This is a genomic window from Pseudomonas sp. Marseille-Q8238 (genome assembly GCF_965111915.1).
The window spans coordinates 114,017-171,687 of record NZ_CBCOPI010000001.1 but is presented as its reverse complement, the minus strand read 5'-3'; the positions used below and the strand labels follow the sequence as shown (position 1 = coordinate 171,687).

At 64.7% G+C, this 57,671-nt stretch carries 47 protein-coding genes (2 of these 47 running past the window's edge); 9 read left to right on the top strand and 38 right to left on the bottom strand.

Annotated elements, in window-relative coordinates; all coding sequences use genetic code 11:
- Together ACWPW0_RS00735 and ACWPW0_RS00730 are read right to left on the bottom strand one after the other, a co-directional pair.
- Positions 1–1,584 carry the 5' portion of a multidrug efflux RND transporter permease subunit gene (locus ACWPW0_RS00735; protein WP_454254127.1) on the bottom strand. Its footprint begins 1,554 nt before the window's first position, so the window shows 1,584 of its 3,138 coding nt (coding positions 1–1,584); it begins with the start codon at positions 1,582–1,584; its stop codon lies beyond the left edge, outside the window.
- 29 nt (positions 1,585–1,613) lie between these two features.
- A complete protein-coding gene (locus ACWPW0_RS00730; protein ID WP_454254126.1) occupies positions 1,614–2,750 on the bottom strand; it encodes an efflux RND transporter periplasmic adaptor subunit in 1,137 nt (378 codons plus the stop codon).
- 173 nt (positions 2,751–2,923) lie between these two features.
- Here ACWPW0_RS00730 and ACWPW0_RS00725 point away from each other — a divergent pair, with 173 nt between their 5' ends.
- Positions 2,924–3,472, top strand: a complete 549-nt coding sequence (locus ACWPW0_RS00725) for a TetR/AcrR family transcriptional regulator (RefSeq protein ID WP_454254125.1) — start codon at positions 2,924–2,926, stop codon at positions 3,470–3,472.
- Positions 3,473–3,551: 79 nt separating this feature from the next.
- Here ACWPW0_RS00725 and ACWPW0_RS00720 read toward each other — a convergent pair whose 3' ends face one another.
- The 22 genes from ACWPW0_RS00720 to ACWPW0_RS00615 all read right to left on the bottom strand — a co-directional run bounded on the left by ACWPW0_RS00720 (position 3,552) and on the right by ACWPW0_RS00615 (position 30,868).
- On the bottom strand, positions 3,552–4,727 hold the full coding sequence (locus ACWPW0_RS00720; RefSeq protein WP_454254124.1) for a Gfo/Idh/MocA family protein: 1,176 nt from the start codon (positions 4,725–4,727) through the stop codon (positions 3,552–3,554).
- Positions 4,728–4,796: 69 nt separating this feature from the next.
- Entirely contained in the window at positions 4,797–5,081 is a 285-nt protein-coding gene (locus ACWPW0_RS00715; RefSeq protein ID WP_447588060.1) for a YciI family protein, read from the bottom strand.
- Between the two features lie 58 nt (positions 5,082–5,139).
- Positions 5,140–6,468: a carbohydrate porin gene (locus tag ACWPW0_RS00710; protein WP_447588058.1), complete on the bottom strand. Its 1,329-nt coding sequence runs from the start codon at positions 6,466–6,468 to the stop codon at positions 5,140–5,142.
- 163 nt (positions 6,469–6,631) lie between these two features.
- Positions 6,632–7,435: an SDR family NAD(P)-dependent oxidoreductase gene (locus tag ACWPW0_RS00705; RefSeq protein WP_447588056.1), complete on the bottom strand. Its 804-nt coding sequence runs from the start codon at positions 7,433–7,435 to the stop codon at positions 6,632–6,634.
- An 82-nt stretch (positions 7,436–7,517) separates the two neighbouring features.
- Positions 7,518–8,318, bottom strand: a complete 801-nt coding sequence (locus ACWPW0_RS00700) for an SDR family NAD(P)-dependent oxidoreductase (RefSeq protein WP_447588054.1) — start codon at positions 8,316–8,318, stop codon at positions 7,518–7,520.
- Positions 8,319–8,398: 80 nt separating this feature from the next.
- Positions 8,399–9,379: an ABC transporter permease gene (locus ACWPW0_RS00695; RefSeq protein WP_447588052.1), complete on the bottom strand. Its 981-nt coding sequence runs from the start codon at positions 9,377–9,379 to the stop codon at positions 8,399–8,401.
- Positions 9,379–10,398, bottom strand: a complete 1,020-nt coding sequence (locus ACWPW0_RS00690; RefSeq protein WP_447588050.1) for an ABC transporter permease — start codon at positions 10,396–10,398, stop codon at positions 9,379–9,381. Before ACWPW0_RS00690 ends, ACWPW0_RS00695 begins: the two co-directional genes overlap by 1 nt.
- Positions 10,395–11,903, bottom strand: coding sequence for a sugar ABC transporter ATP-binding protein (locus ACWPW0_RS00685; RefSeq protein ID WP_447588049.1), 1,509 nt, complete (start codon positions 11,901–11,903; stop codon positions 10,395–10,397). Before ACWPW0_RS00685 ends, ACWPW0_RS00690 begins: the two co-directional genes overlap by 4 nt.
- Positions 11,904–12,050: 147 nt before the next feature.
- Entirely contained in the window at positions 12,051–12,356 is a 306-nt protein-coding gene (locus tag ACWPW0_RS00680; protein ID WP_447588047.1) for a Dabb family protein, read from the bottom strand.
- Between the two features lie 42 nt (positions 12,357–12,398).
- Complete coding sequence (locus ACWPW0_RS00675) at positions 12,399–13,265, bottom strand: intradiol ring-cleavage dioxygenase (RefSeq protein ID WP_447588045.1); 867 nt, start codon at positions 13,263–13,265, stop codon at positions 12,399–12,401.
- A gap of 235 nt (positions 13,266–13,500) precedes the next feature.
- Positions 13,501–14,574: a maleylacetate reductase gene (locus ACWPW0_RS00670; RefSeq protein WP_454254123.1), complete on the bottom strand. Its 1,074-nt coding sequence runs from the start codon at positions 14,572–14,574 to the stop codon at positions 13,501–13,503.
- Between the two features lie 257 nt (positions 14,575–14,831).
- Positions 14,832–15,746, bottom strand: coding sequence for a LysR substrate-binding domain-containing protein (locus ACWPW0_RS00665; protein WP_447588041.1), 915 nt, complete (start codon positions 15,744–15,746; stop codon positions 14,832–14,834).
- A 170-nt stretch (positions 15,747–15,916) separates the two neighbouring features.
- Positions 15,917–17,122: a 3-oxoadipyl-CoA thiolase gene (gene pcaF, locus ACWPW0_RS00660; RefSeq protein ID WP_454254122.1), complete on the bottom strand. Its 1,206-nt coding sequence runs from the start codon at positions 17,120–17,122 to the stop codon at positions 15,917–15,919.
- Complete coding sequence (locus tag ACWPW0_RS00655) at positions 17,119–17,916, bottom strand: CoA-transferase subunit beta (RefSeq protein WP_447588038.1); 798 nt, start codon at positions 17,914–17,916, stop codon at positions 17,119–17,121. The genes pcaF and ACWPW0_RS00655 overlap by 4 nt, the downstream gene beginning before the upstream one ends.
- Positions 17,916–18,779, bottom strand: coding sequence for a CoA transferase subunit A (locus tag ACWPW0_RS00650; protein WP_447588036.1), 864 nt, complete (start codon positions 18,777–18,779; stop codon positions 17,916–17,918). The genes ACWPW0_RS00655 and ACWPW0_RS00650 overlap by 1 nt, the downstream gene beginning before the upstream one ends.
- Positions 18,780–18,907: 128 nt before the next feature.
- Positions 18,908–19,750, bottom strand: a complete 843-nt coding sequence (locus tag ACWPW0_RS00645) for an IclR family transcriptional regulator domain-containing protein (protein ID WP_454254121.1) — start codon at positions 19,748–19,750, stop codon at positions 18,908–18,910.
- A 374-nt stretch (positions 19,751–20,124) separates the two neighbouring features.
- Entirely contained in the window at positions 20,125–22,725 is a 2,601-nt protein-coding gene (locus tag ACWPW0_RS00640) for a LuxR C-terminal-related transcriptional regulator (RefSeq protein WP_454256680.1), read from the bottom strand.
- Between the two features lie 236 nt (positions 22,726–22,961).
- Positions 22,962–24,329, bottom strand: coding sequence for a DUF1329 domain-containing protein (locus tag ACWPW0_RS00635; RefSeq protein WP_454254120.1), 1,368 nt, complete (start codon positions 24,327–24,329; stop codon positions 22,962–22,964).
- 25 nt (positions 24,330–24,354) lie between these two features.
- Positions 24,355–26,208 (bottom strand): DUF1302 domain-containing protein, encoded by a 1,854-nt coding sequence (locus ACWPW0_RS00630; RefSeq protein ID WP_454254119.1) that lies wholly within the window; start codon positions 26,206–26,208, stop codon positions 24,355–24,357.
- A 507-nt stretch (positions 26,209–26,715) separates the two neighbouring features.
- Positions 26,716–28,050 (bottom strand): spinster family MFS transporter, encoded by a 1,335-nt coding sequence (locus ACWPW0_RS00625; protein WP_447588026.1) that lies wholly within the window; start codon positions 28,048–28,050, stop codon positions 26,716–26,718.
- 224 nt (positions 28,051–28,274) lie between these two features.
- On the bottom strand, positions 28,275–29,498 hold the full coding sequence (locus tag ACWPW0_RS00620; protein WP_447588024.1) for a CaiB/BaiF CoA transferase family protein: 1,224 nt from the start codon (positions 29,496–29,498) through the stop codon (positions 28,275–28,277).
- 188 nt (positions 29,499–29,686) lie between these two features.
- The gene (locus tag ACWPW0_RS00615) at positions 29,687–30,868 is read right to left on the bottom strand and encodes an acyl-CoA dehydrogenase (protein WP_447588023.1); all 1,182 of its coding nucleotides are present in this window, start codon (positions 30,866–30,868) and stop codon (positions 29,687–29,689) included.
- Positions 30,869–31,042: 174 nt separating this feature from the next.
- On the opposite strand from ACWPW0_RS00615, the gene ACWPW0_RS00610 reads away from it, so the two are divergent.
- The gene (locus ACWPW0_RS00610) at positions 31,043–31,939 is read left to right on the top strand and encodes a LysR family transcriptional regulator (protein WP_454254118.1); all 897 of its coding nucleotides are present in this window, start codon (positions 31,043–31,045) and stop codon (positions 31,937–31,939) included.
- Between the two features lie 39 nt (positions 31,940–31,978).
- Here the strand turns inward: ACWPW0_RS00610 and ACWPW0_RS00605 are convergent, their stop codons facing one another.
- The 3 genes from ACWPW0_RS00605 to ACWPW0_RS00595 all read right to left on the bottom strand — a co-directional run bounded on the left by ACWPW0_RS00605 (position 31,979) and on the right by ACWPW0_RS00595 (position 36,075).
- Positions 31,979–34,441 (bottom strand): TonB-dependent siderophore receptor, encoded by a 2,463-nt coding sequence (locus ACWPW0_RS00605; RefSeq protein ID WP_454256679.1) that lies wholly within the window; start codon positions 34,439–34,441, stop codon positions 31,979–31,981.
- Positions 34,442–34,597: 156 nt separating this feature from the next.
- Positions 34,598–35,566, bottom strand: coding sequence for a FecR domain-containing protein (locus ACWPW0_RS00600; protein WP_454254117.1), 969 nt, complete (start codon positions 35,564–35,566; stop codon positions 34,598–34,600).
- Positions 35,563–36,075 (bottom strand): sigma-70 family RNA polymerase sigma factor, encoded by a 513-nt coding sequence (locus ACWPW0_RS00595; RefSeq protein WP_454254116.1) that lies wholly within the window; start codon positions 36,073–36,075, stop codon positions 35,563–35,565. The genes ACWPW0_RS00600 and ACWPW0_RS00595 overlap by 4 nt, the downstream gene beginning before the upstream one ends.
- Before the next feature lie 597 nt (positions 36,076–36,672).
- Between ACWPW0_RS00595 and ACWPW0_RS00590 the strand changes: the two genes are divergently transcribed.
- The 5 genes from ACWPW0_RS00590 to ACWPW0_RS00570 all read left to right on the top strand — a co-directional run bounded on the left by ACWPW0_RS00590 (position 36,673) and on the right by ACWPW0_RS00570 (position 40,420).
- A complete protein-coding gene (locus ACWPW0_RS00590) occupies positions 36,673–37,794 on the top strand; it encodes a Re/Si-specific NAD(P)(+) transhydrogenase subunit alpha (RefSeq protein ID WP_447588011.1) in 1,122 nt (373 codons plus the stop codon).
- 14 nt (positions 37,795–37,808) lie between these two features.
- Positions 37,809–38,123 carry an NAD(P) transhydrogenase subunit alpha gene (locus ACWPW0_RS00585; RefSeq protein ID WP_213641751.1) on the top strand — a complete coding sequence of 105 codons (315 nt, stop codon included), beginning with the start codon at positions 37,809–37,811 and terminating at the stop codon, positions 38,121–38,123.
- A gap of 2 nt (positions 38,124–38,125) precedes the next feature.
- Positions 38,126–39,562, top strand: a complete 1,437-nt coding sequence (locus ACWPW0_RS00580; protein ID WP_447588009.1) for an NAD(P)(+) transhydrogenase (Re/Si-specific) subunit beta — start codon at positions 38,126–38,128, stop codon at positions 39,560–39,562.
- A gap of 217 nt (positions 39,563–39,779) precedes the next feature.
- Positions 39,780–39,986: a DUF1127 domain-containing protein gene (locus ACWPW0_RS00575; RefSeq protein WP_447588007.1), complete on the top strand. Its 207-nt coding sequence runs from the start codon at positions 39,780–39,782 to the stop codon at positions 39,984–39,986.
- A 113-nt stretch (positions 39,987–40,099) separates the two neighbouring features.
- Entirely contained in the window at positions 40,100–40,420 is a 321-nt protein-coding gene (locus ACWPW0_RS00570) for a DUF2388 domain-containing protein (RefSeq protein WP_454254115.1), read from the top strand.
- Between the two features lie 104 nt (positions 40,421–40,524).
- Here ACWPW0_RS00570 and ACWPW0_RS00565 read toward each other — a convergent pair whose 3' ends face one another.
- Positions 40,525–41,019 carry a GNAT family N-acetyltransferase gene (locus ACWPW0_RS00565; protein WP_454254114.1) on the bottom strand — a complete coding sequence of 165 codons (495 nt, stop codon included), beginning with the start codon at positions 41,017–41,019 and terminating at the stop codon, positions 40,525–40,527.
- A gap of 271 nt (positions 41,020–41,290) precedes the next feature.
- Here ACWPW0_RS00565 and ACWPW0_RS00560 point away from each other — a divergent pair, with 271 nt between their 5' ends.
- Both ACWPW0_RS00560 and ACWPW0_RS00555 read left to right on the top strand, forming a co-directional pair.
- Complete coding sequence (locus ACWPW0_RS00560; RefSeq protein ID WP_454254113.1) at positions 41,291–41,614, top strand: DUF2388 domain-containing protein; 324 nt, start codon at positions 41,291–41,293, stop codon at positions 41,612–41,614.
- Positions 41,615–41,625: 11 nt separating this feature from the next.
- A complete protein-coding gene (locus tag ACWPW0_RS00555) occupies positions 41,626–43,566 on the top strand; it encodes a DUF7844 domain-containing protein (RefSeq protein WP_454254112.1) in 1,941 nt (646 codons plus the stop codon).
- Between the two features lie 153 nt (positions 43,567–43,719).
- Here ACWPW0_RS00555 and ACWPW0_RS00550 read toward each other — a convergent pair whose 3' ends face one another.
- The 10 genes from ACWPW0_RS00550 to ACWPW0_RS00505 all read right to left on the bottom strand — a co-directional run.
- Complete coding sequence (locus tag ACWPW0_RS00550) at positions 43,720–45,381, bottom strand: VWA domain-containing protein (protein WP_454254111.1); 1,662 nt, start codon at positions 45,379–45,381, stop codon at positions 43,720–43,722.
- Between the two features lie 78 nt (positions 45,382–45,459).
- Positions 45,460–45,951 (bottom strand): hypothetical protein, encoded by a 492-nt coding sequence (locus ACWPW0_RS00545; protein ID WP_447587997.1) that lies wholly within the window; start codon positions 45,949–45,951, stop codon positions 45,460–45,462.
- 135 nt (positions 45,952–46,086) lie between these two features.
- Entirely contained in the window at positions 46,087–46,809 is a 723-nt protein-coding gene (locus tag ACWPW0_RS00540; protein WP_447587995.1) for a hypothetical protein, read from the bottom strand.
- Positions 46,810–46,824: 15 nt separating this feature from the next.
- Positions 46,825–48,381, bottom strand: a complete 1,557-nt coding sequence (locus ACWPW0_RS00535; RefSeq protein ID WP_454256678.1) for a formylglycine-generating enzyme family protein — start codon at positions 48,379–48,381, stop codon at positions 46,825–46,827.
- A complete protein-coding gene (locus ACWPW0_RS00530) occupies positions 48,371–49,597 on the bottom strand; it encodes an ABC transporter permease (protein WP_454254110.1) in 1,227 nt (408 codons plus the stop codon). Before ACWPW0_RS00530 ends, ACWPW0_RS00535 begins: the two co-directional genes overlap by 11 nt.
- Entirely contained in the window at positions 49,584–50,312 is a 729-nt protein-coding gene (locus tag ACWPW0_RS00525; RefSeq protein ID WP_454254109.1) for an ABC transporter ATP-binding protein, read from the bottom strand. The genes ACWPW0_RS00530 and ACWPW0_RS00525 overlap by 14 nt, the downstream gene beginning before the upstream one ends.
- A complete protein-coding gene (locus tag ACWPW0_RS00520; RefSeq protein ID WP_454254108.1) occupies positions 50,313–52,304 on the bottom strand; it encodes a vWA domain-containing protein in 1,992 nt (663 codons plus the stop codon). It lies immediately after the preceding gene.
- The gene (locus tag ACWPW0_RS00515) at positions 52,301–53,320 is read right to left on the bottom strand and encodes a hypothetical protein (RefSeq protein WP_454254107.1); all 1,020 of its coding nucleotides are present in this window, start codon (positions 53,318–53,320) and stop codon (positions 52,301–52,303) included. Before ACWPW0_RS00515 ends, ACWPW0_RS00520 begins: the two co-directional genes overlap by 4 nt.
- 3 nt (positions 53,321–53,323) lie before the next feature.
- Positions 53,324–56,044 (bottom strand): putative virulence factor, encoded by a 2,721-nt coding sequence (locus tag ACWPW0_RS00510; RefSeq protein ID WP_454254106.1) that lies wholly within the window; start codon positions 56,042–56,044, stop codon positions 53,324–53,326.
- A protein-coding gene (locus tag ACWPW0_RS00505) for a virulence factor SrfB (RefSeq protein WP_447587984.1) crosses the window boundary here: on the bottom strand, positions 56,041–57,671 show its 3' portion. The gene runs 1,351 nt beyond the window's last position; 1,631 of the gene's 2,982 nt are visible here — the last part of the coding sequence; its start codon lies off the right edge, out of view; it ends in the stop codon at positions 56,041–56,043. The genes ACWPW0_RS00510 and ACWPW0_RS00505 overlap by 4 nt, the downstream gene beginning before the upstream one ends.

Below are 57,671 nucleotides of genomic sequence, written 5' to 3'. Positions count from 1 at the left end.
GGTGTAACGCTCGGTCAGGCCGGTGAAGCGGCGGTTGAATGCGCCGAAGAAACCGCGCTTCTCGTGATGGCCCTGGGGAATCGGCTTGAGCAACGTGGCGCACAGCGCCGGCGTGAACGTCAGGGCGAGGAAACCGGAGAACAGGATCGACACCGCCAGCGACAGCGAGAACTGCTGGTAGATCACGCCCACCGAGCCGGCCATGAACGCCAGCGGCAGGAACACCGCCGACAGCACCAGGGTGATGCCGACGATGGCGCCGGACACCTGACCCATCGCCTTGATCGTCGCCGGCACCGGTGCCAGGCCTTCCTCGGCCATGATCCGCTCGACGTTCTCCACCACCACGATGGCGTCGTCCACCAGGATGCCGATGGCCAGGACCATGCCGAACATGGTCATCATGTTCACCGAGAAGCCGAGCATGTACATGATGGTCAGCGTGCCAAGCAGGCACACGGGCACCACGATGGTCGGGATCAGGGTGTAGCGGATGTTCTGCAGGAACAGGAACATCACCAGGAACACCAGCACCATGGCCTCGATCAGGGTGTAGATCACCTTTTCGATGGCCACCTCGACGAAGCGCGAGGTGTCGTAAGGCACGTCGAACTCGACGTTATCCGGGAAGTTCACCGACAGATCGGCCAGGCGCTGCTTGACCGCGGCAGCCGTCTGGATCGCGTTGGCACCGGGCGACAGCTGGATCGCGCCGGCCACCGATGGCTTGCCGTTGAAGCGGGCGGCGAAGTTGTAGTCCTGGCTGCCCATCTCGATACGCGCGACGTCACCGAGCGTGACGTTGGAACCGTCCGGGTTGGCGCGCAGCACCACACGGGCGAACTGCTCGGGATTCTTCAGGGTGCCCTGCACCGCCAGGGTGGCGGTCAGTTCCTGCTCGCTGCTACCCGGCGAACTACCGAAGGCACCGGCAGGCACCTGCACGTTCTGCCCACGAATGGCGGTGCTGACGTCGTCGATGGACAGCCCGTAGCCGACCAGCTTCTGCGGATCGATCCACACACGCATGGCCGCTTCGGCGGCGAAGAACTGCAGCTTGCCGACGCCGGGTACGCGGCGCAGCTCGTTGTTGATGTTACGCGCGGCGTAGTCGGCCAGTTCGGTGGTGTCCTGGTCGGGGTCGCTGTTCTTGTAGCTGAGCGAGTACACCAGCAGGAAGCCGGCACTGGTCTGCTCGACCGCGATGCCCTGGTTGAGTACCGCCTGCGGAATGCGTGCTTCGGCCTTCTTCAGGCGGTTCTGTACATCCACCTGGGCCAGGTCCGGGCTGGTGCCCGACTGGAAGGTGACGATGACCTCGGCGATGCCGTTGGAGTTGCTGGTGGACTCGAAATACAGCAAGCCCTTGGCGCCATTGAGCTCCTCCTCGATGACGCTGGTCACCGAGTCCTCCAGCACCTGCGCCGAGGCGCCCGGGTAGGTGGCGGAAATGCTGATCTGCGGCGGCGCGACGTTGGGGTACTGCGCTACCGGCAGGAAGGGAATGGCCAGCAGGCCGGCCAGGCAGATGAACAGGGCGACCACCCAGGCAAAGTTAGGTCGCCGAATGAAAAACAGGGACATGGGTATTCCTCGTCGCCGTCAGGTGAACATCACTGACGGGCGGCTTGTTGATCCTGGGATGGCTTGGGAGAAATCGGGTCGCCCGGGGACAATGCGCTCAGGCCGCTGACGATGACCTTGTCGCCGACCCGCAGACCGCTACGGATCTGCCAGCGCGCGCCTTGCATGACACCCGTCTCGACATCGCGCGACTCGGCCTTGCTGTCCGCGCTGACCACCAGCAGGTGAGCGCTGCCATCGGCATTGCGCTTGATCACGCGCTGCGGCACGAAGATCGCCTCGGCATCGGTGCCCTGCGGCGCGAGCACACGCACATACAGCCCCGGTAGCAGCAGGCCGTCGGCATTGTCGAAGCGGCCGCGCAGGGAGATCTGGCCGGTGCCCGGGTCCACCGCGATATCGGTGAACAGCAGGCTGCCCTCACGAACGTAGTCGGTGCCTTCGATGCGGATGCTCAGGCTCTTGTCGGCCTGGGTCAGGCTGCCGTTCTGCAGCGCCTCACGCAGGCGCAGGGCCTCGGCCACCGGCTGGTTGAAGTCGACATAGACCGGATCGAGCTGCTGGATGCGCGCCATCAGCGTGACCTCGCCCTGCCCGACCAGCGCGCCTTCGGTGATCAGCGCCCGACCGATACGGCCGGAGATCGGCGCCTTGACCGAGGCGTAACCCAGGTTCAGGCGCGCAGTTTCCAGGTCCGCCTGGGCCGAGCGGCGATTGGCCTGGGCGCTGCGCAGGACGGCGCTGGCGCTGTCGTAATCCTGCCGGCTGACCGCTTCGATCTTCACCAGCGGCTCATAGCGCTTGACCCGGGCCTGAGCGTCGAACAGCTCGGCTTCAGCGCGGGCCAGTTCACCTTCGGCACGGGAAACGGCGGCCTTCAACGGCGCCGGATCGATCTGGAACAGCAGGTCGCCGGCCTTGACGTCGGCGCCCTCCTCGAAACGCTTCTCCAGCACGATGCCGGCCACCCGCGCGCGCACTTCGGCAACGCGCATCGGCTCGATGCGACCGGGCAACTCGGCCACCTGCGAGAAGGCCTCGGTGCTTACCTCGAGTATTTCCACCTCGCGTGCGGTCTGCTCCTGCTGGTCTTCAGAAGGCGAACCGCAACCGACCAGACCTAGCGTGATCAGGCCGATGACACCCCATTCGCGCAACCTCACCATGTTTCCCTCGGCATCAAATACTAGAAAGGCGCGAATGATCGATTTTTAATCCTTGTGAGTCAATATTGACTCAAGGGAGGCAATTGTGTGCAAAAATGTATGTCCCTATTGAGCTCGTGGGTTATTTCGGCAAAATGCCGCCTACCCGGATAGTCGGAGGCAAGAGAGTCTCGATGTCGAACGATGAAAAATTGTTGAAGGCCCTGGCCGTGGCCATCATCGAGCGCCCCAGGGCAACGCTGAAGGAGTTGGCCGAAGCGGCCGGTGTCAACAAGGCCACCCTGCACCGCTTCTGCGGCACACGGGACAACCTGGTGGACATGCTCATGACCCACAGCCGTGCGGTCATGTACCAGATCATCACCTCGCCCTACATGACGGGTGACGAAACCAGCCAGGCATTGCGCCAGCTGATCGTCGATCACATGACCCACCGCGAGCTGATGATCTTCCTGATGTTCCAGTGCCATTCCTTCGTCGAGCTGGACAAGGAACAGGCCCTCTGGCAGCCCCACTGCGATGCCCTCGACGCCTTCTTCCTGCGCGGCCAGCAGGCCGGCCTGCTGCGCATCGACATCAGCGCCGCCGCAATGACCGAGATGTTCCTCTCCCTGATCTACGGCATCGTCGACGCCGAACGCCGTGGCCGCCTGGCCAGCGCGCAGTCGGTGGCCATGCTCGAACAGTTCTTCCTGCACGGCGCAGTCGCGCCGGCACGCTGAGGCTCAGCCGCGAATCCCGCCGCCAAGGGTGGATCACCCGGCGGCGCTACGCGCTAGCGACGCACAGACGCGCCCCACGCTACAGCTCGACCCACGCCCCATTCGCCGCGTTGGAGCGGATCGCCGCGTCGGTGAAGCGCACCCCATCGAGTCCTGCCTTCACGGTAGGGAAATTGACCAGGCCAGGCGGCAGGTCGACACCTTGTTGCTGTGCCTGGATGGCCACGGCGATTTCGCTGTAGAGGTTGGCCCAGGCATCGGTCAGGCCTTCGGGGAAGCCCGCGCGCATGCGTTGCAGGCGCTGCACCGAGGGACCACAGCCGAGGTCCGCGCGGGTCATCAGCACCTTGGGCTTGCCCGGCTCGGCGAAGCACAGGTGCTCGGGGTCTTCCTGACGCCATTCCAGCGAGGCCTTGTCGCCGAACAGACGGATGCGCAGGTCACAGTGGGTACCGGCTGCCGCTTGCGAGGTCATCAGTGTGCCGGGAACGCCACCGGCGAAACGCAGCTGGATGAAGGCGGTATCTTCCAGCGGCTTGGGATTGCCGACGGTATGGAAATCCGCACGCAGGCTATGCAGGTCCAGCCCCGTGGCGAAGCACGCCAGGTGATGAGCGTGGGTGCCGATGTCGGCAGTGGTGAAGGAGTGCCCGCTGAGGGCGGTGTCGAGACGCCAGGGCGTGCCGCCATCCGCTGCGGTCGGCAGGTCGATGGCCCAGTCCTGGAAGTATTCGACATGCACCTGGCACAGGCGGCCCAGCGCACCGGCATCCACCATTTCACGCATCTGCCGCACCATCGCGTGGGAGGCGTAGCAGTAGCTGACGGCGAACACCACTCCGGTCTCGCGCTGCAGGGCGACCAGCTCCTCGGCCTCCGCCAGGGTGTTGCACAGCGGCTTGTCGCAGATCACGTGGATACCGTGCTGCATGAAGACCTTGGCGATGGCGAAATGGGTGTGGTTGGGCGTGGCGATCACCACGGCGTCGATGCCATCGGGCCGCTGCGCCTCGGCGGCGGCCATGTGCCGGTAATCGCTGTAGATGCGCTCTTCGGCGAGCAGCCAGGCACGCCCGGATGCCAGGGCCTTGTCCGACGTGGACGACAGCGCGCCGGCGGTCACCTCCCAGCGGTTGCTCAAGCGCGCGCCCATGGCGTGCACTTCGCCGATGAAAGAGCCCTGGCCACCACCCACGAAACCCAGGCGCAAGCGCCGCGTGCAGGCCGGGAAACGCGCCTGTTCAGGAGTGCTCATGAATCGCTCCCATTGCCGTGATGCAGAGTCGAGTCGAACGCGTCGTGCAGGACGGGCGCGAAGCAACCCTTAGCGGTTGTCGACGCGCATGTTGAACGGGTTGATATCCACCCGCGCCCAGACATTGGCCTTGGCGAAGGGGTCGTTGCTGTTGAAGGCACGGACCTGTTCGATGTCGTCGGCGCGCACCACGAACAGGCTGCCGATCATGGTTTCGCCGTCGGCACCGAGCAGCGGACCGGAGATCACGGTCTGTACGCTGGCGGCCGCCAGGTAAGCCTTGTGCGCATCGTAGTTGGCCAGGCGCAGGTCGACGCCGTTGGCGTGGTCGAGGCAGTGAATGGCATAGAGCATGAGATTTATCCTTTGCATGAGAAGGGCGGGCGCTGGGTGCGCCCGCCACGGAGGTGGATCAGAAGTCGGTGCTGAATTTCACACCGGCGATCCAGGCATCATCGACCGCGCTGACACCACCCGGACGACCGACGAACTGCACGTTCGGACGCACCACCAGCCAGCGAGTGGCTTGCAGGCCGTAGTACAGCTCGACGTTGGTTTCCGAACCCTGCACCGGCAGGTAGTTGGCGTCGTTGTAGTCGACCGCGCCGCTGACACGGTTGGTCAGGCGCTGGTTGTCGCTGAAGCGGTCGTTGACGTGGATGTTGGCCACGGCGAAACCGATTTCATCCTTCGGACGGCTGTCGAACGGCGCGGTGTAGGTCAGGCCTGCACTCATGAAGCGGTCGATCTTGCTGGTGTCCTTGTCGTGCAGGGTAACAGTGGCGAACAGGTTCAGGCCACGCGCGGCATTGCCGGCATCCGCCCAGACCTGCTGCTTGGCCACGGCCCAGTAGCCATGCTTGCTGCCATGGGACTTGGGATCGCCACCGTCCACCGCCAGCGGTGCGCCGTCGGTGTTGCGGTACACGTCGTCGGCACTGGCCGAGCTGCGGTAGGCACCGATGCGGTACTCACCCGGCAGGCCGCCCAGCTGGAGCTGATGCACCAGCTCGACCGGAATCATCGCGCCCTTGTTGCCGCTGCCGCTGAGCTTGAAGCCGTTGTCCGGGTCCAGGTAGGACGGGTTCATTTCGAACGCACCGACCTGCACGTAGGTGTCTGGCGTCAGGGACAGCTTGACGCGACCGGCCCACTGGCTGACTGGCCAGTTGTAAATGATGTCGCCGGCCCAGTTGCCGATCTGCGCGCCGCAGAACGCCAGGTTCTGGAACTTGCAGTCGAAGGAGGCGAAGTCTTCACCCGGACCGAAACGGCCGACCTTGAAGTCCAGTGCCTTGTCGAAGAACGACTGGCGGTACCACATCTGGGTCAGGCGCCAGGTTTTGCCACGGCCGTAGACTTCCTGCACGGAGCCCAGGCCACCGGTGCGCGGGTCGCTCAGCTCGCCGGTGATGTTGCGGCCGCTGCGCTCGGTAACGCCGAGTTGGAAGTCAGCGTTGTCCCAGCCGAGGATCTTCTGCAGGTCCAGGTGGGTGCCGAGGTAGAACTGGTCAGCGTAACGACCGGTGCGGTGCGAGCTGTAGCCGCCGGAGACGTTGGCGGCAGCTTCACCGGTGTAGTTGATCTGGAATTCGTAGCCCTTGTCGCGCAGCTCGGTGCGCAGGCCACCCCAGTCCCCGAGCATCCACTCGGAGTCGTCAGCGAGGACGGTCGGCGCGGTGGCGGCGGCCATCATCAGGGTCAAAAGCGAGTAAGCAAAGCGTACGTTGTTCGGTTTCATGCTCATGTACCTTGTTGTTGTTATGCAGGGCACCCGCACTGGCAGGGCCGTCTTGAAACGCCTGTGCCGGTTTTCTCCAGGCAGCAGGGGGCCGTCACGGCGATCGCAAGCGACCGCCGCTGAACTCGGGAACTCAGGGTGCCGGGCGAACCTGGCTAGCCGATCAGATGATCGAGCGCACGCTACCGCCGTCGACGCCCCAGACGCTGGAGGTGACGAACGACGCCAGGTCCGACGCCAGGAACAGGATCACGTTGGCCACTTCTTCCGGCGTGCCCAGGCGCGCCATCGGCAGCTGACGCAGCGACATCTCGTGCTCCACGGCTTCCATCGGCGGCAGGTTGTGCACCTCGCCCAGGGTCTCGGCGAAGCCACCCGGCTTGGTCCAGAACGGTGTCCAGATCGGCCCCGGGGCCACGGCGTTGATGCGGATGTTCGGTCCTTCGGCACGCGCCAGACCCTTGGTCAGGGCCAGCACCGCCGCCTTGGAGGCGGAGTAGTCGATCGGGCAGGATTCCGGCTGGCGCGCCAGGTCGGACGCGTTGTTGACGATCACCCCGGACTGCTGCGCACGCATCAGCGGCAGCACCTTGCGGCAGGTACGCACGTAGCTCATGAAGTTGAGCTGCATGGTGGCGTCCCAGGCTTCGTCGCTGAGGTCGTCGAACAGGCGCACGGCGCCGGAGCCGACGTTGTTGATCAGTACGTCGATGCGCTGACCGTAGTGTTCCAGGGCGGTGTTGAATGCCTGCTCGATGCCAGGACCGCTGGACAGGTCGGCACGGGTGACGAACGCTTTCGCGCCCAGTGCTTCGGCTTCGGCCTTGACCGTTTCCAGGCCCGCCACGTCGATGTCGAGCAGCGCCAGGCGGCTGCCTTCGGCGGCGAACGCCAGCGCGGTGGCGCGCCCGATGCCTTGGGCGGCACCGGTGACGAAGACGATCTTGTCTTGCAGGTTGGTTTTCATCGGATGTGCCTCTTTGTTGTTCTTCTCGGCTCACACTCCCGCCCACTGGGCGGGAGCGTTACGCCGTTGGATGGATCACGACTCAGACCGAAGCGCCTTCGCTGCCGGTACGGAAGTCGAAGCTGGTGGTCAGGCCGCCGTCGGCGATCAGGTCGGCACCGTTGATGCCGGTCGCGCCGCTGGACAGCAGGAACATCGCCGCGTTCGCCACTTCTTCGGCTTCGTGGATGCGCCCGGCCGGCTGACGTGCAGCACGGGTGGCCAGGAAGCGATCCGGATCGGCCGCCGAGGACAGGTGACGCTTGAACAGACCGGCCAGCATCGGGCCGGGGCTCAGGACGTTGACGCGGATGCCTTCACGGGCGTGGTCCATCGCGACGGTACGCGCCAGCTGACGCACAGCGCCTTTGGAGGCGGCGTACACGGCCAGTTGCTGCTCGGCGAAGGTGGCGTCGATGCTGGCCACGGCAACGATCGGGCCGCCACCGCTTTCGATCATCAGCGGCAGCAGGGCTTTCATCGCCAGGGCAGTGCCGACCAGATTGACGCGGAAGGTGCGCTCGATGGACTCCTTGGAGAACTCCAGGATGGTGCCCACGTCGAGAATCGCAGCGGAGGTGACCAGGCCGTAGCTGCTGTGACCACCGGCGCGCAGGCGCTCGACGACCTGCTCCCAGGTGCCTTCTTCGGAGACGTCGCCCGCGATGTGGCTGTAGCCCTGCAGGTTGACCAGGTCGTCGGTGGCCTTGGCCACGTCAACGCCGATGGTGGTCACGCCACTCTCCACCAGCAGGCGGCAGAGGTCGTTGCCCAGACCGGAGGAAGCACCCGAAACGACAACGGCGTCGGGCAGTTTGAAAGACAGTGCGGCTTGCTTGGACATACTGCGGTTCCTCTTCGATTTATCGATGAAGGGTGCTCGCGGGCCGGTGGCCCCGAGCACCTCTGTAAGGTGGCCGTGGATTAGCGGTTACGGATCATTTTCTTCAGCCATTCGCCGAGCTGGCCGTCGAACAGCACCACCAGCAACAGCACCAGGCCGTTGGCAAACAGGATCGTCGCGGCACTGGCGCCGAGCAGGCCCAGGCCGTTGTTCAGGGCGGTGAGGATCAGCACGCCGATCAGCACACCACCGACGCCGCCGATACCACCGGCCAGCGCGATGCCGCCGATGATCGCCGCCGAGGCGGCCTGCAGCAGGATGTTGTTACCCATCGTCGCCGAGGCGGTGGCCAGGCTGATCGACAGCAGCGAGCCGGCCAGGGCGGCGAACACCGACGACAGCACGAACACCCAGGAGTAGGCCCGCGTGGTCGACACACCACTGGCCTTGGCCGCGTGGGCATGGCTGCCGGTGGCGAGGATGTCGCGCCCCTGGCGGGTGTAGCGCAGCAGGCCGAACACCAGCAGGAAGGCGCCGAAGGTGATCAGGCTGCGCACCGAGAACACGCCCAGCAGTTGGTCGTCGAGCAGCGAGCCGGCATCGAAGTTGTCGATGCTGACCACGCGACCGTCTGCCAGCCAGAAGGCGAAGCCGCTCAGGGCGATCATGGTGCCGACGGTGATCACCAGCGACGACAGGCGCAGCCAGGCGAACACCAGGGCATTGAACAGGCCGACCAGCACGGCGAAACCCACAGCCGCCGAAATGCCCAGCCAGAGGTTGTCGCCACCGCCCACCTTGAGGGTGATCAGGCCGCCGACGGCGACCATCGAGCCGACGCTGAGGTCGAACTCGCCGGCCAACATGGTCAGCGACAGGCCCAGGGTAACCAGGCCGAGCAGGGCGAAGGATTGCAGCAGCGCATAGCTGTTGCGGGCACTGCCGAAGTCACTGAGCAGCCCGGCGAACAGCGCCAGGGTGGCCAGCAGCAGGACGATGCGGAACAGACCGGCGTTGCCGCCGATGGCGCGCAGCGGGGCGCGGGAAGACGTCAGGTTCATCACGATTTCCTCAGACCGATAGCCAGGGCACCCAGGATCACGGCGAATATCACCACCAGCCCCTTGACCATGAGTTGAATCTCGAAGGACAGGCCCTTGACCAGCAGGATGTTGCTGACGATGGCCAGGAACAGCGCACCGAAGGCGGCATCGATGATGCGCCCGTGGCCGCCACGGATGGACACGCCACCCACCAGCACCGCGGCGATGGCATCGAAGTCCAGGCCGGCGCCCAGTTTCAGGTTGCCCTGGGTCGCCTGGGAGGCGAACAGGCAGCCCGCCAGCGCGGCAGCGAAACCGGCGAAGACGAAGCTCAGCACCAGGGTACGGCCGATGCGGATACCGGACAGGGTCGCGGTGGTGCGGTTCAGACCGATCAGGCGCAGCTCGCGGCCGAAGCGGGTGCGCTGCACGACGAACTCGGCGAACAGGGCGAAGGCGACGAACAGCAGCAGCTGGTTGGGGATCGAGGCGTAGCTGCCCACGCCGAGCCAGGACGCGTCACCCTGGCCAACGATGGTCAGGCCACCCGAGTAGAGCGCAGCGGCGCCCATCAGGATCGACGACACGGCGATGGTGGCGATGATCGGGTTGACCTTGCCAATGCCGACCACCACACCCTGCACCAGACCGATGACGATACCGGCCGCGGCGACGATCAGCATCGCCGGGAACAGGCCCAGGTGCAGGAACGAGGCGAACACGATGGTCGACAGCGCAGCGGTGGCAGCCATCGACAGCATGAACAGGTTGCCGCTCAGGGTGATGAAGGCCATGCCCACGGCGGCGATGCCGATGGCGGCCACCGAGTACATGATGGCGTTGACGTTGGCGGTGGAACCGAAGTTGTCGATGGACAACCAGGCCCACAGCAGCAGCACCAGGGTCGCGACCTTGATGCCGTTGGCCTGCAGTCGCTCGGGGCGCAACAGCGCGGCGGCGACATCCGAAAGGAAGGGTTTCATGCGAGCGGAGCTCCCTTGGGTGGCGGTCAGGGTGGTGTTGGCGCTGTCGTTCATGCCGCCCTCCCCGATTCGTCGTGACCATGGATGATGTCGTTGAGGATGCTTTCCATGCTGACGTCGGCGATGCCACGGTCATTGACCACGCTGCCGCGGAAGATGGTGACCACGCGATCGGCCAGCTCCAGCACTTCCTCGAAATCAGTGGAGAAGAAGGCGATGGTCAGCCCCTCTGCCGCCATGGCGCGCAGTTGCTCGTAGATTTCCGCACGGGCGCCGATGTCCACGCCGCGCGTTGGCTCGTTGAGCACCAGCAGGCGTGGCGCCAGGGCAGCGGCCTTGGCCATGGCCACCTTCTGCTGGTTGCCACCGCTCAGGTGCGAGACCTGGCTGGGCAGGCGACGCGGGTCGATGGCGAAACGCACGGCCAGGTCACGGGCTTCCTGGGCTTCGGCCTTGGTCTTGAGCAGGCCGCCGACGGTGAAGCGATCCAGCACCGACGCGGTGACGTTGGTGGCCACGCTGGTTTCCAGGAACACGCCTTTGCCGGCACGGTCCTCGGGAACATAGGCCACGCCCTGGGCGATGGCTTTCTTCGGCGAGGCGATATCGGCGGCCTCACCGTCCAGGCGCAGGGTGCCACGGTAGTCGCGCACACCGGCCAGCGCTTCGACGAGGAAGTCGGCGCCGGAGCCGAGCTGACCGACGAAACCGATGATCTGTCCCGGCTGCACGGTGAGGTCCAGCGGGGCAACCACGTTGCCCACCGATACGCCTTCCAGGCTCAGGCGCGGCGTGCCTTCGATGGTCGGCGCGTATTCGCTGGCCTGGCGGCGATGTACGTCGCGGCCGATCATCGCGCGCACCAGTTCCCCGGTGTTCATCTCGCTGGTCGGACGGGTGAGGATGCGCTCGCCGTTGCGGAACACGGTGATGCGGTCGGTCAGCTCGAAGACCTCAGCCAGGCGGTGGCTGATGAAGACCACGGTGGTGCCCTGGTCACGCATCCAGCGCACGGCGTCGAAGACGCGGTGGATCTCGCTGTCGGCCAGGGTCGCCGTGGGTTCGTCGAGCAGCAGTACGCGAGCGCCACGGGCCACGCCACGGGCAATTTCGATCAGTTGCTGCTCGGCCAGGGTCAGTTCGCTGGCGGGCTGGTGCAGGTCGAGGTGACCCAGGCCCAGGCCGTCGATCTGCTTGCGCACGTCGGCTTCGAAGCGGCCGCGCAGGTACAGCGGACGCACGCGTTCGTCGCCCATCAGCACGTTGTCCAGCACCGACAGCCCGGGAATGATCGACAGTTCCTGGTGCACGATGGAGATCAGGCGCGGGTCGGTACGCTTGCCGTAACGCAGGCGCTGGCCGTCGACTTCGACGTGACCGGCGCTGGGCGCGACCAGACCACCGAGGATCTTCACCAGGGTGCTCTTGCCGGCGCCGTTCTCTCCACACAGGCCGTGGATCTCACCGGCACGCAGCTCCAGGTCGACATCGTTGAGCGCAACGATGCCGCCGTAGGTCTTGCGCAGATCGGAAACACTCAAGATGGTCTTGGTGCTCATACAGTGGCTCCTTTCTTATTTTTCCACCGAGCGACGAATCGCTCGGCGAGTACCACGGGTGAACGCAGCGGCGTTCGGGTTAACCCTCCGCAGAGGGCTTGCGTGACTATCGGCGTGGCTCGCCGGTCGCCACTGCGTTCGCAGTGACTAGGCCAGGTAGTCGACCTGATGCCGGGTGATACGCAGTCCATCCAGTTCGGCCCGCACCCGCGCATGCTCGGGGTGCGTGGCGTAGCCTTGCAGGGCCTCGGTGGATTCGAACTCGGAATACAGCACGACATCACAGGCGTATTCGATGCGGCTGAAATCGATACCGATCTCCAGGCTCAGCATTCCGGGAATCAACCCATTGAGGCCTTCGAAGGCACGCTTGAGCAGATCCGCGGTGTCATGTTTTTCCTGCTCGGTGTCACCTTTCAGGTTCCACATGACAATGTGTTTTACGAGGGGCATATCAATATCCAGATAAGGCCTTGTCTCGAAGCGCTGTGCGCTTCAGGCGACGTTCGGGTTGAGGATGAAATCGAAATCGAGGGTGTAGAACGGCACCTCGCTGACCTCGCCACGCGGCGTCGGGCCGGCCTCGTGATGCACCCAGTCGGCGATCAGCGAGGAACGCACGCCGAACACGGCGTCGGAATCGAGGTAGTCGTCACCGTCACGGAACACGTGGGTGACCAGGGTCTGGTAGCCCTCGGCGACAATGCGGAAATGCAGGTGCGCCGGGCGCCACGGATGGCGATTGAGCGCCTGCAGCATCTGGCCGACCGGGCCGTCGTGGGGGATCGGGTAGCACTGCGCGACGATGGAGCGGAAGTGGAAGAAACCGTTCTCGTCGGTCTCCAGCGTGCCACGGCCCTGGAACTCCTGGAGGTCAGGGTTCTGCACGTCGTAGAAGCCTTCTTCGTCGGCCTGCCAGACTTCCATCACGGCATGCGGTACCGGCTTGCCGTCGACGCCACGCACCTGGCCGGCGACGTAGCAGGGCTCGCCCTTCATGCCGTTGCTGATGTCGTCGCCCAGCTCGTAGCGCGGCGAATTGGCCACGTGGAACGGACCGAACACGGTGGCCTCGGTGCAGCCCTTGGGATGCTTGTGGTTCTGCGCAGTCACCAGGGTGGACAGGCCGAGCGTGTCGGACAGCAGGATGAACTCCTGGCGGGTGTCGCTGCAGATCTGGCCAACGCGGGTGAGGAAGTCGATGCCGTATTCCCACTCCTGCTCGGTCAGCTCGATGTCACGGGCAAACGCATGCAGGTGCTGCACCAGGCTGGTCATGATGGTGCGCAGGCGCTGATCGGGCGTCTGTGCATTGCGGGCCAGAACCGCTTGGGTGATGGTTTCTTCGTCGAGATTACGCATCTGGGATTCCTTTTATTTTTATTCGTGCGGCCGTTGTCCGTTTTGCCGGTCGCCGAGTTGAGAACAAATTAGTCCGCATGAAAATGAAAAAAAATGCCGATATCGGAAATGTTCATTTCATATGTGAAAAACCGAAATCCTTCTCGCCTGCTGCGCCAACCCTTGCGCCATGCGGCCGCCAGCCACGCACACCGAGGTGTGCGCGGCCCGCTTCATACGTGTCGTACAGTCCGCCTCAGGCGCGTGGACGGCGCCCGTCGAACGCGTCCTGCAGCAGCTGACGAATACCGTCACGCTCGATCGGACGCGGGTTCCAGTAAGGGTTGGCCAGGGCAATATCGGTCGCCTTGTCCAGGTCGCTCTCGTTGAGGCCCAGCTCACGCAGGGTCAGCGGCGCACCGAGGCGTTCGGCGAGGTCATACAGCGCCGCGCCGGCCAGGCCGTGGCTGACGCCCAGGGCACGGCAGATACGCTGCGCAGCCTCGGGAGCGGCCTCGGCGTTGTAGGCGATGGCATGCGGCAGCACCACGGTGTGCGCTGGCGCGTGAGGCAGGTTGAAGCTGCCGCCCAGGGTGTGACAGAGCTTGTGGTGCAGGGCCATGCCGACATGACCGAGCACGGTGCCGCACAACCAGGCGCCGTACAGGCAATCGGCACGCGCGCCCGGGTCTGCGGCATTCTTCACCACGCGCTCCAGACCTTCGGCCATGGCGCGGATTCCTTCTTCGGCCATCAGCGCCATCACCGGGTTGCCGTCACGCGCATACAGGCCTTCGGCGGCATGGGCGATGGCGTTGATGCCACTGGTCACCGACAGCGACACGGGCAGGCTGTAGGTCAGCTCGGCGTCGTAGATCACGGTTTTCGGCAGGACGCGCGGGTCCTTGCCGGTCTTCTTCAGGCCGTTCTCGGTGATGCCGTAGACCGGGGTCATTTCCGAGCCGGCGTAGGTGGTCGGGATGGCCAGGATCGGCATTCCCGAATCCAGCGCGATGGCCTTGCCCAGGCCGGTGGTGGAACCGCCGCCGATGGCCACGGCGCAATCGGCACCCAGCTCGCGGGCCACGGCGATGGCCGCACGCGCGGTTTCGATCGGTACGTGCATCACGGCCTGGTCGAACACGCCCACGGCCCGCTCACCGAGCAGTTCGGCGATGGCGTTGGCCTGCTCGCGTTGCTCGGGCGTCGACAGCACCAATGCACGCTTGGCACCGAGCTGCTCGATCTCCTGGGTCAGCTGACTCAGAGACCCCACACCGAAGACGACGCGGGATGGCTGGCTGGTATAGATGAAGGCATTGGTGGACACAGGACGAACCTCTTTTCTTATTGAGGGGGAGGTGTCCTACGGTATTACCCCGCAAAAGTGGAAAAAAGCCGACTGCGGGAAAACACTTTTACCCTTTGAGGAAAGGTCTACCCCTCAAACCGGTTCGATATCCCGCAAATCAGGGGAATACCAGGCACCGCGAGCGGCAAGAACAGCCAGTCACCACACCCCAGAGGCGAGCGCCGGCAGCCCCATGAAGCGGAGCACCAGCGCCGTTATCGAGCCTGCGAGCTGCCTTAGCTCGTCCACTTGCGCTCGAAGTCATTGGCCTGGAAGTGCGCCACCAGGAAGTCGATGAACAGGCGCGTCTTGGCCGGCATGTAGCGGCGGTTCTGGAACGCGATGTTGATGGTCAGGCGCGGCAGGTCCCAGTCGCTGAGCACCGGAATCAGGCGCCCGGCAACGATGTCGTCATAGATGATGTACTTCGGCTGGATCAGGATGCCGGCGCCGGAAATCGCCGCCGCCCGCACGATCTGGCCGTCGTTGGTTTCCATCATCGGGTCGATCTTGATCGAGGCGCGCTCATCCTTGCGGGTGAAGTTCAGGGTCAGCGGGTTGTTGGCATGGGTGTAGATCAGCAGGTCATGCTGGTGCAGGTCCTCGATGGTCTTCGGCACGCCGTGGCTGTCGAGGTAACCGGGCGAGGCGGCGAGGATGCGCCGGGTTTCCGCCAGGCGACGGATGGTGATGTTCGAATCCGGTTCGAACTCACGGGTGCGGATGGCCAGGTCGATGCCGCTGTCCATGATGTCGTAGTAACGGTTTTCACCGAGCAGGCGCACGCGGATCTTCGGATAGCGCCGGGTGAACTCGCGCATCAGCGGGGCGATATGGATCATCGCGAAGGAAATCGACGCGGTGATGCACAGGGTGCCGGTCGGCTCGACCAGCGTGGCGTTGAGCGCGGCCTCGGCTTCCTTCAGCTCGGCCAGCACGCTCTTGCAGCGCCGGTAGAACTCTTCACCGGCCTGGGTCAGGGACAAACGACGCGTGTTGCGCTCGATAAGGCGCACATTCAGGCGTTTTTCCAGCGCGGCCAGGTGCCGGCTGGCGGCCGCATTGGAGATGTCGAGGATTTCGGAGGCTTTACTCAGCGTGCCGGATTCGGCGGTCTGGACGAACAGTTCCAGCTCTGTCAGGCGGTCCATCAATGCTCCCGCGCATGTGGTTTCTCAGCACATACTGTAAAGGGAATTCTTTTTGCATGCCCGCCCGGCGGCCGAATGGCAGGTTGCCATCAACCGCAATGCCCATGTTTCGGGGCACACACGTGTACCGATAGAGCGGCGCCGGGTCGGAACCCGGCGCCGTTTTTCACTCAGACGCGCTCGAGCGCCAGCGCCAGACCCTGGCCGACGCCCACGCACATGGTCGCCAGGCCATAGCGCCCGCCGCTCTTTTCCAGCTGATGCACAGCGGTCAGCACCAGGCGGTTGCCGCTCATACCCAGTGGATGGCCGAGGGCGATGGCACCGCCGTTCGGGTTGACCTTGTCGCTGTCATCGGCCAGGCCCAGCTCGCGGGTCACGGCCAGGCCCTGGGCAGCGAACGCCTCGTTCAGCTCGATCACATCGAACTGCTCGATGGACAGCTCCAGGCGCGCCAACAGCTTGCGCACCGCCGGCACCGGACCGACACCCATGACCCGTGGCAGCACGCCGCCGCTGGCCATGCCCAGCACCTTGGCGCGAGGCTTCAGGCCGTATTTCTCCACCGCCTCGGCGCTGGCCAGGATCATCGCCGAAGCGCCGTCATTCAGTCCCGAGGCGTTGCCGGCGGTAACGCTGTGTTCGGCGCCGTTGACCGGTTTGAGCCGCGCCAGGCCTTCGGCGTTGGTGTCGGCACGCGGGTGCTCGTCGGTGTCGACCACCGTCTCACCCTTCTTGCTCCAGATCACCACCGGGACGATCTCTTCGGCGAAGTAACCGGCCTGTTGCGCGGCGGCGGCGCGCTGCTGGCTGCGCAGAGCGAAGGCATCCTGGTCGGCACGGCTGACGCCGTACTCGGTGGCCACGTTGTCGCCGGTGACCGGCATGCTGTCGACGCCGTACTGTTCCTTCATCAACGGGTTGATGAAGCGCCAGCCGAGGGTGGTGTCTTCCAGTTTCTGGGCGCGACCGAAGGCGCTGTCGGCCTTGCCCATGACATAGGGCGCGCGGGTCATGGACTCGGCACCGGCGGCAATCGCCAGCTCCATCTCGCCGCTGGCGATGGCACGGAAGGCGGCGCCGACCGCTTCCATGCCCGAGGCGCACAGGCGGTTGAGGGTCACGCCGGGCACCGTCGCCGGCAGGCCGGCGAGCAGCAGTGCCATGCGTGCGAGGTTGCGGTTGTCCTCGCCGGACTGGTTGGCGCAGCCCATGAACACTTCGTCCACGGCGTTCCAGTCGACCTGCGGGTTGCGCTCGATCAGGGCCTTGAGCGGAATCGCCGCCAGGTCATCGGCACGCACTGCCGAAAGGCCACCGTTGAGCCGGCCGATGGGCGTGCGCACGGCATCGCAAATGAATACCTCGCGGCTCATTCCTCACCCCCTTGCTGGCCGTGGGCTGCCGCGGTACGGGCTTCCAGGGCACGCAGGGCGGCCAGTTCTTCCTCGGTGGGCGCGAGGGTTTCGCCGACGCTCTCGGCGAAGCGGATCGCCCAGCCCGTGGCTGCGACCACCTGCTCGCGGGTCACGCCCGGGTGCAGCGCGGTGACGATGAACTCGTTGCTGCCGGCTTCCGGCTCCATGATGCACAGGTCGGTGATGATGCCGACCGGCCCCTGGCCCGGCAGGCCCAGGCGCTTGCGATGATCGCCGCCCTCGCCATGGCCGACCGAGGTGACGAAGGCCAGCTTGTCGACGAAGGTGCGGTGCGACTGCTTGAGGATGATCAGCACCTGCTTGGCGCTGCCGGCGATTTCCGGCGCGCCACCGGCACCCGGCAGGCGGACTTTGGGCGCGTGGTAGTCACCGATCACCGTGGTGTTGATGTTGCCGAATTTGTCGACCTGCGCCGCGCCGAGGAAGCCGACGTCGATGCGCCCGCCCTGCAGCCAGTAGCGGAAGATCTCGCCGGTCGGCACCACGGTGTCGGCGGTCTCGGCCAGCTCGCCGTCGCCGATGGACAGCGGCAGCACGGTCGGCTTGGCGCCGATGGGGCCGGACTCGTAGATCAGCACCACGTCTGGCGACGAGGTCAGGCGCGCCAGGTTGGCAGCCTTGGATGGCAGGCCGATGCCGACGAAGCAGACGGCGCCGTTCTTCAGGCGACGGGCAGCCGCCACGGTCATCATTTCATTGGTGGTGTAAGGGGTGGTGGAGTGCGTGCTCATCACTTGGCCTCCGCAGTCTTGGCTTGGGCGATCTTGTCCTGGAACTCGCTGAAATCACGGGTGCCACGGATGTATTCGTCGATCCAGGCGGTGAAGGTTTCGCGGTCACGGGCGATCGGGTCCCAGGCCTGGTAGAAGCGGTTGTCGCGCTCGTAGTAACCGTGGGCGTAGGACGGGTGGGCGCCGCCCGGTACATGGCAGACCGCTGTCAGGGCCCAGGTCGGCAGGACGCAGGCGTTCATCGGCGCATTGAGGTCGTCGACGATTTCTTCCACGGTGACGATGCAGCGCTTGGCCGCCAGGGCCGCTTCCTTCTGCACACCAAGGATGCCCCACAGCAGTACGTTGCCCTTGCGGTCGGCCTTCTGCGCGTGGATCACGGTGACGTCCGGGCGCACCGAGGGCACGGCGGCCAGCACTTCGCCGGTGAACGGGCAGGTGACGGTCTTGATCAGCGGGTTGACCTTGGGCAGGTCGGAACCGGCGTAGGCACGCAGCACCGCGAACGGCAGCCCGGAGGCGCCGGCGACGTAGGAGTTGGCCAGGTCGGCGTGGCTGTGTTCCTCGATTTCCAGCGGCTGCGGCCACTGCTTTTCCACCGCGTCGCGCAGGCGATGCAGCGAGCCGACGCCAGGGTTGCCGCCCCAGGAGAAGACCAGCTTCTTCGCACAACCGGCGCCGATCAACAGGTCGTAGACTAGGTCCGGGGTCATGCGTACCAGGGTCAGGTCTTTCTTGCCCTGGCGGATCAGCTCGTGGGAGGCCGCAGTGGGGATCAGGTGGGTGAAGCCCTCGAGGGCAACGGTGTCGCCATCGTGGATGAAGCGGGCCACCGCTTCGCGAAGGGTCAGGAGTTCAGCCATGGTGGTTCTCGTCTGCTGGTCATGCGCGCACGGCGCCGTTGCACAGACAGTAATCAGCGAGGACTCACCAAACAATCCGATAATCGACTATCCGTTCGATAATCGAACAACACCCATCGACCTCATGCTCAGGCGAACAAGCGGCTACTGAGGTCGCGGCTGGCCTCCAGCAAGGCAGGCAGGAAGCGTACTTCCAGCTCCTGGCGGCTGATGCGCCCGACGTGGGTGCCGACGTTCAGCGCCGCCAGCACCTGGCCGGCTGGGTCGCACACCGGCACCGCCACCGAGCGCAGGCCGACTTCCAGCTCCTGGTCGATGATCACCCAGCCCTGCTGACGGATCTCGGCGATGCTCTCGCGCAGGCCTTCCGGGGTGCACACGGTGCGCCGGGTCTTCACCTGCAGGTCGGCGCTGGCCAGGTAGTCGTCCACCGCCGCGTCATCGAGGCCGGCGAGCAGGATGCGGCCCATGGATGTGCAGTAGGCCGGCAGGCGGCTGCCAACGCTGAGGTCCACCGAGATCAGCCGTTGTGGCGTGGCCGAGCGGGCGATGTAGAGAATCTCGTCACCTTCCAGGGTGGCGATGGAACAGGCCTCGTGCAGGTGCTCGCTGAGGCGGTCGAGGATCGGTTGCGCAGTAACGCCCAGTGGCGTCGACGACAGGTAGGCGTGGCCGAGGGTCAACACCTTGGGCAGCAACGAGTAAGTGCGCCCGTCGCTCATCACGTAGCCGAGCTTCATCAGGGTATGCAGGCAACGGCGCACCGCCGCGCGGGGAATTTCCGTGCGGTGGCTGATCTGCGCAATGGTCAGGTGGCGTTTGCGCTCCTGGAAGGCATGGATCACCGCCAGGCCACGGGCCAGGGAGGTCATGAAGTCAGGATCGCCGGTCAGCGCCTGGATGCGCTTGGCAGGCGAGGCAATGATCGGCGGCACCAGCGGTGGCGCGCTTGTACGCGAATCGTCGGTCATGACGGTTATTCCTGGACAAGTGGAATGGCCGATTATCGAACCGAAGTTCGATAATCGCAATTGACTCGTTTCAGGCCAGCTCCTACCGTGCCCACACCGGCTAGCACATCTGCGTGCCGCAGCGGTTCGCCCCACAAGGTCGAGCGGCTTCTTCGCCCCGCACCAGATGCCCACCCGCGCTATCCGCGCGGATCGGGCCTGGTTTGGCAGCCCCCCCTTTTGCCCCGGGCCAAGACGCAGTTCCGCGCAGTCGGATTCATCTGTTTTGCACCACGATGCGCTCCAATTACCCCGCCGCTGGCGGGGATTTTTTTGCGCGATGCCGAGTGATGTGCCGCTTCAGGTTCGCGCAACGCACCCTGCCAGATCGTTTCTCAGGCCATCCAGCCCAGGGCCTTGGCACGCGCCACAGCCTGGGTGCGACGCTCGACACCCAGCTTGACGTTGATTCGCCGCGCATGGGTCTTCACCGTGTGCAACGAGATGTACAACTGCTCGGCCACCTGCTGGTTGGAGTAGCCCTGGCCGATCAGTTCGAGCACCGCCAGCTCCCGCCGGCTCAAGAGCGAATCGCTGCCCCGGGCCTCGCTGCCAGGCTCGTGCGCCCCCTCGAACAGGCGCTGCCAGCAGGCGTCATGGCGATGCTGCTCGGACCAGCGCGAATGGCGCGTGGCGAACACTTGCAAAGGACGCAGCAGGTGCGGATCAGCGGCCTGGTGGAGGGCCTGCAGCAACAGGCGGTCGGCCTGTTCCGTCTGCTCGCTCAACAGGTGGGCCTCGACCAAGCCCAGCAAGCAGTCGACGACCAGGGTGACATTGCCGGCGCCCTGGCATTCGGCAAGCAGCGCCTGCAAGGTCTCGATCGCCTCAGCCACCTCGCCACGCTGCACATCCACCAGCGCCAGGGCGAGTTGCGCGCGCAGTTCGAGGTCATAGAAACCGGAAGGCGCCAGCAGGTCGTTCTGCTGCAGCCGTTGGCGAACCAGGAGGAATTGCTGGCGCGCCTTTTCCACATCGCCCTGACGCAACCAAAGCATGCCCGCCGCCAGTTGCAGCACACCGCGATAACGCACTTCCGGTACCCGCTGCCATTGCATCTGGCGTTCGGCCTGGCGCAACAGCAACTGCGCGGCGGCGTAATCGCCACGCGCGGAGGCCAGCTCGGCAAGCCCCTGATAGCCGAACAGCACGTAGGCATCCTCGCAGCTTTCCGCCTCCTGCAAACCGGCACGCAGCACCTCTTCGGCGCTCGCATCACCGCGTGCACCCAGCAGGCTGCCACGCAGCAACAGCAGGCGCGCGAACACCGGCCCGCGCATACCGATGCGTTGCAGGTGCTGCAACGACTGCTCCACCTGCTCCATGGCCCGCTCGCCTTCGCCGAGCATGTTCAGCAGGTGCGCCCGGTCGACACTGAGCAGCGCTTCGAAAGGCACACTGCCCGTCTCGCGGGCCATCTTCAGGCCTTCATGGCTGTAGTGCTGGGCCGCTGGCAGATCGCTCTCGGCCATGGCCTGCTGGGACAGGGCCTGGAAACACAAGACCCGCTGCGACCAGGCTGTCGGTGCCAGCACGTCGAGCGCTTCGAGGCAATGCTGGCGGGCGCTGCGCAGGCCGCGCTGACGGTGCAGAACACCCTGGATCGCCTGGTACTGGGCCAGCCACTGGCGCTGGCGGCGCTCGTCGGGTTGCGGCAGGAAACGCGCGAGGTCGGCCACGCAACCATCCACCTCATCGAGGCGCGTGCAGATGATCAGCCCCCAGGCCGACAGGGTGATCAACCGTGGCGTGCTGGCGAACAGACTGGCCGGTAGCTCCTGCCGCCACTGCAGGAATTGCGCGACGCTATGGCCGATCAGCAACTGCTCCTGGCCGTACTGCTGGAGGAAGTTGGCCGCGACCTCCGGCTGCTCCGCACACAGCGCATGCTCGACAGCCTCACGCACCTCGCCACGCTTGGCGAACCACTGGCAGGCGCGCACGTGTGCCTGCAAGGGCGGCTGACTGTGTGCACGCCGACGCAGCATCGACGCCAGCGGACGCCACAGGCGGAACCATTCGCCGCAACTGTCGAGGCCGTGCAGAAACAGTTGCCGCTCGCGCAGCTCGTCGAGCGGCCGCGCGCCGCCTTCGTCTTCCAGCAGGTGCTCGCACAGGTCGGCGGAAAAACGCGGGAAATGCGCCAGCACCAGCAGCGCGCGCTTGAGTGCTCCCGGCAGGCCGATCAACACTTCGCGCTCGATGTATTCCTGCAACAGGGCGGTGCCGGACGCCAGGCGCTCGGCCAGGTTCTGCGGCGTGCCATGGATCAGCAGCAGGCACACGCCGGCCAGCCAACCTTCGCTGTGGTGCAGCAGTTGCGCGCTGAGTTCGGCAGGCAGGTCGAGCTGGCGCTGTTGCAGCAGGTGCGCCAGCTCCTGTTCATCGAGTGCCAGGTCATGGCCATCGAGTTCCTGCAGGTCGCCTTGCAGGAGCAAACGGGGCAGGTTCCAGGCCGGACGCCGGCGCCCGTTGATCCACCAGCGCAAGGTGTGCGGCGCGCGTTCGAGCAGGCGGTCGAGACAGCTGTCGAGTTCGACGCAGGCCTGGCGTGGATAGTCGTCGAGGAAGATCCACAGCGGTTGTTCGACACGGCTGATCAGGTTGCCCAGTTCCTGGCAGGGATCGCCCTCGCCCGGCTGTATGTGCAGCGCGAGCGCCAGGCGCGCGAGCAATTCGGCGGGAGTCAGGGCATGACCGAGCAGGTCCAGCCAGACCAGGCGCGTGCCAGGGGGAATGTGCCGGGCACACTCGTTGAGCAGCACGCTCTTGCCAAAGCCGGCCGGGGCGCAGATCAGGGTCAGGCGCGCATCGCTGGCGAGCAGGTTGCGCAGCAGGCGCGGGCGGGCGATATGCGCTGCGGGCAAACGCGGCAGTGCCGTATCCGGCAGCGCGGGGCGCACAGGCGCCGGGAGGACACGCACCTGGTCGGGCATGGTCATAAGCCTCGGCTGGGTACTCGCGCGCAGGGCGCCAGCACCGTTAATTATTGTTATGGGTGGCGATCTTACCGAAGATTGCCCGGCCTTCGGTCGTGCAGCAGAAAAATGCGCAAGCCGTTTTCCACCTCTTGCAACGACGCTTCGAAGGGTAGCCGCCCTGCTTGGCAGGCTGCAAAAAAAGGCGACCACTGGGGTCGCCTCGCAAGGAGCAATGCAGCTTCGTTAACGACTCAGCGCACGCCAGCGCTACGCAATGCCGCCGGGGTGTAGTCGATGGTCGAGGCCTTGATGCCGTACTCGATCGAGCGCTTCTCTTCGTTCTTCATGCCGATCGCCAGGTAACGGCCGACGATCACGTCATACAGCGCTTCGAAGGAGTAGATCGGCGTCTGCACCGCGTAGTTCTGCAGCAGCATGGCCTGGCCCACACGCCACAACTGACCACGGCCGTCGTAGTGCTCGGACACGGCGATCTGCCAGGTGTCTTCGTCGATGAAGAAGCGGCGCTTGCCGTAGATGTTGCGCTCGCCGGCCTTCAGCGTCGCCTCGACTTCCCAGACACGGTGCAGCTCGTAGCGCGCCAGGTCCTGGTTGGTGTGCCCGGCCTGGAGGATGTCCTTGTACTTCACGTTGGGCGAGTCGAGCTTGTAGTTGTTGTAGGGAATGTACAGCTCGCGCTTGCCGACCAGCTTCCAGTCGTAGCGGTTGGGCGCGCCGTTGTACATGTCGAAGTTGTCCGAGGTACGCAAGCCATCGGCCGCGGTGCCCGGACCGTCATAGGAGACCTGCGGCGCACGACGTACACGACGCTGACCGGCGTTGTACAGCCAGGCCATGCGCGGCTCGGCGATCTGGTCGAGCGAGTCGTGTACCAGCAGCACGTTACCAGCCAGGCGCGACGGCGCGGTGACCCGCTGCTTGAAGAACAGCAGGGCGTTCTCGGCCTTCTTCGCCGGCAGGTCGGGCATGCCGCCCGGCATCGCCACTTCGTCCTCGAAGTGCACCAGGGTGTAGGAACCGTTGGTCTGCGGTGTGGCCTGCACGATGCTGCGGCGCAGGTTGCCACCGCGGTAACGGGTGATGTGGTTCCACACCACCTCCAGACCGTTCTGCGGAATCGGGAAGGCGTAGTAGCGGCTGTCGGTGAAGTTCTTCAGGCCGTTGCCACCCTCGACCAGCGTGGTGTTCAGCGCACTGCGCTTGGCCGCCTCATTGATTTCCTGCGGCACGGCGGCGGTACGGTGGCTCGTGTAGACCGGCATCTTGTAGGTGTCGCTATAGCGTTTGAACATCGCCAGCTGACCCTCGGAGAGGTGCTCCTTGTACTGGTCGAGGTTCTGCGCGGTGATGATGAACAGCGGCTGTTCATTGGCGAATGGATCGGCCAGGAAGCCGCGCTCGTCCACGGCGGCGGCATCCTTGGCCAGGCCACCGGTCCAGGCCGGGATGGTGCCGGCGGCGTTGCCGGCTTTTTCCCCGCCCAGCGGCGTGAGGCTGGTGCCGAGCTTTTCCGCTTCCTGCGGCGAGACGGCCGCCATCACGCTGCCGGCCAGCAGCGACAGGGTGAGTGTGGTGATCAGGTGCATTGTTGTTTTCATGATTCGCTGAATCCCCGGATCGGTCTTAGAAGTTCACGCCGAAACTGAGGGCGATGAAGTCGCGGTCAGTCAGGGTGTTGAAGTCGCCGCCGAAGAAGTCGGTGTACGACAGGCTGGCGGTGTAGGTGTTGCGGTACTCGGCATCGACACCGATGCTGATGGCCTTGGAGCCTTCGTTGAACACCGGCCCGTAGCCATCCACGTCATGCGACCAGGACAGGTTGGGCTTGAGGTTCACCCCGGCGATCACGTTGTTGTAATCGAGGATGCCGCGGGCGCGATAACCCCAGGAGCTGGCGGTGTAGAAGCCGTTGTAGCCATACGCCTGCGCCGCCTGCACGTTCGATGCGGCGGTGCCATACGGCGAGCCGTAGATCGAGTCACGGCCGTAGCGCACGTCGTTCTGGCTCTCCAGGCCGCCGATACGGGTGTAGGCGGCTTCGCCCACCAGGGTCAGGCGACTGGCGCCCAGCACCTGATCGAAGAAGTGGGTGAAGGTGGTCTGCAGTTGGGTGACTTCCTTGCGGTTGTAGCCACGCAGGTCCTGGTTGGCTTCACCCATCGCCGCGCCGACGCCCGCCGCACCGCCGCCCGCACCGGCAAAAGCGCCGGCCGGCACGGTCGCCAGTTTTGCGGTCATGTCGGTGCCGTTGATCTGCAGCGGCAGGTTCGGTCGGTAACTGACTTCACCCGACCAGGCCGTGCCGGTGGGCAGCACGGTGGAGAAGCTCAGGCCATAGAGCTGGATGTCTTCCGGGTATTCGAGGAAGTAGTTGCCGCGACCGAGCATGATCGGTTGGGCGAACGCGCCACCCAGCGACGCGAAGGCCGACTGGATAGCCGCGGCGCTCGCGGTATGCATGCTGACGTTGGGCGTACGGCTGTGGTAATTCAGGAAGTAGGCGGCGTATTCGGTTTCGTCACCGAGCCAGCGCAGTGCGGCGCCCCACTGGCCGGAATCACGCGCATCGCGATCCCCGCCGCGCGGCACCACCAAGCCTTCTGGCGTAATCGTTACACCGTCCAGGGCCGCTTGCGCCGCCGCACCACCCGCCGCGGGCGCGCCCGCCTTGGCAGCCAGCAAACCACCGACGGTGGCCGCATCGAGAATGGTGTAGTTGGCATTACAACCATCGGCCAGCACGTCGGCCGAGGCGAAGAACGTGCCGCAGTTGTCGACGATGGTCTGGTCCCACTCCAGCTGGTAGAACGCTTCAGCGGACAGGTTCTCGGTCAGGCTCTGCGAGACGTAGAACATGTTGACCGGAATCAGACCTTCCTTGATTTCGGCACCAGGACGTCGGAACGCCGCCGCATCAATAGGGTTGATCGAGTTGATGCTGTTGCCGATGAAGGTGCTTTCGCCCCAGCTGACCACCTGTTTGCCAACCCGAACCGTGCCTGGGCGGCCGGCGATGTCGTAGTTGTGGTAGAGGAAAGCATCGAGGATCTGCGCCCCCGATGACTTGGCGCCTTCCTTGCGGTTGTGGTCGCTGATGTCCTTGAACTCGCGGCCTTCATCTTTCAGTTCGAAGTCATACCAGTACTTGCCACGGACGAATATGCCGGTGTCCTGGTATTTCAGTTCGAGGTCATGAATGCCCTTAAAGATCTTCGAGAAGGTCTCGCCACGCTTGAAGTTGAGACGGCCATCGTCACCCGTCTGGGTGAACCCGGTGCCGCCATTGGCGTTGCCGATCAGGTCCTTGTCGGCCTTGGCGGTGGACCAGCTGGCCCCGACCGAAAGGGCCGAGTCGAACTGACCTTCGATTTCCCCGATGTTGAACGTCACCGCCTGTGCCTGGGCGCTGAAGCCCAGTGCAATCGCGATGGCCAGAGTCTTGGGCTGGAATGTTCCGGGCCTTCTTGTTGTTGTCATGCGGCTCTCCTGGTTGTGTGAAACAGCGAGAACCCTACGCAGCGGATGACAGGCGGATAAGCGCCCGAAGGAAGGATTCGGCGTATCACCCGAAAGGATGAAAGCCCTTGGCAGACAGGCCCTGAGACGCCCAGCAGAGAACTGAATGACGCCACATCAATGCGCCGGCGGGTGAAGTGCCGGGGGATGACAGGATGGGCGCAAGGAAGAGTGAACCAGAAGTGTGTTGGGACGCCTTGGCCCCAGGACGTATCGCAGGCATGACCAGCGCCCGCGAACTGGCCATTCAGTGGACTATCACTATGAAAAAGCCCCGCATGAGCGGGGCTGTGTTGGATCGTTCCCACGCTCTGCGTGGGAATGCCGCTACAGACGCTCCGCGTCTGCGGGACGCGGAGCGTCCCCGGATCAGGCTCCCACGCTGGAGCGTGGGAGCCATCATCTTGGCTTGAGTGAACAGCATTACCGCCTGCACGGGGCTGATTCGGCGTTAACGACGGAGCGGCCTCAGGCCGGATTGGCCGACCACTGCTGCAGCCGCACCAGGCTCTCGCGATAAGGCTTGAGGCCCCGGGACAGGAGGATGATCGAACTGAACACCGCCAGCGCGGTAACGATCAGCAGCGAATAACGCAGCGCCATGTCATCGGCGAACACGTAGTCAGTAACCAGCGCCACGGCCGTCGGGCCCAGGCCCAGGCCGACCAGGGTGATGACGAACAGGTAGATCGCCGACGCCTGGCCGCGCATCGAGTTGGGCATGATCTCCTGGATCGCCGCCGGCGCCACGCCAAACGGCATGCTCAGGAAGAACACCGTGGGCGCCATGACCACCGACACCCAGAACGCGTCGTTCAGCAGCGGGAACAGGATCACCAGCGGCAAGGCGCCGATGGCGGAGATCAGGCCCACACGCATGTTCGCGTCGCTGCGACCACGCTTGGCCATCCAGTCCGCCAGACGGCCGCCGAAGACGATACCCAGGCACCCGAACACCGCCACGATGCTGCCGTAGATGATGCCCACCTGGCTGGCATCCCAGCCGTAGGTGCGGATGTAGAAGGTCGGAATCCACGCGGCGCTGCCGTAGCCGGCGAAGGCCAGGCCGGCAAAGCCGAAGTTGTGGCACAGCACGGTGCGGCGGTTGCTGCGGATGTAACGGCCGACATCGGCCAGCGGCACCGCTACGCCGGCGCCGACACCACGGCGGACCGGTTCGCGCACGGCCAGCATGAGCAGGGTGAACAGGATGCCAGCGGCCCCCAGGATCAGGAAGATCAACTGCCAGGGACGCACTTCACCGAACACCGGCAGGACCACATCGCCCTGCGCCGAGGCGAACTTGATCACCAGGCCGCCGAGCAGAAAGGCCAGGCCCGAGCCCAGGTAGACGCCCATCGAATAGACGCTGATGGCGGTGGCGCGACGCTCGGCCGGAAAGCTATCGGCGATCAGCGAATAGGCGGCCGGCGACAGGGCGGCTTCACCCACACCGACGCCGATGCGGCAGATCAGGAACTGCCAGTACAGCTTGGCCATCCCGCAGGCGGCGGTGGCGGCGCTCCAGAACAGCACACCGATGGCGATCAGGCCACGCCGGCTCTTGGTATCGGCCAGACGCCCGAGCGGGATGCCACAGACGGTGTAGAACAGGGCGAAGGACAAGCCCATCAGCAGGCTCATCTGTGTATCGCTGATGACCAGATCGCGACGGATCGGCTCCACCAGCAGGTTGAGAATCTGCCGGTCGATGAACGACAGCACGTAGGCCACCATCAGGATCACTACGGTGGTCCAGGCGGCGAGGCTTGAGGGGTAGCCATCATTATTATTGTTGGGCACTGGCAATCTCCTCGGCGCCACATGACATCAGGCGCACGATGGGTGGAAGGGGTTGCCAGCTTAGGTCGCGATAAGCCCAACTTAGTATCGCCCAAAGGGATTATCAGCCATTTGAATGAGGATGATGACCTTGTGCAAATGTTGTACAGCATGTGACAGACGCGGGTCAGCACCGCGCTGGGCGGCACCAGCGTTACATCACGCCACACTCCGGGCGAGAGGTGCTACACAACTCCCGCCGCACGCAGGTCGGCGATCTGCCCGGCATCCAGGCCGAGCACCTCGCGCAGGATTGCCTCGCTGTGCTCACCGAGCAATGGCGGGGCGTTGCGGTATTGCACCGGGCTGGCCGACAGCCGCAGCGGGCTGGCCACCTGCGGGGTGCTGCCAGCCAGGGGATGGGGAATATCCACCCGCAGGCCACGGGCAAGCACCTGCGGATCGGCGAACACCTGGGCCAGGTCGTTGACCGGCCCGCACGGCACGCCGGCCGCTTCCAGCAGGGCAACCCACTCGCCAGTGGTACGAAATACCGTGACTTGACGGATCAACGGGATCAGCTCGGCACGGTGCGCCACGCGTTGGCTGTTGCTGACGAAGCGCGGATCACTGCCCCATTCGGCATGCCCCGCCACTTCGCAGAATTTGCGGAACTGGCTGTCGTTGCCGACGGTAAGGATCAGGTCGCCATCGGCGGTGGGGAAATCCTGGTAGGGCACGATGTTCGGGTGCGCGTTGCCCAGGCGCCGTGGCGGCGTGCCGGTGGTCAGGTAGTTCATCGCCTGGTTGGCCAGGCAGGCGACCTGCACGTCGAGCAGCGCCATGTCGATGTGCTGGCCCTCGCCGGTCTTCTCGCGGTGGGCCAAGGCTGCCAACACGGCCACCGTGGCATACAGCCCGGTGAGAATGTCGGTGAGCGCCACACCGGCCTTCATCGGCCCGGCGCCGGGTTCGCCTTCGGGGATGCCGGTCAGGCTCATCAGCCCGCCCAGGCCCTGGATCATGAAGTCATAGCCGGCCCGCTTGGCATAGGGGCCGTCCTGGCCGAAGCCGGTGATGGAGCAGTAGATCAGCTTTGGGTTGATCGCCTTGAGGCTGGCGTAATCCAGGCCATAGGCGGCCAGGCCACCGACCTTGAAGTTCTCCACCAGAATGTCCGACTTCGCCGCCAGCTCGCGCACGATGCGCTGGCCTTCGGCCTGGGTGAAGTCGAGGGTCAGCGACTGCTTGTTGCGGTTGGCGGCCAGATAATAGGCCGCCTCCGAGGTGTTCTGCCCCTGTGCATCCTTGAGGAACGGCGGCCCCCAGTGGCGGGTGTCATCGCCCACGCCGGGGCGCTCGACCTTGATCACTTCGGCACCCAGGTCGGCCAGGTTCTGCCCGCACCAAGGCCCGGCGAGCACGCGGGACAGATCCAGTACGCGAAGGTGGGACAGAGCGCCGGGCATGGGAAGTTCTCTCAGTGTGCAAGGCGAATAGGCGGCTCCTACAGGAGCACTTAAAGCCTGATTTGATCGTTCCCACGCTCTGCGTGGGCATGCATCCTCCGGACGCTCCGCGTCCGCAAGGGCGCGTGACGCGGAACGTCGCGGGCGGCGTTCCCACGCAGAGCGTGGGAACGATCATCCGGGCGTGCTTAGAAAAACGCCTGCAGACCAGTCTGCGCCCGGCCAAGGATCAGCGCATGTACGTCATGGGTGCCCTCATAGGTGTTGACCACCTCCAGGTTGACCAGGTGACGGGCCACGCCGAACTCGTCGCTGATGCCGTTGCCACCCATCATGTCGCGGGCCAGGCGGGCGATATCCAGCGCCTTGCCGCAGCTGTTGCGCTTCATGATCGAGGTGATTTCCACCGCAGCGGTGCCTTCGTCCTTCATCCGCCCGAGGCGCAGGCAGCCTTGCAGGGCCAGGGTGATATCGGTCTGCATGTCGGCCAGCTTCTTCTGGATCAGCTGGTTCTGCGCCAGTGGGCGGCCGAACTGCTTGCGGTCCAGGGTGTACTGGCGGGCGGTGTGCCAGCAGAACTCGGCGGCGCCCAGCGCGCCCCAGCTGATCCCGTAACGGGCGGAGTTGAGGCAGGTGAACGGCCCCTTCAAACCACGCACATCGGGGAAGGCGTTCTCTTCCGGGCAGAACACGTTGTCCATGACGATCTCGCCGGTGATCGACGCACGCAGGCCGACCTTGCCGTGGATCGCCGGGGCGCTGAGACCCTGCCAGCCTTTTTCCAGGACAAAGCCGCGAATCTCGCCGGCGTCATCCTTGGCCCAGACCACGAACACATCGGCAATCGGGCTGTTGGTGATCCACATCTTGGCACCGGTCAGGCGATAGCCGCCGTCGACCTTCTTCGCCCGGGTGATCATCGAGCCGGGGTCCGAGCCATGGTCCGGCTCGGTCAGACCGAAGCAGCCGATGTACTCACCACTGGCCAGCTTGGGCAGGTATTTCTGCTTGGTGGCTTCATTGCCGAACTCGTTGATCGGCACCATCACCAGCGACGACTGCACGCTCATCATGGAGCGATAGCCGGAGTCGATACGCTCCACTTCGCGAGCGATCAGGCCATAGCACACATAGTTCAGGCCGCTACCGCCGTAGGCTTCGGGAATGGTCGCGCCGAGCAGGCCGGTGTCGCCCATCTCGCGGAAAATCGCCGGGTCGGTCTTCTCATGGCGGAAGGCTTCCAGCACGCGCGGGGCCAGCTTGTCGGCGGCGAACTGCTGGGCGCTGTCGCGCACCATGCGCTCTTCATCGGTGAGCTGTTGATCCAGCAGCAGCGGATCTTCCCAGTTGAAGCGAGCCTTACCAGCCATGACGAACTCCTCGGAACAGGATTGGGCACAGACCTGCGTCTGCACGATGGGCTTAGCCTAGGCAGTGGAGGCGCAATGGGCAAACGAGGATTTCGCATGAACCTGTGCAAATAACTCACTTCGAGATAGCCTGAAAGGCATTATTCATTCGCTATCAGTGAGCCATTCGCATACATGCGCCGCAAGATTCCCAGTACCGCCGCACTGGTGGCCTTCGAGGCCTCGGCCCGTCACCAGAGCTTCACCCGCGCCGCCGACGAGCTGGCGCTGACCCAGGGCGCGGTGTGCCGGCAGATCGCCAGCCTGGAAACCTTCCTGGGCGTCGAGCTGTTCCGTCGTTCGCGCCGAGGCGTGGTGCTCACCGAAGCCGGCACCGCCTACAGCCGCAAGGTGGCCGCGCAACTGGACGCGGTGGAGCGCGACACCCTGGCGCTGATGGGCGCCCAGGGCGCGATGAGTATCGAGCTGGCCGTGGTGCCGACCTTCGGCACGCAATGGCTGCTGCCACGGCTCAAGGTCTTCCAGCAGTTGCACCCGGAAGTCACCGTGCACCTGACCAACCGCACCCGACCATTCCTGTTCGCCGACACCGGCTTCGACGCGGCAATCTACTTCGGTGATGGCGACTGGTCCGGTACCGAGGCGCACTTTCTCATGCACGAACACCTGATGCCGGTGTGCAGCCCCGCCCTGCTCGACGGCCAACCGGCCAGCCCTGAACGCATCGCCGAACTGCCGCTGCTGCAGCAGACCACCCGCCCTTACGCCTGGCGTCAGTGGTTCAACGCCCAGGGCCTGAACGTCGCCCGCGACATGACCGGGCCGCGCCTGGAACTGTTCTCGATGCTCGCCCAGGCGGCGTGCCACGAGATGGGCGTGGCGCTGATTCCGCCGTTCCTGATCCAGCGTGAACTGGCCGAGGGCAGCCTGGTGGTTGCCCTCGATGCGCCCGTGCCGGACAACGGCCGCGCCTATTACCTGATGGTGCCGGAACGCAAAGTGGAGTCGGCGGCGCTCAGCGCGTTTCGCGACTGGCTGGTGAGCGAGGCTGGCACTTATCAGCAAACCTGATGTGCCCGCCACGCTGCTGCAATCCATCCAAGCCGCCTGTCAGAGCGACCAGCGCAGGGTCAGCATGGCATTGCGCGGCTCGCCATACTGGTTGACCGCATAGGCGGTGTTGGAGCCAATGCTCTGGTAGTACTTCTTGTCGAACACGTTGTTCAGGTTCAGGCGTATGTCGACCTGCTCCGAGGCCTTGTAGTTGGCCATCAGGTCGACCAGGGTGTAACCCTTCTGCTCGATACGGTAAGGCGTTTCGGCACCATAGAAATTGCTGCCCTGACTGTAGATGGTGTTCTGCCGGTAGATGCCGCCACCGAGGGTCCAGCGATCAAGCTCACCGGGGAGCCGGTAGCTGGTGAAGGCCTTGAACATGTGGCGCGGAAGTTCGCTATCGAACAAGCGCCCCTCATTGTTCTCATCCTTGTGATACTTGGCGGCGCTGTAGGTGTAACCAGCACCGATCTGCCAGCCGGTTGCCAGGCTGCCATTGACCTCCAGCTCGACCCCTTCGCTGCGCACCACACCGGCCGCCTCATAGCAGTCTGGCACCAGTGCCGAGCACTGGTTGCGATCCAGCGACTTGGCGCGGTTCTCCTGATCGATACGGAAGAGCGCGGCGCTGGCATTGAGGCTGCCGTCAAAGTACTCCCCTTTGATGCCGATCTCGTAATTCTTGCCTTCGATAGGCTTGAGGCCCTGACCATTGGCCATGAGCTCCGACTGTGGTTTGAAGATATCGGTATAGCTGGCATACACCGAGTGCTGTGCATCGAGGTCGTAGATCAGGCCGGCATAGCGCGTGACATGACGGGTGACCTTATAGCTCGTGGCGGTGGTGCGGGTGCCGTTCCTGTTGGTCGCGTCGTAATCGAACCAATCGAGGCGACCGCCGAGAATGAGCTTGAGATCATCGCTGAGGTTGAAGCGCGAGGTGACATAGCCACCCTTCTGCCGGGAGCTGCGTTCCTGCTGCCAGAAGCTCATGTCCAGATTCTGCTTGGGTACGCGGTGCGGGTCCCAGGCAAAGATATCCATATCCAGTTCGTCATCCAGATAGTTACCGTTGCCCTGGAAGATCAGCTCCCGCTGGCTGGCCCCGACAACCAGTTCGTGAGTTCGACCAAACGCCTGGAAAGGTCCGGATGCATAGGCGTCGTAGCTGTTCTGCCGGTCCTTGTAGCGGTATTGCCCGATGTACTGCCCAAACTGGTCTTCGTCGATCCAGTAAATGCGCTCTACCTGTGTGCCGTGCATCGCCAGGTCCGACCAGGTACGACTGGCGGCCAGCAGCAGTTTCCAGTCATTGTCGAAACGCTGCTCCAGGCGGGTGAAGAGCGTGGTGTTGTCCTGGTCCCAGTATTCCCAGGCATTGCCCAGATAAGTGGAGCGCGACAGATGCAGATCGCTGCCGTCCTTCGCAGTCGACAAGCCACCCCAGGAACTGGTGTTGTTACTGTTTTGATCGGAAACACCGAGGGTCAGGGTGGTCGAGTCGCTCAGGTCAGCCTCGCCGATGGCATAGAGCACCGTGCGCTCGCTGTCGGCCACATCCTGGAAGCTTTGTTTGGTCTGGTAGGAGGTGACCACACGACCACGCAAGGTGCCGGACGCATTGAGCGCATTCGAGGCATCCACCTCGGCCCGGTAATTGTCCCAGCTGCCGGCACTGCCGGTAATGGCCAGGTACGGACTGGCAGTCGGGCGCTTTCGCACCAGGTTGATAGCCGCAGAGGGAGTACCCGAGCCCTGCATCATGCCGGTGGCGCCGCGCACCACCTCAACCCGGTCATAAATCGCCATGTCCGGCGACGAGTTCATGTCGCGGCTGAGGTAGTGGGACAGTTCACTGGACAAGCCATCGGTCATCAGGCCTTCGACCGCGAATCCTCGTGCGTAGAAGTTGGGCCGCTGCGGGCCGTTTTTGGTCATCGAGATACCCGGCGTGCTCTTGAGCACATCCTCCAGGCTTCTCATCGACTGATCATCCATGCGCTGACGGGTCATCACAGTGACCGATTGCGGGGTTTCACGCAGCGACAGCGCCAACTTGGTGGCCGTCTGCATGGTACCCGTGGTGTAGGAACCCGAGCCCTCCGTGGTCTGGCCCAACATCCTATCCGTGATGCTGGTTGCACCCAGTTGCAGGGCACCGGCAGGCTGCTCCGCCGTCAGCCGGTAACCGCCATTGCCCAATGTCAGCGCCTGCAAGCCACTGCCGGCCAGCAGGCGAGCCAAGGCCTGGTCAGGCGTGAAGTTGCCCTGCACCGCCGAACTGCTTTTCCCGGCCAGGTCGGCCTGCTCGAACGCGATGTTCAGCCCGCTTTCACGGCTCAGACGGGTCAACGCGCCATCCAGCGAACCGGCCGGTATGTCGAAGTGACGCGTTACGCTGGCGCTGGCCGGCTCGGCGGCATGCGCGCCGATAACCGGAGTCAGGCCGAGGCCCAGGCAGAGAACGGCATGGCGAATGGCGATACGCAGCGGCGCGCCGACGGTAGAGGTTCGAATGGTCACAGCATGAGGTCTCGTTGGCAGTTGTTGGAATGTGCTGGCCTACATGCCGGGCCAAATCGCCAATCCCCTCACTACAAATGAGAATTTTTCGCGGATATGGCCCGCTTCCACCCAGTCACCAGCAGTGGGGCGCGCCATGCCCGCGACCTCCTACACCCCGACTCGTACCCAATAGCGTGTCAGATAATGCAGCCGCAGGCCGTGGGCTTCGGCGAGGAAGGCCAGGGTCGCGTCGGTATCGTTGAGGGTGAAGTTGCCGCTGATGGAACGGCCTGCCACCTGTGGATCGCAACCCAGGTGGCCGTGCCGATAGCGGCCCAGTTCCGCCAGCACCTGAGACAAGGGCATGTCGCGCGCCACCAGCAGGCCTTCACGCCAGGCAGTGGAATCCGCTGGCGAGGTTTGCTCCTGCCTAGCGCTGGTGGTGGACAGCAGCCAGGTCTCACCGGCCTGGGCGACCGCACTGCTGCCATCGCGTGGCTGCATCCGCACCGCACCTTCGCTCACGCTCAGTCGGCACGCGTGTTCCTCGAGGCGTACGCCGAAACGGGTGCCCAGCGCTTCGAACAGGCCAAACGGCGTATCCACCCGCAACGGCCTGCGGATCGGGCTGCCGGTATCGGTGCCGCTGACCAGATGCAGCTCGCCGCGCAGCAGGTGTACCAGGCGCTGCGTCGCATCGAAGCGCAGGGCAACGGCACTGTCGGTATTGAGATCGAGCACGCTGCCATCGGCCAGGGTCCAGCGGCCGCGCTCACCGAGCCGGGTGCTGTAGTCGGCCATCAGACGTTGCCAGGGCGTGACCTCGCCAGCGCCCCAGGTGGTCACGCCGACGGCACCGAACAATGCCAACAGCTTGATCATCTGCCGGCGCCGCAAACGCGCTTCAGGCAACTTCTCCAGGGCTTGCATGGCCAGCTCGGCGGGCATCCCGGCGAAGTGACCGCCTAGGCTCTGGATGCGCTGCCAGGCCAACCGGTGTTCTTCACGTCCCGCCAACCAGTCGGCGAATGCCTGGCGGGTGTCGTCACCTGCCGGGTTGTAGCTCAGCTTGATCGACCAGTCGATGGCCTGGTCGATCACCTCGCCCGGCAGGCTGGGTAGCGATGCCTCGCTCATGCCGGCGTCTCGAAGACCAGGCGGTAGCAATGACGCAGAGCGCTGGCAATATGCCGCTCGACGGTAGACAGGGACACCCCGAGCCGTTCGGCAATCACCGGGCAGGTCAGCCCCTCCAGCTGCGCCAGCAGAAAGGCCTGGCGCACCTGCGGGCGCAGCTCGTCGAGCAGACGGTCGATCGCCACCAGGGACTCGATGGCCAGCAGGCTGGTTTCCGGCGAAGGCGCGACATGGTCGGGCAGGCTCGCCACGGTTTCCAGCCAGGCGCGTTCGATATCACGATGGCGCCACAGGTCGATCACCAGGCCACGCGCCACGGTACGCAAGTACGCTCGCGGCTCGCTCAGCGCTGCACTGTTACGCCGTTGCAACAGGCGCACAAAGGTATCCTGCGCCAGGTCGGCGGCGTCGGCGGCATTGTTCAGGCGTACCCTCAACCAGCCTTGTAGCCAGCCATGATGCTCGGCATACAGGTGCTCGATGGCAGGTGCAGGGTGGGAGCCGGACATGCTCGATCCTCGACGCGCGACACATTCAAATGATAAGAAATCGCATTATCATCCGTTCAGGCCCAATCGGCAAAGCCTGTCGCACAAAAGGCCCTCCTGCCATGTCGTGTGGGCCGATCGCAGGCCAGCACTACAGATTCTCTACTGCATTATGTGCGCAAAGCCGCATGGCATCTGCGCTTCACTCAGGTAGTATGCCGCCCCATCCACTACATGGCGTTTAGGCAGCGAACGCCGTGTAACGCCCGCAGCATGGGCGTGAACGCAATTTTGAACACCCTGTTCGTTACCTTCCACACCCCGGAAGAGACGACCAATGGTCATTCACGCAGCGAATGACAACCTCCCTCTGCAGACGCCGCCAGTCAAGGCGCGAGCCAGAAACGGTGCGGCTTGCGGACGGTATGAAAAGCAGTCATGCATCCATAACTTGTAGTAATGCAATTTTCTTACTCCATAACTTCTTGAAGGGGCGGCCGTTCGCCTGCAAAATGCCGCGCCCGCCACTGTCGAGCGGGTTTTGTGCTGATCCGCCCCCGCCAGCGCGCCAACGTAGTGTGCCGGTTCATCAAAAACGATCACGCAGGAGAATTTGAAGTGCACATCGGTGTTCCTCTCGAGACCCATGCCGGTGAGACGCGCGTTGCCGCGACTCCCGAAACCATCAAGAAGCTGATCGGCCAGGGCCACCAGGTCACCGTGCAGAGCGGTGCGGGCGTCAGCGCCAGCATCCCGGACAGCGCTTATGAAACTGTCGGTGCCACCATCGGCAACGAGGCCGCCGCCTTCGGTGCCGACCTGGTGCTGAAAGTGGTCGCCCCGACCGATGCCGAACTGGCCCACATGAAAACCGGCGCCGTGCTGGTTGGCATGCTCAACCCGTTCAGCAACGAAACCATCGCCCGCATGAACGGCCGGGGCATCACCGCCTTCGCCCTGGAGGCCGCGCCGCGTACCTCCCGCGCGCAGAGCCTGGATGTGCTGAGCTCGCAGGCCAACATCGCCGGCTACAAGGCCGTGCTGCTGGCTGCGCACCACTACCCGCGCTTCATGCCGATGCTGATGACCGCTGCCGGTACCGTCAAGGCCGCGCGCATCCTCATCCTGGGTGCCGGTGTCGCCGGTCTGCAGGCCATCGCCACGGCCAAGCGCCTGGGTGCGGTGATCGAAGCCTCCGACGTGCGCCCTGCGGTTAAAGAGCAGATCGAATCGCTCGGCGCCAAGTTCGTCGACGTGCCGTTCGAGACCGACGAAGAGCGCGAGTGCGCCCAGGGTGTCGGCGGTTACGCCCGCCCAATGCCGGCCTCGTGGATGGAGCGTCAGGCCAAGGCGGTGCACGAGAAAGCCAAGCAGGCCGATATCGTCATCACCACTGCACTGATTCCGGGCCGCAAGGCACCGACCCTGCTGCACGAAGCGACCGTTGCCGAAATGAAGCCAGGTTCCGTGGTCATCGACCTCGCGGCTGCGCAAGGCGGCAACTGCCCGCTGACCGAAGCCGAGCAGGTGGTGGTCAAGCATGGCGTGACCATCGTCGGCCACAGCAACCTGGCGGCCCTGGTGCCGGCAGACGCCTCGGCCCTGTATGCGCGCAACCTGCTGGACTTCCTCAAGCTGGTCATCGACAGCGAAGGCAAGTTCCACCTCAACCTTGAAGACGACATCGTCGCCGCGTGCCTGATGTGCCGCGACGGTCAAGTCGTCCGCACCAACGGCTAAGGGGAGTACCGGACATGGATATGATTTCCGACGGCATCTACAACCTGATCATCTTCGCACTGGCCATCTACGTGGGTTACCACGTGGTGTGGAACGTCACCCCGGCCCTGCACACCCCGCTGATGGCGGTGACCAACGCGATTTCCGCGATCGTCATCGTCGGCGCCATGCTGGCCGCCGCCCTGACCGTGACCCCGCTGGGCAAGACCATGGGCACCCTGGCCGTGGCCCTGGCCGCGGTCAACGTCTTCGGTGGCTTCCTGGTCACCCGACGCATGCTGGAAATGTTCAAGAAAAAAGCGCCTAAAGCTGCGGCGGAGAAGCACTGACCATGAGCATGAACCTGATCACTGTTCTCTACCTCGTTGCCTCGATCTGCTTCATCCAGGCACTCAAGGGGCTGTCGCACCCGACCACCTCCCGTCGTGGTAACGCCTTCGGCATGATCGGTATGGCCATCGCCGTGCTGACCACCCTGGGTCTGATCCACAAGCTCGGCAGCGAGCTGGCCCTGGAAGGTATCGGCTACGTCATCGTCGGCCTGCTGGTCGGTGGTACCGCCGGCTCAATCATGGCCAAGCGCGTCGAGATGACCAAGATGCCGGAACTGGTCGCCTTCATGCACAGCATGATCGGCCTGGCCGCGGTCTTCATCGCCATCGCCGCCGTCGTCGAGCCGCAATCGCTGGGCATCGTCGCCGCCCTGGGTGATGCGATCCCGGCCGGTAACCGCCTGGAACTGTTCCTCGGTGCAGCCATCGGCGCCATCACCTTCTCCGGTTCGGTGATCGCCTTCGGCAAGCTGTCGGGCAAGTACAAGTTCCGCCTGTTCCAGGGCGCCCCTGTGCAGTTCAAGGGTCAGCACCTGGTCAACCTGGTGTTCGGCCTGGCTATCATCGGTCTCGGCCTGTACTTCACCTTCACCGGTGACATCCGCGCCTTCGCCCTGCTGGTGGCCCTGGCCTTCATCATCGGCGTGCTGATCATCATCCCGATCGGCGGTGCCGACATGCCGGTCGTGGTGTCGATGCTCAACAGCTACTCGGGCTGGGCCGCCGCCGGTATCGGCTTCTCGCTGAACAACTCGATGCTGATCATCGCCGGTTCGCTGGTCGGCTCGTCCGGTGCCATCCTCTCGTACATCATGTGCAAGGCGATGAACCGCTCGTTCTTCAACGTCATCCTCGGTGGTTTCGGTGGTGCGGCTGAAGAAGCCGGCCCGGCTGGCGCCAAGGAAGCCCGTCCGGTGAAGTCCGGTTCGTCCGACGACGCCGCCTTCCTGCTGACCAACGCCGACACCGTGATCATTGTCCCGGGCTACGGCCTGGCGGTAGCCCGTGCCCAGCACGCGCTGATGGAACTGGCCGAGAAGCTGACCCACCGCGGCGTAACCGTGAAGTACGCGATCCACCCGGTTGCCGGTCGTATGCCTGGCCACATGAACGTCCTGCTGGCCGAGGCCGAAGTGCCTTACGAGCAGGTGTTCGAGATGGAAGACATCAACTCCGAGTTCGGCCAGGCCGACGTGGTACTGGTGCTCGGCGCCAACGACGTGGTCAACCCGGCCGCGAAGAACGATCCGAAGTCGCCGATCGCCGGCATGCCGATCCTCGAGGCCTACAAAGCCAAGACCGTGATCGTCAACAAGCGCTCGATGGCCAGCGGCTACGCCGGCCTGGACAACGAACTGTTCTACCTGGACAAGACCATGATGGTCTTCGGCGACGCCAAGAAAGTCATCGAAGACATGGTCAAGGCCGTCGACTGACGGACTGTCCCGCGCCACCCGAAACCCGCCGCCAGGCGGGTTTCTTCATTTTGCACGACTGAAAACAGTTGGTTCATGCGTTTACCCGTACAGTTCATGAACAGGCACAACTGAACCGACACAATCCTGCATGGCTGTGACTGCCCCGCTCGCGGGATGCAGGTGAACATGAACGGCCTCTCTGCTACTGCCGCCAACCTGCGGCAAGGACCGTGTCATGGAACGCACCGCCAGCCGCACCGCTGAATTCACCGGCCCTCGCCAACCCAGCTGGCCGCTACGCCTGCTAGGCACCCTGCTGCTCTGGAATCGCAACCTGCGCACCCGTCGCCAACTGGCAACGCTCGACGAGCGCTTGCTGGCCGACGCCGGCATCTCCCTGAGTCAGCGCCAGGCAGAGCTGGACAAGCCGTTCTGGCAGTGACGAGTCATGGGCAATGCTTAATGAACTTCGTGCCAGCATGGCCTTGCTGTCCGCCTTGGAGTAGGCTCGCCGCCGCGCATTTCCGTAGCGCCCCCCTTCAGGAGAGTTCCAGCATGTCCCGCCCCTTCGCCCTGCTCAGTCTCACCATCCTGCTCGGTGCCTCCGTGCCGGCCCTGGCCAGCAGCCTGATCGCCTCCACCGACACCCTGGCCGCCAGCACCACCCGCGCACTCGGTGGTAGCAGCGAGCAGACGTCGGACTGGGCCGACGACAAGATCGTGCTCGACGCCCGTGACGACGCCAGCAGCTATGTCGCCAGCGCCGGCGCTATCCGTGGCGCCCACCTGGAAGCCGCCCTGCGCCATATCCGTACCCTGGCGCCAGCACTTGGTGCCAGCGACGAGCAACTGGCCCGCGCCATCCTCGCGCTCTGAGTTGGCTTTTACAGCTCGCCCCCTGCCCAGCCAGGGCTCCCGGATTCGAAGCTCATCTGGACAACCCTGGTTTGGCGGCCAAGGCGACCTGCAGGTGCCCGGCCTTATCTCTCTGCGAGGGACTCAAGTCGCCACTCGGCGTCCGTCAATCGGTACAGCCGTACGGGCCGCTCATGAAATTCAAGCACCTTGAATCCACTGAACACGGCGCGCTCGGCCACCTTGAGCGAAGCCACATGCTCCGGCTCGATAATTACCACGACAGAGGTCAGTCGCCCGTCAGCAAACGCATGCTTCAACACCCCTTTGGCTGCTTCCGACGCAAGCCCCTGATTCCAGAACCGTCTGGCCAGGCGATAACCCAGATTGGCCTCCACGATCCCATCGACCTCTTCTGGCCCGACGCCGCAGAATCCCACCAGCTCATTGGAGGTTTTCTCCACTAGCGCCCAGGGCCCCATTCCGTAGGTGGCATAGCTGTCGGTACACCAGTCAATGAAATTGAGCGTGGCTGACTCGTCACACACACCGCGAACCGAGTATTTCATCACCTCGGGGTCACTGAGGATGGCCGTCAGCGCAGGTAGATCCTCGCCCAATCGGTCGCTGGGTCTCGAATACCTGCACCTGCTGCCCCTTATCCTCATAGTTGGGTGAGACTGAACGACCCGCCACTCTCTTGATGGCTCTCACGATCAGACCTGAACGCGCCAGGCCCGAACATAGCGCGAAACAACGGCTAGCTTCCTTACACAGAAGGAAAGCGTGACGCCCGCAGCATCGCCATACACAACAAACACCGTGGTGCTTGAACTGGACCGCGCTATTTTCGTCCAATAGGCCGTCCTCACTTTCGTTTACGGAGCCGCCATGCGCAGCCTGCTGACCATCCTGTTCGCCACCCTCCTGTGTTTCGCCACGACCAACGTGCAGGCACAGACGCTGGTGGCCACCAGCAACATCATCATTCGCGCACTGGACCGCAGCATCAACTTCACCTCCGACACCACCACCTCGGTCCGCGACATGAAGATCGTCCAGGCTGCTCGTGATGATGCCGCCAGCTTTGTCGCCAGCTCCGGCGAGATCCGTGGCGTGCAACTGGAAGCCGCCTTCACCACCCTGCGCGAGCGGCTGCCCGAAGCCCGCAGCGCGTCCGACCAGGTGCTCGCCCAGGCCATCCTCGCCCTGTGATACGGGGTGCCTTGCGCGGGCTGACAGCGCTCCTGCTGCTGGCCTGCGCCAGTGCCCAGGCAGACTTGCGGCTGCACCTGGACACCCGACACCTCAGCCCTGAAGCCCGCCAAGCCAGTCAGCGTCTGCTCGACGAGGCAATGGCTGCGCTACCGCCACTGTTCATTCAGCGCCTCGACCGTCAGGTCGACGTGCGCTGGAGCGATGACCTGCCCGCCAATGCCTATGGCCGCATCACCCGGCCGAATGCCCTGGCACTGAATGCCAACCTGTTGCCGCGCCTGCTCGACCCGCAACAAGCCGAAGCTGCCACCGGCCGCCCCCATGGCACCCTGCGCCGCGAACTGCTGGCTACCGTGCTGCATGAACTGTCCCACCTGTACGACCGTGCCCGCGTCTGGCCCCAGGACGAGCGTCGCTTGCTGCAACGCTGTCGCACGCAGACCGCAACCCTGGGCGCAGTCGGCCTGGCCGATACCTGCCGTGGTCAGGACGCACGCCGCTTCACCCTCAGCGATGACCCGCGCCTGCTCGACCTGGCCGGCTGGCAGCAGCATGTCGGTCGGCGTGGTATGCGGGAAACCAGCAATGGCCAGGATGCGCGCAGCCCCGATCTATACGAGCTGAGTAACCCACGCGAATTCCTCGCGGTGAACATGGAGTACTTCCTCCTCGACCCCGCCTACGCCTGCCGTCGCCCCGCCCTGCACCGCTACCTGCGCCAGCATTTCGCCTGGGCGCCGCCACAGACGCCCTGCCCACCACAACTGGCCTATCTCAATGCCGGCCGTGACTTCGATCGCCAGCCCCTCGGTCAGATCGACCCCGAGCGCGTGTACCAGGTCGACTACCTGCTGGCCGAACCCAACGATGCCTGGGCCAGCCGCTGGGGCCACAGCATGCTGCGCCTGGTGATCTGCGCTCCGGGTCGTCCACGCGGCCCGGACTGTCGTCTGGACCTGGACCAGCACCTGGTGCTGTCCTTCCGCGCTTTTGTCGGCGACGTGCAACTGTCCAGCTGGGACGGCCTGACCGGCGCCTATCCCTCGCGTTTGTTCGTGCTGCCCCTGGCTCAGGTGATCGACGAATACACCAAGATCGAGTTGCGCGGTCTGGCCTCCGTGCCGTTGCAACTGCCCCGTGACGAGCTGGAGCACCTGGTCGAACGGGCCGTGGAAATGCACTGGAGTTACGACGGCGACTACTGGTTCCTCTCCAACAACTGTGCGGTGGAAACCCTGAAACTGCTGCGCAGCGGCACCGGCCGTGGCGAGCTGCAAGCCCTCGACAGCATCATGCCCAACGGCTTGCTGGCGGTGCTCGAAGGCCGTCGCCTGGCCGACCCCAGCGTGCTTGAAGACCCACGGGAAGCCCTGCGTCTGGGCTATCGGTTCGACTCGTTCCGCGACCGCTACCAGGCCATGTTCAAGGTGTTGCGCGAACGCCTGCCAGTGCCGCAGGAGCGGGTCGAAGACTGGCTGGAACTGTCCGCCGAGCAACGCCGTCCCTGGTTCGCCCAGGCCGATCTACGCGCCAGTGCCGCCCTGCTGCTGCTCGAACAGGCAGCCTTGCGCCGGCAGTTGCTGCTGGCCCAGGAAGACCTCAAGCAACGCTACTTGCAGGCACGCGAGCGGCACCAGCCAGGCTTTGGCGTGGCCGATGAAACCCTGCGCGAGATTCTCGCCAACAGCGGGTTTCTCAGCCGCCCGGCAGAGCTGCTGGAAACCGGCTACGGCCTACCACAGGCCGAGGAGTGGCAGAACCTGGAACGCGAAAGCGACGCGCGCCAACAGACCCTGCGCCGCCTCAGTGGGGATCTTGATCAGGAGGTACGCCGCCTGCTGGAGCCACAGCGCAAGGCGGAAATCGAAGCAGGGGAAACCAACCTCAAGCAGCTCGGTACCCACCTGCGCGAGCTGCACAAAGCCAGTGGCGGCCTGGTGTTGCCCTGACGAAAAAGCAACGCAGCATAGAGGTACCTGCGAAGTCACCAGCGCCGTGCGCACGGTGCTCCGGGAACGATGCAGCGCTCCTAGCAGGGCACTGGTGGCATGCCCTGCTCACGCCACGGCAGATGGCATCCTTTCCATCCAAGCACTAGCAACTCAGCGCTTGCAGTGTGCCGGTGGCAATACGTCCTGGGCCGCCTGGTTGGTCATGATCTGCAGCTCGTTGACGTTACGCGCAGTGAATACCTTGCCGCCGGTGGCTGCCGCCAGGCAGTTGCCGGCGCCGGTGCCGAGGATGTCGACCACGTTGATCTTCAGGTGCGGCTTGCTGCGCGCCAGGGCCTGGGCCACGGCGCAGGGGTCCTGATTGCAGCTCTCCTCGCCATCGGACACCACCAGCATCACCGACTCGCGATTGACCCCATCGAGCATCTGCCCAGCCTTGGCAATGCCATCGGCCAGCGGGGTGCCCTGTACCGGTGTGACGTTGCGCAGGCGTGACAGCAGGTCGGCGCGTTGTCCTGGGCCGAAGTAGCCGACGCTGCGTGCACCCGGGCAGTTCTCCACCAGCACCAGCCCGGCGTTGACGTCGCTGGGCAGCTGTTGCACCACACCAATGGTCGCCTCGCGCGCCGTGGTGATGCGCTTGGGTTCGCGGAACACGCGGCCCATGGTGTTCGGCGCGTTGGAACCGAGCAGGATCTGCGTGGCGATATTGGCTACTCCCTGCATCATCGCGGCCTGCTCGATTTCCTTGGGCGTGGCCAACATGCTGATGTCCATCGAACCGGAGGCATCGAAGACGATGACCATCTCCGGCGCCAGCTCCTTGGGACGCTCGTTGGGGCAGAGGTTCTTGGCGTTGGTGATCAGCTGTTCCTTGCAGTTTTTCGCCAGGTTCTGCTCGACCTGCTCGCGCAGGGCGGCGTTGTCCTTGAGCAGCGGCTCCTCGCGCTGCAGCTTCTGCAGAGCCGAGCAGTCGCGGGAGATGCCGTCGATGCGTTTCTTCAGCAGCTCGGCAGGATCCGGCTTGGGCTCGGGTTTTGGCTCAGGCTTGGGCTCGGGAATCGGTGGGGGCGGCGGGATTTCCGGTTCGGGTTCGGGCTCGGGTTCCTCGACCACCGGTTCCTCCTCGGGCACCACTTCGGGCTCGGGCTCCAACTCGGGCGGCACGTCCTCGGGTACGGCCGGCTCTTCGGCTACCGGAGGCTCGACCGGTGCCGGTGGGGCTTGCGGCTCACGGCAGAACAACCACCACCAGAGCGCCGCAAGCAGCGCCAGTAACAGCAGCGCAAGCAGCAGCCACAACCACCAGCGCCGCTTGCGCGGTGCTTCACTGGCCAGCACGGCCGCGCCCGGAGGCAGCTCACCGGCTGCCGCAGCGGCAGCAGGAACGACCGGTGGCGCAGGTGGCTGGCCACCGCCCCAGAAGGTCACCAGCGGCTGGCCGTTGAGCGAATACAGGGTCGAGGTATCGGGATAACGAGCCGCCTCACGCAGCAGAGCAGCCTGGCGTACGCCATCGCCGCCCTGGGCATCGAGCTGGTTGGCCAGTTGCTCGATGGAAGCCAGGCGTTCGTCGAGCAGGTGACGAACCTGCGCCGCCTCCTTCTCGTCCAGTTGGCTGAACGGCACCGGCTGGCCGCCGAGGTCCGAATACCACTCGACGATATCGCCTTCGGCCTGCTTCGGCTTGGCGTACAGGGTCGCCGTGCTCGGCGGCAGGTGCCGGCGCAGGATCTGCGTGAGTTCGCCATGGCCGGCCAGCGCATCTGCCGCACTACGGGTTTCGGAGGACAGGCGAGAGATTCGCTTCATGGCGGTCAGCTTCCTGCTGAGGGAGTCAGGGAAACGCCTGCCTGCGGAGCAACCGGCTGGCAGGCGTAACGGCGGCGATCAACGCAGGCCAAGGTCACTTTCCAGGCTGGAAACCTTGCTGCGCAGCTTCTGCAGTTCAAGCTGCTTCTGCACCACGGACGGGCTGTCCTGCTGGTTGATGTTCTTCAGGTCCTTCTCCACCGAAGCAATTTCCGCCTCGATGCGCTGGTTGCCCTTGGCCTTGCTCTTGAGTTCGTTGAGCAGGGCATTCAGGGACTTGTTCAACGAGGCGTACTGCGCCTGCTGGGTCGCCAGGTCCTTGCCGACCGAGGCCTTCTCCTGCTCGATGGAGGCGTAGACATCACGGAACAGCTGGTTGGTTTTCTGCTCGTCGAGCAGGACCTTTTCCTTCTCATCGACGCGTTGGGCATACACGCCCTGGGTCTTGCAGCCAAATTTGGTGGCGAAGCCGGCATCGGCATTGCGCGGGTCGCATTCCTGCGCGTTGACGGCACAGCCGGCGAGGGTGACAACACCGGCCAGCAGGATAAGAGAGCGAAGTGCATGCATGGACATTTCCTTGGAGCCTGATAACGCCGCCGCTGCAGGGTGTGCAGTGCAGGCGACAAAGGTGCGCACGGCGCACCCTACCTGTCATGTGGATCGAGCGTTTCCTGGGGCCTGCTCAGGGTCGTAAACCGGTTCTCAGCCGAGCTGGATCGACGAGCGCTGTTTGTACAGTTGGTCGATTTCCGACTCCAGCTGCGCAACCTGCTTCTGCATCTTGCCGATCTCGGCATCCAGGGTGTCGGTGCGCGCGCCGCTGTTACGCTCGGCGGCGGCAACCTTGGTCCACTCCTGCTGCTTGGAGCGCACGTCAGCCAGGGACTTCTTCAGGTAGGCCGTGTTGGCATCGATCTCGGCGATCTGCTTCTGCGCCTGGGCACGCTGTACCTTGTTGGCGGCGATGTCTTTCTTGATCTGCTCGATCTTGCGCTTGTCATCGGCGATGACCGTCCGCGCGGTATCACTGAGCATCTGCAGTTCCTGGTTGTCCTTGCGCACATCGGCGATGGTCGCGTCCAGACGGTCCTCGGCGTTGGCATACTGGCTACGCTGGTTGTCCAGGTAGTAGTTGGCGCCCATGCCCACGCCACAACCGGTCAGGCCGGCAGCGACCATGCACTGGGCCTTCTTGCTCGGGTTGCCCAACTGGCAGGCGAGCACGCCGACCAGCGCGCCACCGGCACAAGCCTGCCAGCCCGACTTGCTGAAGAACTGCGCCGAGCTGCTGTTGGCCAGCCGGGGGTCGACCGGCGCCTGATTGGCGGCGGGCGTGGTGCCGGTGGTCTGACAGCCGGCCAATACCAGAACCAGACCCAATGCGGTCCACTTCATCCGTTGACCCAGCAACGCTACTGCTTTCATGTCCATGCCCTTCGCTTAAATGGATTTACAGGATTCCAGCCACTGGCTGCGTGCCACCTTGCCGCTCTTCATGTAGCCGCCCAGGTTTTTCCAGTGGGTGTCGAGGTAACTGCGCAGGTTGCTCTTGCTGCGCGCCGCCATCTGTTGCGCCACCACACCGACCTGCGGTTCGACGGTGGCCGGGGTGTAGTTGAGCGCACCGCTGACCACTGTATCGGCATAGTAGTTGAGCATGAAGTCGAGCACCTTGCGATGACCTTCCAGCTGCTCCTTGCGCGCCTCGCAACGGCTGGCCGGCTCCTCGCCACCTTCGCCACAGCTGCGTTTGTAGTTACCTTCCAGCGTATCGAGGAACTTGCCGTCGTCCTTGAGCTTGGTGCAGAGGAATGCGCCCAGCTGCAGCTCGGAACGGATGGCCTGGTCGCGCTGTTCGTCACGCGCCTGGGTGTTGGCACGCAGATCGCCGCGCAGTTTTTCCAGCTGCTGCTTGAGCGCATCATCCTGGACGCCGCTGGCGATACTGGCGATTTCCGCGACCGGGTCCTTGTTGTCCTTGCTGTCGGCGGCCTTACTCGCGGCCGGGGTGCCGAGTTTCTTCCAGTCCTGCTCGACCTGCTTGATGCGCTCGCGCGACGTCAGCACCGGCGCCACCAGGGCCAGGCGCACGCCGCTGGTCTTGAGCTTGTTCTGCTCGCCAGCAGTGGCGTAGTAGGGCTGCTCCTGGCGCAGCGCGGTACGCAGCTCGGCCTGCGGTGTCAGGTAGTTGCCGCCGCGCACGATATAGCCACCGGCCTGGCCATGCTGGCGATCCAGCTTGTTCAGGCGGAAGGGCTCGAAGAGCATCTCGTCGACGTTGCCGAGAATGTCGTGCAGGCCCAGCGGATTGGGCTTGAGCAACCCCGTGAGCTGCAGCTTGCCGTTGGCCGACTGGGCGCCGGCGAACCAGGCGTAGGCACCCAGGCCACCATCCGGTGTCGGGAAGCGCACGTCGCGAAACTCGGCTTGCGACACGGCCATGCCGCCACGCGCGGCGAATTCCCACTCGGCCTCGGTCGGCAGGCGCAGGAAACCGGCGGCGCCGTCTTCCTTGGGCAGCTTGGCGGCGGCGTTCTTGCGCAGCCACAGGCTGTACCTGTCAGCGAAGGCAGTGGCATCGAACCAACTGATACCAACCTGCGGCAGGCGCAACTTGGCCGACGGCGTCGGGCAGGTATCGTTCATCACCGCCTGGTATTGCAGCTCGTTCAGCTCGTACTTGGCCAGCAGGTAGTAGCGGCCGGGTTCGGGCTTCTGCACCGTGAAGCTGCCGGCGATATAGCTGGGTCGGGCCTGCTCGATATAGCCCCACTCATCGCTGTCCTGACCGAGGGTCACGCCGTAGTCGCCTATCGGGCTGGCCACCGGTACTTGCACCTTGCGCAGCACCAGGGAGCCCTCGCACGGCATCGGCAGGATCACATCATCGGCCAGCGGCTTGGGGTTGAAGTACTTCTCCTCCCAGGCTGCCTGGGCCGGCAGGCTGGTCAGTGCCAGCAGCAACGCGCCGCCGAGCAGGGCGCGCTCAGAGGTCACGCAGGCTTTCAGCCGGTTGAATGTGGATCGCACGAAACCCTCCTACAGCCGCCACGACAATGGCGATCAGCAATGCGCTGGCGAAGGCCAGCAGGATATGAATAGTTTCCAGCTTGCAGACGAAACCGTCATCCGCCAGGTTGGCGCCCAGCGCCGTGTTGAAGACGCTGCTGCCGATCAGGTAGGCACCGTAGCCGAGGGCGAAGGCCAAACAGGTGAGCAGCGCCGCCTGGACCATCACGTAGGCACCAGCGGCCGAACGCTGGAAGCCGAGCAGACGCAGCAGAGCCAGGTCCTTGCGCTTGCGGTCGATATTGGCGAGGAAGGCGCCAGCCAGCGAAGCCACGCAGCCAATCACCGCCGTCCAGGCGATCACCGCGAAGATCAGCCCAAGCACATGGCTGATGGCCTTGACCGACTCGATCTCGCGCGCCCGCGTGCTGCTCTCGATGCGTTCGCTGTCGAGCCAGGTGGCGATGCTGGCCACGTCATCCAGGCCGCTGGCATAGATGCGGGCACGGGCATAACGCTCGCGCACGGGGGCCACTTCACCAGTGAGGAAACCGAACATCGGTACCGCATAACCATCGCGGAAATTCTCCATGGCCACCAACAGGTCGAGGTGCACCAGCAGCGCCGGCCGAGTGAAGGCGCTGTTCTCCAATACCCCGCCCACGGTCACCGCCAGCTCGCCGCGTTCGTTGCTGCCGTCCAGTTTGCGCAGCACCAGCAGGCGCAGCGAATCACCGACCTGCACACCGAGCTTGCTCGCCGCGCTGGCACTGAGCAGTACCTGGTCGAGGGCCGCTGGCGCCGGCAGTGCACCGATCAGCGGATCACCGCTGGCAGTGGGGATGACCTCGGCATTGGCGACGAAATGCTGGCTGTCGCGCAGCAGATCCGCCTGGGTGTTCAGCGAACGGGTCAGCGGGATGACGAAACCGACACCAGGCTGCGCACGCAGACGCTCGAACCAGCCGCCAGCCAGGTCGTAATTGCCGAGCATGCGCACTTCGAGGTTGCGCGGGTCACTGAGCAGTTCATCGTTAAGCTGTGAGACCACGCCATGCTTGAGGCCGAACAGCAGCAGCAACGGCGCGATCACCGCCACCAGCGAGGCGACGATGCACAGCGACACCTTGCGGTCGTGCCACAGGTCGCGCGCCGCCAGTTCGATCAGCAAGCGCAGGCGGGGACGAACGTCAGGCCGCGTCATGGAACACCGTGCCGTCAGCCCTGTTGTTCTGCAAAGCGCCATCGGCTGCGCCACCCTGCAGCGTGCCGACGATATTGCGGATCGCACAGTCGCGCACCAGATCCCAGTCGTGGGTCACCAGCAGCGCAGCGATCTGGAAGCGCTGAACGATCTCGATGATCAGCTCGAACAGGCGTCGCGCCTGCAGCGGATCGAGCGCCGCGGTCGGCTCATCGGCCAGCAACAGGTCGGGCTCGTGGGCGATGGCCCGGACAAAGGACACGCGCTGGCGCTCGCCGATGGACAGTTGCGCCGGCAGCTTGCCCAGCAACGGCTGCAGGCGCAGTCGGCCAATGGCCTCGTCGACCAGTTCGCTCTTGCCGGGCAGGCCGAGCATACGCCGGGGCAGCTCGATGTTCTGGCGCACACTGAGGAAGGGCAGCAGGCCACCACTCTGCAGCACGAAGCCCAGGCGCTGGGCGCGGATATCGGCCATCTGTGCCTGGCGGTCATCGCGCAGCAACGCGGCGACATCCAGGCCGGCGGCATCGCCGAGACGGAACTGTCCGAGATCGTCGGGGCGCAGGATCAGGCCGATCATTTCCAGCAGCGTGCTCTTGCCGCAGCCGCTGGCGCCGGTGATCGCCGCCACCTCGCCGCGCCCAAGGGTCAGGCGCGGCAGGGCGATCTGGTAGTCGGCACCCCGGCGGATGCGCATGTCCTCGATGTGCAGCACTTAGGGCAAGGCTTCCAGCGGTACTGGATAGACATGCTCGCGCGCATCGCTGCCTGGCGCCAGGGACACCCAGCGGTCGGCATCGGCGTTGTAGCGCTGGTAGTACTTGAGCTTGGTGTTCAGGCGGCGGATAAACTTCTCCTGCTCCAGGCCTTCCATGCCCTTCCAGGTTTCCTCGTCGAGGCTGAGCACTTCGCTGAGGTAGGGCAGGCCGTCCAGGTACTCGGCCATCAGACCCATGTCGGCGACCTTGATGGTTTTGTCCTTGAGCTGGTTGGGGTCCTTGCCCATGGTCGCGGCCACCGAACGCAGACGCTCGAACATGTCGCTGGGCGAGATCAGGCCTTCGTTGGCGGCGTCGGCGATCTGCTTGACCACGTCACTGAGGTCACTGAGCTGGCTCTTGGTCATCAGCACGCGCACGTCAGTGGTGGGCACGTCCTGGCGCACGAAGTCGCGGTCGCTGATCCACGCCTGGAACACCGGCGGCGCACTGGCCCCGGTCTTCTCGCCGAGATAAGCCAGGCGCATGGCGTGGCCTAGCAGGGCGGCGTCTTGGGCCAGGGCCGCATCGCCACCTTTACCAGACTTCGCCTTGGCATACTCCGCATCGGCACCCAGGGCGCTACCGGCAGCCATGTCGCCACGGTAGGCGGCCTTGACCTGCGCGGTGATGGCGTCACCCAGGCTGTCGACCATCTTGCCGAAGCTCTCGACGTTGCCGGCGTCCACCGGGTAGTACAGCGGCTTGTTGAGGAAGGCGTTGGTCGACAGGTCGGTGTACTGCGCCTCGGCCGAGGCGTGGTTCTTCTTCCCGCTCGGGGTCTTCAGGTGCAGGCTGTAGATGGCCACGCCACGGTACTTGGCTTCCAGGCGCACCTGGTCGGCGTTGAGGCCGGTAGACGACAGCTTGCTGTCGCCATTGACCGCACCGGCGTCGGTGACCAGCACGATGTAGCGCGCACCAAACTCGTTCCACTTGACCTGATCCAGCGCCTGCATCACGCCGGCGTAGGTGTCTTCGTCATAGCTGCTGCTGGATGCGGTGGCCGGTTTGAGCTCGGCGACCTTGGCCAGGAAGTCCTTGCCGTCCTTCACCGTGCTCGGGTCGACGAACATCTTGCTGACGTATTCGAGCTTGGGCACTTCCTTGGTGCTGGAGCGGTAGGCGACCAGGCCGAACTTGACCTGGCCGAGCAGCTTCTCCTGCTCGACGTGTTCGTAGATGCGCTTGACCGCCTCACGGGTACGGTCGATGTACGGGCCCATGGAGATGGTCGAGTCGATGACGAACACCACGGCAGCGCTGAAGCCCTTGAGGGTGTTGGCATCGGCCTTGGCGTTCTTGTCCGCATCCTTCTTGTCGGCCGATTCCGCCGCCGTCACCGAGGCGACATTGAGCAGGCGCACCTGGAAGCCTTTCTCGGTGAAGGTTTCCTCGGCTTCCAGTACCGGCAGCAGGTAGAAATTCTTCGCCAGGTCCACCGCGTAATCCGGCTCGCGGGCAACCACCGCCGGGTCACGGCCCTTGGCCTTCATGTTGGCCAGGATCGGCTTGAGCAGCGGCGCCGGATCTTCCTTGGCGAAGAGCTGCTCGAGGGTGTCCTTCTTGCGGAAGAACAGCAGCGGATCACGCCCGGCCGGGTTGGTCAGGGCCAGGGTCATCTGCATCTTCCACGGTACGGCGCAGTCACCCTTGATCCAGCCGACGGTCTTGCCGTAGCTGTCGGGGCCGACCTTCAGCCACTCGGCGTTGCCTGCCTTCTCGCGCTGGTACACGTAGAACCGGGTGAATGCCGGTTGGGCTTTGCCGCCAGTGGCGCCGGCGCTATCGCCGAGCTGGCAGGTCGGCGTGGTCAGTACGCGCTGGTAGAGGGTCTTCTTGCCTTCCTGCAGCAGCGGTTTGTCCGCTGCCATCAACGGCGTTGTCGCGCCCAGCAGCAGGCCGGCGAGCAGCGACAGGTTGACGCCTTTGGCGATGCGCACGGTCATTTCTTCAGCTCCTCCAGCCGCTGGCTGGCGTCCTGATTGTCCGGGTCATTGTTCACGGCGATTTCGTACCAGTACACCGCGGTTTCAGCGTCCGCCGCTTCGATGCAGCCGCCGCTGGCGTGATGTTCCGGGTCGTACTCGCGGGCATAGGCGTAGGCGATGGCAGCATCGCCGGACTGCGCCTTGTGCGCATACAGGCGCTGGACCACGCCGCAACGCTTGGCGTCCTTGGCGGCGGCGATCACCTCCAGCACCTGTTCGCTGGATGGGTTGGATTTCAGGCAGGCTTGAATGAACGGCAGGTCTTCCTTGGCATCCGCCAGGGCTTCCGGACTGCACACGGCCACCGCACCCGCCGCCGGTGTGGCGCTTGGTGCAACATCGGTCGACGGCTTGCGCAGGAAGAACCACCAGGCTGCCGCCGCCAGGGCGATGATGAGCAGCAGGATGATGAGGATCAGCGGCAGCTTGCTGCCTTTTTTCGCCACTGGGGCTGGCGCCTGAGGTGGCGGCGCGGGCGGCGGCTCGACAATCACGGGCTCTGGCTCGGGTGCCGGAGTCGGCTCGGGTTCGGGTTCTGGCGCAGGCGGCTCGGGCAGCACAGGCACGACGACCGGCTCGGGCTCGGCCTTGCGCTCGACCTTCTTGTCATCGTGGGTCGAACTGCCAGCGGCCTTCGAGGACAGGATGGTGCCGAGGATGCGCAGCACCCCCTTGTCACTGCCGTCTTCGTTACGCAATTGCAGCATGTAGGCCATTTGCGGGTCGAGCATCAGCGGGTCGATCAGCCAGGGGCCGACCTCGCCGTTGAGCTTCTCGTCGGTCAGGGTCAGGCCGTCGAGCACATGCCAGGCCGGGCTGGTGCCCCACTCGCCATCGGCGCCGAGGTAGCGGCTATCCTGGTTGCGCTGCACGGTCAGTTCGAGGCCGTCGCTGCCTTCCTGCCAGCCGTGGACGGTCAGTTCGCCGTAGCCGGGTTGGCCGCTCTGTGCAGCCTTCAGTTCGATTCTCAACATGACTTATTCCGCCCCAGTCGCATGGAAGGTCGCGAGCACCTTGCCCAGCGCTTCGTTCTGCTCGGGTGTGATTTCCCGACCGGCACTGTGGCCGGCGTTGTCTTCGGCGATCTTGGTCAGTGCCACCAACCAGTCGCCCACGTAGTTGCGGGTGTGTTCCAGAGGTTGTGCCGGCAGTTGCGGCAACTTGCCCGGCACGATCACCGGCGGCGCCTGGAACAGCTTGGTGCCACGCTCGATGCGGCTATCGGGACGCAGCTCCAGCGGCGCCTCGATAAAGCCCAGCCAGCCAATGAAGTCGCCCAGTACGGTTTTCGCCGTGAGCACCTGGCGCCCGGCCAGTTGCTCGCGCTTGGTGCCGATCTGCTCGGTGCTGACAATGGCGCGCAACAGGCGCGTCTGCAGGTCGAGACGGCTTGCGCCGGTGATCAGTTCATCGACCAGCGCCTCGACCGCCGGCTTGGCGAAGCCCAGGTAGGTCATCAGGCGCACATCCTCGGGCAGGTGGCGCAGGTGGCCGATCCACTCGCGCAGCACCGCCTGGGCGAAGCGCGCATCGCTACCGCTCGAGCGCACAGGCGTGGCACTGCTTGACGACACGGGAGCCGGTTCGCTGTCGCCGAACAGGTCGAAGCCGTCGTCATGGGCCAGGTCGTCACCCAGGTTGAGCGCGCCGCCGATCGAGGCGCTAGTGCTGCTGGTGTCGCTGCCGCTCGCAGTCGCCAACGGCTCTTCATCGTCGGCGCGCAGGTACAGGCCGCGGACCAGGTCGTCGGGCAACTGCATCTTCTGCAGCAGCTCGCCGAGCAGGATGCGTCGCGGCCAGACGGCGTCGAAGATCTGCTTGGCGATCTTGCGTTTCTTCTCCAGCTCGCCGGCGCCTTCGGCCTGAAACCAATGACCGAGGCGGCTATCGAGCAGGTGCAGCACGTCGTCCAGCTGTTCGCGGATACGCCCCAGCTTGACCTCACGCAGCGCCACGCCACGCAGGTACTGGCTGATGCGGCCCATGCCGCCATCGTTCAGTTCCAGCATGGCGTCCCACGCCTGCGGTGGCTGGTTGACGTGACGCTGCACGGTCTCGTCTTCGATGAAGGTGCTGCGCATCAGCCCCAGCGAATCCTGGGCGGCGGCGTTGATGCCAGTCTCTTCACCAGCCTGCACATCGAGGAAGGTCACCTTCATGCGCGGCTTGCGCACCAGGAAGGTGTTGTCGAATGGCTTGCCGTCCGTCCACTCCTGCAGCCAGGTGTACTGGCCGAAGCGTTCGAGCATGGTCATCTTCATCATGCCGCCGCTGCCCCAGCCGAGGCGCAGCAGGTCTTCGCCCTTGTCCAGGTCGCTGCCGATGCGCATGTCGAACATGGTGATGGCCCACAGCAGGCCTGGTTTACGCAGGGCACGCTCTTCCGGCTTGGCGCCCTGGGTCTTCTCGATCCAGCGGGTCAGGACCGGACCGACAGCGGTGACGTCGGACTGCTTGTTCGACGGCGTGCAGACGATCAGCACGTTCATTTCCTGGCTATCGGTGTAGCGCTCGAACAGGTAGGCCACCTTGCCGCGCAGGATCAGCTGCGCCACCGGGCTGGCCTCGTCGCTGCTCACCGCGCGACGCACGTCGTCCAGCGACTCCACCGACAGGCGACCGCGGTAGCCAGGGAAGTCGAGCAGGTCGACCTGCTCGAACAGCGGCTCGCTGGTCGGCTCTACCAACGGGAACACCAGCTCGACGGTGAGTGCAGCCAGTTGCGCCAGGGACAGCTCGACCGGTGCCCGCAGCTCGCCGTCGATGAACGGACGCACACCGATGCGCTTGTCGCTGTCCTTGCCCAGGCGCTCGAGCATGTCGACGTTCATGATGCTGTCGGCCTGCGACAGGCCCTTGTCGGTCTGCCGCACCAGGGCATCGAGCGGGGCGAATACGCGGTCGGCGTTGCCCAGGCTGCCCAGAGTTCTGGCGAAGCCCTGGTAGGCCTCGCTCAGTTCATTGATCTCACCCCAGAAGATGGAGAACAGCCGGGTGCGATCCTCCACCGCCAGCCAGGGCGCCATTTCCACCGCCGCCGGCCAGTAGTAGCCGGCCAGGCCGCCGAGGGACGCCGGGAAGCTGCCTTGCAGGTAGTCCCACAGGGCGACCACGTCGTCCTCGCTGACCCCGGGCACCGGCTTGAGCTGGCGGCGCTTGCCGAGGTCCTTGAGCAACTGGCGGATGGCGCTTTCGTCGAAACGGTAGAGCACCTTCTCGGTGTTGAAGTCGTTGAAGAACGAGTTGGCCAGGACCTTGGCCACTTCCACTTCGCCGAACAGTTTCAGCTCCAGCGGGAAGTCATCCGGGCCGGGGCGCGCGGTACGGCTGAAACGGGTCACCAGGCCGGTGGCCTCCTTGCCGCCACCCGGCGGGTTGACGTGGGTGAGGAAGTCCAGGCGGCTGCCACCGAAGTCGGTTTCCAACTTGCCGTTGGCGCCGGCGGCCAGCGTAGAGATCAGGTACGACTTGCCGGCCTGGGACAGGCCGAAGAAGCCCACGGTCATCGGCAGGCCGGACACGCCTCCCAGGCGCCGTGCGGTGTTGCGCACGCGGCGCAGGCTGAGGATCAGGTCATCCGCTTCGTTGTCCAGGCGCGGCGCGCTGCGGCGCACGTCACCAATCCAGCGAATCGCCTCGCCGGCACCGGTGTGGATGGCGGTCCAGTGTTGAGTCAGTTGCTCAGGCGAGTTACTCATTTGCGAAACACGCTCCCGCTGTCGAGCCAATATTGGGATTCACCCAGCCCGGCGTCGGACAGGGTGTTGAGCCGCAGGCGAATGTGCGAGCGGCTGACCGAGCCACCGTCGGACTCGGCGCCGAGGAACTCGAAACTCTCGCTGCCTTCGGCCGGGTTGCGCGAGGGCTTGATGCCCAGGCGCACCTTGAGCACCAGGCCCTGGGAAGCGACCTGCTCGCGCAGCTTCTGGTTCTCGATGCTGAGGATATACAGCGGCGCCGCCGACCAGCGCTCGTTGGCCAGTTGGCGGAAGCCCAGGCGCATGGTGCCGCGCATGTCGAAGGTCAGTTCGGGCAACTGGTACTCCGGGTCGTCGAGGTCGATGTCGCGGAAGTAGACGTTACCGTCCTTGATCACGTTGTTGTTGTCGATCAGGCCGAGGAACTTCAGCGTCGAGTAGGGCTTGAACGCCGCCGAACGGAAGAAGAAGTTGGGCAGGCGCAGGCTGCGGCTGAGCAGGCAGAGCATGGCGCCGACCGCTGCCGTGGTCTTCGGGTCCTCGATGCGATCGAGCTTGTTGAACGGGTACCAGCCACCGGTGCGGTACTGGTTGAGCGGCAAGATGCGTCCCGGCGGCAGCGGCAGCAGCTTGCGGAACAGCGCCTGCACGCCCGGCAGGCGCGAGGGCCGACCGGTAAGCAGGAGCACGTCGCAGGGGTAGCTGTGCACCACTTCGCACAGCGCCTGAATGGTCTTGCCGATGTTCATGCGGTCGCCGATGAAGGCTTCGTGGATACGCCGCAGGCTGACGTTGAGCGGTGTCGCGAGCAGGTCGAACGGCTCGCTGCCGTTGCCCAACTGGCGGCGCACAGCGGTGCTGAAATACTCGAGCACATCGTCGGTGGGGCGCTCATCGCCGAGCAGCTCGCCGAAGGTGCCGCTGACCAGGGTGCCGGCATCCAGCGGGTCGTAATGCTCGTAGGCCTTGAGCAAACGCAGGCCGATGGGGCTGAACAGCTGCAGGGTCAGTTGCTGGCGCAGCACGGCGTCCTGTACCGCCAGCGGTTCGCTGCCGATCAGTTTGGACAGCAGTGCATCGGGGTTGTCGACGCCCGCGTCGCGCAGCGCCGTGCCCAGCGCCGGCAGGACGAACTGGCGGATCACATCGAGCAGGATGTCGTCGCCGGCAACCTTGAAACCATCGCGGAAACGCTGCGACGGGGTGATGTAGACGTTGCTGCCCACGCCATCGTCGAGGCGGTATTCGGTGATCACCAGGTCGGTGGTGCCGCCGCCGATGTCGATCGAGGCGATGGTCAGGCGGTCCTTGTGCGGCTGGTCCGGGCGCGCCATGGCAGCGAAGAACTCTTCCGGGCGGCCGGCGAAGTTGTTCTGCGTCTCGTTGAACAGGTAGACCACCTGGCCACAGGTGGCCTCGTCCCACTGCACATGCACTTCCGGCAGCCAGGGCCAGGCAGTCTCGCGGCTCTTGGCGTCCTTGATGTTGATCGGGTCGTCCTCGGGGTGCCAGCCGAGGCTCTTCCACACCAGGCCGATGGCCTGCTCCATGCACTTGGCGAAGATCTCGCGCTCGGGCTTGGGCATCGACGGCGGCACGGTGAGGATGATCGAACGCAGGTGGCGCG

Coding starts and splice junctions, on each gene's coding strand:
- ACWPW0_RS00730 (WP_454254126.1), bottom strand. CDS start 2,750: ATGGTGAGGTTGCGCGAATGGGGTGTCATCGGCCTGATCACGCTAGGT.
- ACWPW0_RS00725 (WP_454254125.1), top strand. CDS start 2,924: ATGTCGAACGATGAAAAATTGTTGAAGGCCCTGGCCGTGGCCATCATC.
- ACWPW0_RS00720 (WP_454254124.1), bottom strand. CDS start 4,727: ATGAGCACTCCTGAACAGGCGCGTTTCCCGGCCTGCACGCGGCGCTTG.
- ACWPW0_RS00715 (WP_447588060.1), bottom strand. CDS start 5,081: ATGCTCTATGCCATTCACTGCCTCGACCACGCCAACGGCGTCGACCTG.
- ACWPW0_RS00710 (WP_447588058.1), bottom strand. CDS start 6,468: ATGAAACCGAACAACGTACGCTTTGCTTACTCGCTTTTGACCCTGATG.
- ACWPW0_RS00705 (WP_447588056.1), bottom strand. CDS start 7,435: ATGAAAACCAACCTGCAAGACAAGATCGTCTTCGTCACCGGTGCCGCC.
- ACWPW0_RS00700 (WP_447588054.1), bottom strand. CDS start 8,318: ATGTCCAAGCAAGCCGCACTGTCTTTCAAACTGCCCGACGCCGTTGTC.
- ACWPW0_RS00695 (WP_447588052.1), bottom strand. CDS start 9,379: ATGAACCTGACGTCTTCCCGCGCCCCGCTGCGCGCCATCGGCGGCAAC.
- ACWPW0_RS00690 (WP_447588050.1), bottom strand. CDS start 10,398: ATGAACGACAGCGCCAACACCACCCTGACCGCCACCCAAGGGAGCTCC.
- ACWPW0_RS00685 (WP_447588049.1), bottom strand. CDS start 11,903: ATGAGCACCAAGACCATCTTGAGTGTTTCCGATCTGCGCAAGACCTAC.
- ACWPW0_RS00680 (WP_447588047.1), bottom strand. CDS start 12,356: ATGCCCCTCGTAAAACACATTGTCATGTGGAACCTGAAAGGTGACACC.
- ACWPW0_RS00675 (WP_447588045.1), bottom strand. CDS start 13,265: ATGCGTAATCTCGACGAAGAAACCATCACCCAAGCGGTTCTGGCCCGC.
- ACWPW0_RS00665 (WP_447588041.1), bottom strand. CDS start 15,746: ATGGACCGCCTGACAGAGCTGGAACTGTTCGTCCAGACCGCCGAATCC.
- pcaF (WP_454254122.1), bottom strand. CDS start 17,122: ATGAGCCGCGAGGTATTCATTTGCGATGCCGTGCGCACGCCCATCGGC.
- ACWPW0_RS00655 (WP_447588038.1), bottom strand. CDS start 17,916: ATGAGCACGCACTCCACCACCCCTTACACCACCAATGAAATGATGACC.
- ACWPW0_RS00650 (WP_447588036.1), bottom strand. CDS start 18,779: ATGGCTGAACTCCTGACCCTTCGCGAAGCGGTGGCCCGCTTCATCCAC.
- ACWPW0_RS00645 (WP_454254121.1), bottom strand. CDS start 19,750: ATGACCGACGATTCGCGTACAAGCGCGCCACCGCTGGTGCCGCCGATC.
- ACWPW0_RS00640 (WP_454256680.1), bottom strand. CDS start 22,725: ATGCCCGACCAGGTGCGTGTCCTCCCGGCGCCTGTGCGCCCCGCGCTG.
- ACWPW0_RS00635 (WP_454254120.1), bottom strand. CDS start 24,329: ATGAAAACAACAATGCACCTGATCACCACACTCACCCTGTCGCTGCTG.
- ACWPW0_RS00630 (WP_454254119.1), bottom strand. CDS start 26,208: ATGACAACAACAAGAAGGCCCGGAACATTCCAGCCCAAGACTCTGGCC.
- ACWPW0_RS00620 (WP_447588024.1), bottom strand. CDS start 29,498: ATGCCCGGCGCTCTGTCCCACCTTCGCGTACTGGATCTGTCCCGCGTG.
- ACWPW0_RS00615 (WP_447588023.1), bottom strand. CDS start 30,868: ATGGCTGGTAAGGCTCGCTTCAACTGGGAAGATCCGCTGCTGCTGGAT.
- ACWPW0_RS00610 (WP_454254118.1), top strand. CDS start 31,043: ATGCGCCGCAAGATTCCCAGTACCGCCGCACTGGTGGCCTTCGAGGCC.
- ACWPW0_RS00600 (WP_454254117.1), bottom strand. CDS start 35,566: ATGAGCGAGGCATCGCTACCCAGCCTGCCGGGCGAGGTGATCGACCAG.
- ACWPW0_RS00595 (WP_454254116.1), bottom strand. CDS start 36,075: ATGTCCGGCTCCCACCCTGCACCTGCCATCGAGCACCTGTATGCCGAG.
- ACWPW0_RS00585 (WP_213641751.1), top strand. CDS start 37,809: ATGGATATGATTTCCGACGGCATCTACAACCTGATCATCTTCGCACTG.
- ACWPW0_RS00580 (WP_447588009.1), top strand. CDS start 38,126: ATGAGCATGAACCTGATCACTGTTCTCTACCTCGTTGCCTCGATCTGC.
- ACWPW0_RS00575 (WP_447588007.1), top strand. CDS start 39,780: ATGGAACGCACCGCCAGCCGCACCGCTGAATTCACCGGCCCTCGCCAA.
- ACWPW0_RS00570 (WP_454254115.1), top strand. CDS start 40,100: ATGTCCCGCCCCTTCGCCCTGCTCAGTCTCACCATCCTGCTCGGTGCC.
- ACWPW0_RS00560 (WP_454254113.1), top strand. CDS start 41,291: ATGCGCAGCCTGCTGACCATCCTGTTCGCCACCCTCCTGTGTTTCGCC.
- ACWPW0_RS00550 (WP_454254111.1), bottom strand. CDS start 45,381: ATGAAGCGAATCTCTCGCCTGTCCTCCGAAACCCGTAGTGCGGCAGAT.
- ACWPW0_RS00545 (WP_447587997.1), bottom strand. CDS start 45,951: ATGCATGCACTTCGCTCTCTTATCCTGCTGGCCGGTGTTGTCACCCTC.
- ACWPW0_RS00540 (WP_447587995.1), bottom strand. CDS start 46,809: ATGAAAGCAGTAGCGTTGCTGGGTCAACGGATGAAGTGGACCGCATTG.
- ACWPW0_RS00530 (WP_454254110.1), bottom strand. CDS start 49,597: ATGACGCGGCCTGACGTTCGTCCCCGCCTGCGCTTGCTGATCGAACTG.
- ACWPW0_RS00520 (WP_454254108.1), bottom strand. CDS start 52,304: ATGACCGTGCGCATCGCCAAAGGCGTCAACCTGTCGCTGCTCGCCGGC.
- ACWPW0_RS00515 (WP_454254107.1), bottom strand. CDS start 53,320: ATGTTGAGAATCGAACTGAAGGCTGCACAGAGCGGCCAACCCGGCTAC.
- ACWPW0_RS00510 (WP_454254106.1), bottom strand. CDS start 56,044: ATGAGTAACTCGCCTGAGCAACTGACTCAACACTGGACCGCCATCCAC.